Origin of the sequence: Leeuwenhoekiella marinoflava DSM 3653 (assembly GCF_900129005.1) — a bacterium.
Lineage (GTDB): Bacteria > Bacteroidota > Bacteroidia > Flavobacteriales > Flavobacteriaceae > Leeuwenhoekiella > Leeuwenhoekiella marinoflava.
The window spans coordinates 1-57,671 of sequence record NZ_FQUN01000026.1 but is presented as its reverse complement, the minus strand read 5'-3'; the positions used below and the strand labels follow the sequence as shown (position 1 = coordinate 57,671).

Sequence of the window (57,671 nt, the reverse complement as noted above, 5' to 3'; positions counted from 1 at the left end):
AGATACTCCGGGACACGTAGAGTATACCCGAAATATGGTTACCGGTGCATCACAGGCACAAGCTTCGATTATTTTAATTGATGCACGTAAAGGAGTGATTGAGCAAACGTATCGTCATTTTTTTATAAATAATTTATTGCGTGTTAAACAGGTAATTGTTGCTGTTAATAAAATGGATTTGGTTGATTATGATCAGCAGGTTTTTGAAAACATCAAAGCTGATTTTGAGAAACTAAATGCGCAAAGTAGCTACGAAGAACAAAAGATAACGTTTATTCCTATTAGTGCTTTAAAAGGAGATAATGTTGCTCAAAAGACTGATTCTATGTCTTGGTATACGGGTGATAGCGTTCTAGATTTTCTTGAGGCTTTAAAGCCGGAACAAGAAGAGTTGACGGCTGCGAGATTTCCTGTGCAAACAGTTATAAGACCTAAGAAAGATGAGTTTCATGATTATCGCGGATACGCCGGTAAAATTTATGGAAGTAGCTTAAAAGTGGGTGATGCTGTTACGGTTCTTCCTTCTTTAACCTCATCTAAAATTAAATCTATAGAGTTTTTTGATGAGCAGTATGAAGAAGCAGTTGCAGGTAGTTCTGTGACGATTACTTTAGAAAATGATATCAACGTAACGCGTGGAGATATCTTAGTTAAATCTGATGAAATGCCACATGCTGCAAAGACGTTAACAGCTTCTGTTTGTTGGATGGATGGAAAAGCCTTAATACCGGGAGCTAAGTATGAAATACAACACAATACAAATAGAGTTTTAGCTAAAATAGACAGTATTGAAAATGTAATTTCAACTGATTACTCGGGTGAAGACGCTAGTGCGACACAATTAACACTAAATGAGATCGGTAAGGTTAACTTTAAATTGAGTAAGAACCTTTTCTTCGACAATTATGCTGATAATAAAGCAGGTGGATCTTTTATATTAATTGACACGCAAAGTAATACTACCGCAGGAGTAGGTTTTATCGGTTAAAAATATAGAAAGAATGAATTGGAAAAACTTTAATTCATTCTTTTGCCAAAAATCCTATTTTACCTATAGGATTAAAATGAAATAAAAATAAAAAAGAAATAAGCTATGCAAAGCTTCAGAACAGAAATAGAGAATCCGGTTGTAGAACGCGACATTATAGAGCTTGAGAAAAAAATCAGACTCTTTAAGGATGGGAAGATAGATGAGGAACGTTTTAGAAGCCTTCGTCTGGCAAGAGGTGTTTACGGTCAGCGTCAGGAGGGTGTGCAAATGATACGTATTAAATTGCCTTACGGAAAGGTGACTAGTGATCAGTTATTGCGTATTTCTGATGTTTCTGATGAGTATTCAAGAGGTAAATTGCACATTACAACGCGTCAGGATATTCAGATTCACTACGTGAGTTTAGACCGTACTCCTGAGTTGTGGGCAGAGCTTGAGAAAAGCGATGTAACACTTCGTGAAGCTTGTGGAAATACGGTGCGTAATGTGACTGCAAGTCCAGATGCAGGTATTAACCCAGAAGAAGCTTTTGATGCTACCCCATACGCACATGCTACCTTTCAGTTTTTTCTAAGGAATCCAATCTGCCAGGAAATGGGCAGAAAGTTTAAAATGTCTTTCTCGGCAACAGATGATGATTCGGCTTTAGCTTTCATTCACGATTTAGGGTTTATCCCAAAAATTAAAGATGGTGAACGCGGTTTTAAAGTGATGCTTGGTGGTGGATTAGGTTCTCAGCCAAGACATGCAGATGTATTGACTGAGTTTTTGCCGGTAAATGAATTGATACCTACTATTGAAGGTGTATTACGTGTTTTTGATCGTCATGGAGAGCGTTCAAGAAGACTTAAGGCACGTATGAAATTCCTTATCAAAGATATTGGAGTTGATGGCTTTATGGAATTAGTTGCCGAAGAGCAAAAAGCACTTTCGTATAAAACCTACGAGATTGATACTGCAGCGTTTGATGCGGCTCCAATACAACCACTTACTGAAGCTCCACAGGTAGCTATTGAAGATCAAAAAGAATACGATGCTTGGAAAGCAACCAATGTTTTTAAGCAGAAACAAGGCGGTTTATATGCTATTGGTATCAAAGTAAGATTGGGTGATTTTTCAACAGAAAAAGCGCGCGCATTAGCAGGTTTAATAAAAAAATACGGTGGGGATGAGTTACGACTTACCTTACGTCAAAATATACTATTAAGACATATACCGGAAGGGGCATTACCATTTTTCTTTTCACAACTAGCCAACCTAGGTTTTGCCCGCCCGGGATATGAAACAACAGCAGATATTACTGCGTGTCCCGGTACAGACACTTGTAACTTAGGGATCGCAAGTAGTACCGGTATCGCAGACAAACTAGAGGATGTTTTAATTGCTGAATACCCGGAATATCTTAACAATAAAGATATTGCCATTAAAATTAGCGGCTGTATGAATGCTTGTGGTCAACACAATATGGCTCATATAGGTTTTCAAGGAATGTCTGTGCGTACACCAGAAAAATTGGTTGCTCCGGCTTTGCAGGTACTTTTAGGTGGTGGCGTTTTGGGAGATGGTCAAGGTCGTTTTGCAGATAAAGTGATCAAAATACCTAGTAAAAGAGGTCCTCAGGCTTTGCGTGCAATTCTTGATGATTTTAAAGCGAATGCAGGAGAACTTGATTTCTTGAGTTATTATGATGAAAAAGGTCAGCGTTATTTTTATGACTTCCTGAAGCCACTTTCAGAAACAAATAACTTAGTAGAATCTGATTTTGTGGATTGGGGTAACGATGAGAAATACATTCAGGAAGTAGGGGTTGGAGAATGTGCCGGTGTTGTTATTGATTTGGTTCAGACTTTATTACTTGAAGCTAAAGACAAATTAGGTAACGCAATTGAAGCTTTTGAAGCAAAGCGTTTTGCAGATAGTGTTTATCACACCTATGCGGGTTTGGTAAATGGAGCTAAGGCTATTTTACTTTCAGAGAATGTAAAAACCAATACTCAAGCGAATATTATCGCTGAATTTGATAATACTTTTGGAGAAAATGATACGTTAATAACAGAGACTTCATTTGCAGATCTTGTGTATCAAATTCAAAGCAATGAGCCTACAAAAGAATTTGCGGAGGCTTATCTTGCAGAAACAAATGCATTTTTTGACAGAGTAGATGCGTTCAGAAAAAATCAATTAGCACATGCCAATTAATAATCCAAAATTAACAGTAGTAGGTGCAGGGCCGGGAGATGTAGAACTGTTTACATTAAAGGGTGTTCGTGCTTTAGAAAGTGCAGATGTAGTGCTGTATGATGCTTTGGTGAATCCGGATTTATTAGAGTATGCAAAAGATGCAGAGCTTATTTTTGTAGGAAAGCGTAAAGGATGTTATGCATATCAGCAAGAGCAAATAAATGATTTAATTATTTCTCGAGCTAAAAGTCACGGTCACGTGGTGCGTTTAAAGGGTGGAGATCCATTCATTTTTGGACGTGGAGCGGAAGAGATGGAAACTGCAGCTTCAGTAGGATTAGAAGTGGCGATGGTTCCCGGGATATCTTCTTCGCTTGCAGTGCCTGCTTATCAAAATATACCGTTAACCAAACGTGGAAGTTCTGAAAGTTTCTGGGTAATTACCGGGACTACAAAAGAACATAAACTTTCTAATGATGTAAAGCTGGCAGCAAAATCTTCAGCAACTGTAGTTATTCTTATGGGGATGAGTAAGCTGGGAGAGATCACAAAATTATTTCGAGAAAGCGGAAAAAAAGATACTCCGGTGGCGATTATACAAAATGGAACAACACCTGAAGAACGCGTAGGTGTTGGAACTATAGCTACTATTGAAGATGTAGTGCAAGAGTTAAAACTTACTAACCCATCAATTATTGTGATAGGTGAAGTTGTAAGACATCGCGAGCAATTGCTTAATTTGCAATTAGAAATAGAGCAAAAAGCACATTAATGTCTACAGAAACAAATACACTTTATCCGGTTTTTTTAAAAGTTCGCAACCTGCAAGTTTTAATCGTGGGTGGTGGTAACGTAGCTTTAGAAAAATTGACGTTCTTGACAAAATCGAGTCCGGATGCTGTTGTAGAAATGGTAGCGCCATTTTTTAGACCAGAAACTTTAGAATTGGCTAAAAAGTTTAATGTAAAAATTACCAAAAAGAGGTTTACGCGTAAGATGCTTAAAAAACGCCATGTGGTTATTGCAACAACAGATAGCCCGGCAGTGAATAAGCGTGTTTACAGAGCGGCTAGAAAGCGTTTTTTACTTTGTAATATCGCAGATGTTCCAGAACTTTGTGATTTTTATATGGGCGGAATTGTTACAAAAGGAAATGTGAAAATTGCTATTTCGACTAATGGAAAATCACCTACTACGGCAAAACGTTTAAGACAGTTTTTTGAAGAGGTGATACCTGAAAATATAGACGATCTGGTGCAGAACCTTAACGAATATAGAAAAACCATAAAAGGGGATTTTGAAGAAAAAGTTGAAACCCTAAACGAGTTTACAAAAGGATTGATTTCCAAAAATTAAAATGAAAGTAGAAATGAGCTGTAATTAGCTCAAAGCATAAAGAAGATGATAAAGACAGACATACTCATTATTGGAGCAGGACCTACGGGATTATTTACTGTATTTGAAGCAGGATTACTGAAGTTGAAATGTCATATTATTGACGCTTTGGCTCAGCCTGGCGGACAATTGGCAGAGATTTATCCTAAGAAACCTATTTATGATATTCCTGGTTTTCCTGAAGTAATGGCGGGAAAACTTGTAGATAACCTTATTGAACAAGGAAAGCAATTTCAACCTGGTTTTACGTTAGGAGAGCGTGCTGAAACTATTGAGAAGCAAGATGACGGTAGTTTTATCGTGACGACTAATAAAGGTACACAACATCATGCTTCAGTGGTTGCCATAGCTGGTGGTTTAGGAAGTTTTGAACCGCGTAAACCAGTTATCCCAAACATTCATGAGTTTGAAGATAAGGGTGTAGCTTATATGATTAAAGATCCAGAGGTTTATCGCGATAAAAAAGTAGTTATCGCCGGTGGTGGAGATTCAGCTTTGGATTGGAGTATTTATCTGGCTGATATCGCAAAAGAAGTTACTCTTGTTCATCGTAGAAATGAATTTAGAGGGGCTTTAGATTCCGTAGAAAAGGTACGTGAATTAAAAATGCTAGGTAAAATCAATTTGGTTACTCCTGCAGAAGTTGTAGGGCTGGGTGGTGTAGAAGAGCTTAAAGAAGTTGTTGTAGATAAAAATGAAGAGCAATTTTCTATTGAAGCAGATGCTTTTATTCCATTATTTGGCCTTTCTCCTAAATTAGGCCCTATTTCAAATTGGGGACTTGAAATCGAAAAGAACGCAATTAAAGTAGATAACGCTCTAGATTATCAAACCAATATTCCGGGAGTATTCGCTATAGGTGATGTTAATACGTATCCTGGTAAACTTAAACTGATACTTTGTGGCTTTCACGAAGCAACGATGATGTGTCAATCTGCTTATAAAATTATCAATCCCGGCAAACGTTATGTGATGAAATATACGACCGTAAGTGGTATTGATGGCTTTGACGGATCACGTAAAGAAGCAGAAAAAGCAGTAGTGCAAGCTATTGACTAGCTTGTTATTTAAAGGTTATCTATAAAGCTCAGGATTTTTTTTTGGTTGAAGACTTTTTCAAAAGGTCTAAAACTTAGATTTAATTCTGAGCTTTTTATTTTATAATTCAAGTTGGTTTTGCAATATTTGCAGTTCAGTTCATTATTTAATGTGGTTATCAAGAAAGGTAGAGGGATTAGACCCGTTGAAGCCTTAGCAACCCTCCTCTTGGAGAAGGTGCTACGTTCTACTCAATTTTGAGATAGATAACATAAAAACAAGTCTTTGCGACTTCTCTTTTGCCTTCTTAATAACGTATTTTTGCACACTATTCTCAGAGTATATGAGCATGTTTTGCAAGCATTAAAATACTGTTTTTAGATAAAGATTATGAGTCAAAGTAAAATACATAAAGCTTTAAGAAAGCGTATTCTTGTTTTAGACGGAGCAATGGGGACTATGTTGCAACGCTATAAATTTACAGAAGAAGATTTTAGAGGAGAACGTTTTAAAGACTGGCCAAGTCCGGTACAGGGTAATAACGATATGTTGAGTATTACCCAGCCTGAAGCTATTGCAGACGTTCATGCTAAATATTTTGCTGCAGGAGCAGATATTGTAGAGACCAATACTTTTAGTGGTACTACGATTGCTATGGCAGATTATGGAATGGAAGAGTTTGTTTATGAACTCAATTATGAGTCTGCAAAAATGGCTAAAAAAGTAGCTCAGGAGTTCACAGAAAAAGAGCCAGAAAAACCACGTTTTGTAGCGGGAGCAATGGGGCCAACGAACAAGACGGCGAGCATGTCTCCCGATGTAAATGATCCTGGTTTTAGAGCGGTTTCTTTTGATGAATTGCGTGCAGCTTACAAGCAACAAGCAGAAGCCTTGATAGATGGCGGTGTAGACATGCTTTTGGTGGAAACTATTTTTGATACACTAAATGCAAAAGCAGCACTTTTTGCTATTGAAGAACTGAAAGAAGAACGCAAGATTGAAATTCCCGTGATGGTGAGCGGTACCATTACCGATGCTTCCGGGAGAACCTTATCTGGTCAAACAGCCGAAGCATTTTTAATTTCTATAGGGCATATGCCATTGCTTTCGGTAGGTTTTAATTGTGCTTTAGGGGCAGAGCAACTAACCCCGTATTTAGAAGTGGTTTCCGGGAAATCAGACTTTGCAGTTTCGGCTTATCCTAATGCAGGATTGCCTAATGCATTTGGAGAATATGATGAGACTGCAGAAGAGATGGCAGCTCAGATAAAAATCTATTTAGATAAAAAATTGATCAATATTATAGGAGGTTGTTGTGGTACAACTCCAGAACACATCCATGCTATTGCAGAATTAGTAAAAGATTATGAGCCTAGGCCATTGCCTGAGCTTAATGAAGCTGAAGCAGCGATATAAATCAGAATTATGAGTTTAGAATCAATAGCTAAAGCGAAAAGATTAAGGCCGCTAAAATTGAGTGGTTTAGAGCCGTTGGTAGTTACTCCGGAAAGCAATTTTGTGAATGTAGGAGAGCGTACAAATGTGGCAGGTTCGCGTAAATTTTTAAGACTCATCAATGAAGAGAAATTTGATGAAGCTTTGGATATTGCCCGTGATCAGGTAGAAGGTGGCGCACAGATTATAGATGTCAATATGGACGATGGTCTTATTGACGGAAAAAAGGCAATGGTTACGTTTCTCAATCTTATTGCAGCAGAGCCTGATATTTCACGCGTACCTATTATGATAGACAGTTCTAAATGGGATATCATAGAAGCAGGCTTACAGGTCGTTCAAGGTAAATGCGTGGTGAATTCCATTAGTTTGAAGGAAGGAGAATCCGAATTTATTGACCACGCTAAAAAAATAAAGCGATACGGTGCCGCTGTGATTGTGATGGCATTTGATGAGGTCGGTCAGGCTGATAATTATGAGCGTCGTCTGGAAATTACCAAACGCAGTTATGATATTTTAGTTAATCAGGTGAAATTTCCTCCTGAGGATATCATTTTTGACTTGAATATCTTTCCAGTTGCTACCGGAATGGAAGAGCACCGTCTCAATGCTATAGATTTTATCGAAGCCACACGTTGGGTAAAAGAGAATCTACCTTATGCACATGTGAGTGGCGGTGTGAGTAATGTTTCGTTCAGTTTCCGTGGAAATAATGTGGTGCGTGAAGCGATGCACTCGGTGTTTTTATACCACGCGATTAAAGCGGGGATGAACATCGGCATCGTTAATCCTACGATGCTTGAGATTTATGATGATATTCCTAAAGATCTTTTAGAGCACGTAGAAGATGTTATCTTAGATCGTCGCGATGATGCGACAGAGCGTTTGCTCGATTTTGCCGAAAGTGTAAAAGGTAGCGCAAAAGAAAGAACAGTTGACCTCTCTTGGCGTGAAGAACCTTTACAAAGCCGTATAACACGAGCTTTGGTAAAAGGTATTGATGCTTATATTCTAGAAGATATTGAAGAAGCACGCTTGGCTTCAGAAAAGCCATTGCACGTTATCGAAGGGCATTTGATGACCGGTATGAATGTGGTAGGTGATCTTTTTGGTGACGGCAAAATGTTCCTTCCACAGGTGGTAAAATCTGCTCGAGTGATGAAAAAAGCGGTTGCTTATTTATTGCCTTATATCGAAGAAGAAAAGTTGAAAAATCCACCGCCAGCTTCAGAAAAGGCGAAGTCTAATCTCGTCCTGATGGCAACCGTTAAAGGGGATGTGCACGATATTGGCAAAAATATTGTGAGTGTGGTTTTAGCATGTAATAACTATGAAATCATAGACATGGGTGTGATGGTTCCACCAGAAAAAATCATCGCAACTGCAAAAGAGCGTAACGTTGATATTATAGGACTTAGCGGACTCATAACACCTTCTCTCGACGAGATGGTTTTTCTCGCAAAAGAAATGAAGCGTCAAGATTTTACCGTTCCACTTCTTATAGGTGGAGCAACAACCAGTAAAGCGCATACCGCGGTAAAAATTGATCCGGAATATCCGGAGGCTGTTGTTCATGTGAACGATGCTTCTCGAGCGGTAACGGTGGTAGGAGATCTTCTCAATCCGGATTCGAGACTAAAGTATAAAGCAGACATCAAAGAAGATTATGCTTTGTTTAGAGAGCGTTTTTTAACACGAGGAAAAAAGCGTGATTTCTTAACAGTAGAGCAAGCGCGTGAGAATAAATGGAAACTAGATTGGGATAATTTTGAAGCTTTTAAACCTAAAGAATTAGGCGTTCAGATTCTTGAAGAATTTGATCTGAACAAGCTTGTTGATTATATAGATTGGTCACCATTTTTCAGAAGCTGGGATTTACACGGTAAATATCCAGATATTTTAGAAGATGATGTAGTGGGTGAGCAAGCACGTGAGTTATTTGCTGATGCTAAAGGGATTCTGAAAAGGATTTTAGAAGAAAAATTACTGACTGCAAAAGCGATTTTTGGACTTTTTGAGGCCAACACCATAAACGATGATGATATCGAGATTTTTACTTCGAGCGCAGTCGATAAGCAACAAAAATTTATTTTTAGAACGCTGCGTCAACAAAGTAAAAAGGCATCAGGCAAACCCAATATAGCGTTAGCCGATTTTATCGCTCCTAAAGAAAGTGGTAAACAAGATTATATGGGATGTTTCTGTGTGACAGCAGGTTTCGGTACGCAAGAACTCGCTGCGAAATATGAAGCAGATCACGATGATTACAACAGTATAATGGTTAAAGCTTTGGCAGATCGTTTTGCTGAAGCTTTTGCAGAATATTTACACGAGCGTGTTAGAAAAGACCATTGGGGCTATGCAAACAATGAATCGCTAAGTAATCTGGAGCTCATCAAAGAAGCGTATAAAGGAATTAGACCTGCACCGGGATATCCTGCTTGTCCAGACCATTTGGAAAAGTTGACCATCTGGGATATACTTGATGTAAATGAAAAAATAGGTGTAGAGCTTACCGAAAGTTTGGCAATGTGGCCGGCAGCTTCAGTAAGTGGGTATTATTTTGCAAATCCTGAAGCGCGTTATTTTGGCCTTGGAAAAATCAAAATGGATCAGGTTAAAGATTTTGCAGAACGCAAAGGAATAGAAGTGCGTCTTGCTGAAAAATGGCTTAACCCTAATATTTCGGACCAGTAAAAACCTTAGCGCAAGCATCGAAGCATTTTAGTCTCGATTATCGAGTAATAAAACAACTAAGACAACCAAAAATAAAAGCCTGCAATTGCAGTTAGTTAAGCAGGTAATCTACTTATGAAAATTACAGATCACATAAAAAAGGCAAACGGTAAGACCTTATTTTCTTTTGAATTGATTCCGCCTAGAAAAGGAAAAAGTATTCAGGAGTTGTATAATAATATTGATCCTTTAATGGAATTTAAGCCTCCATTCATTGATGTTACTACGTCACGTGAGGAGTTTGTTTATATAGAGAAAGATGGATTGTTAGATAAGAAAGTAACCCGAATGAGACCGGGGACTATAGGTATTTGTGCTTCTATAAAGCATAAGTATAATGTAGATACTGTACCTCATGTTTTGTGTGGAGGTTTTACTAAGGAAGAAACCGAATATATGCTTGTTGACTGTCATTATTTAGGCATTCATAACCTGATGGCATTACGTGGTGATGCGATGCGCGAAGAGCAGTATTTTAAACCCACTCCGGGTGGTCATGAATATGCTTTGGGTCTTGTAGAGCAAGTAGCCGAAATGAATAAAGGACATTATTTGAACGGTATGGTAGAAACTTCAGACTGTTCTGATTTTTGCATAGGTGTCGCTGGGTATCCAGAGAAACATTTGGAGGCTCCATCTCTAAAAACAGACTTAAAACGCCTGATTCAAAAAGTTGAGGCTGGTGCAGATTATGTTGTGACTCAGATGTTTTTTGATAATAAAAAATATTTTGAGTTTGTTGATCTGGTACGGGCTGAAGGAATAGATATTCCTATTATTCCCGGTATTAAGCCTATAGCTGTTAAACGTCATTTACAATTGTTACCGCAGGTTTTTAAAATAGATCTTCCACAGGAATTGATAGAGTCTGTAGAATCGTGTAAAAATAATGCAGATGTACGTCAAGTAGGAATTGAGTGGGCTATTCAGCAATCTAAAGAGCTTATGGAAGGTGGTGCGCCAGTATTACATTATTATTCTATGGGTAAAAGCGATAATGTACAAGCAATTGCATCTGCGCTTTTTTAACAAGTCTATTACTAATAATATTTGATACATTTGCCGGATACCCTATTTTGAATGAAATATAGAATTCTTATTGCCCTATTTGCTGTAGGTTTTGCTTATGGTCAGGAGGCCGAGGTTAAACCTTATAACTTTGATGTTAATTATACTTACGGAAGTATTCTTGAACATAATAAAGATGTCTCTCATTTAATCACCGGGCATCCTACAGGTGTCATTCTTTCTTATAACCGGATGACGTACGGTTTTAATGAGTGGGAAGCGCGTTATAATTATCCTGATTATGGGTTTTCTTTTGTAGCCCAAGATCAGAAAAATCCGAATTTAGGTGAGAATTATGGATTATACGGGCATTTTAATTTTTATGCACTCAATAGGCATTTAATGGTACGTATAGCTCAAGGTGTTGCGTTTACAACAAAGCCTTTTGATATAGATAAGAACTTTAGGAACAATGCATACGGCTCTACGTTATTGAGTTCTACTTATATAATGGTTAATTATAAGCAACCTAATATCATAGATCGAATAGGACTGCAAACGGGGATATCATTAATTCATTACTCAAATGCAAATGTTCGTGCTCCTAACGCAAGTACTAATTCGTTTACCTTTAATATTGGGTTGAATTATCAGCTGGATAGTGAGGAGCTTCCTGATTATATTCCGAAAATCAAAAGTAGATATACAGAGCCTATAAAATGGAATCTCGTTTTACGAACCGGTGTAAATGAGAGTGATTTTATAGGTTTAGGTCAAGAATCATTTTTAATTGTTTCTTCATTTTTAGACAAACGTATTTCGCATAAAAGCAGTTTACAGGTAGGAGCAGACCTTTTTTTAAGTCCGTTTTTGAAAGATCAAATTGAATACGAGTCAATAGCCTTTGCTAGTCAATATGGAACCACTGGTGATGAAGATTGGAAGCGTGTTGGAGTGTTTGTTGGTCACGAATTGCATTTTAATAAAAATGCATTTGTAACGCAATTTGGGTATTACGCTTACTACGATTATGATTTCGAAGGACGTGTGTATTTTAGAGGAGGCTTAAAGCGTTATTTCAATGATAATATATTTGGTGCGATTACTTTAAAATCTCACGGAGCCAAAGCTGAAGCTGTAGAATTTGGAATAGGTATTAGACTCTAATAATAAACGGTCCATTTCTTAAATTCTTTCGATTTAAATTTCTCTAATAAATAGGTCAATTCTTCAGGGAGTGATTTTTTTGTCTTGATAAGCAATACATTATTCTTATCATTAAGCAGTTCTTTTAGCCGCTTCATTTGACCTTCTTCATTGAGAGGTAAGTAACTTTGTTTCCAAACATCTGTTTTCTCAAAACGGGTGTCTCGCTTCGCTTCAAAATTGGTGTCATAAATTGTAATTATCCGTTTATCAAGATAGAAAGGCGCAGACGATAACAAGTTATCATAAATGAGTACTTTATAATCGGTATCAGCGCGTTCTGTTTTTATAAATTCATATTGAGGTTTCGGTGAATTAATAACAAAACTATTTTGAGCACTAAAGCTGGTGTGAATTATAATTACAAAACAGTAAGCAACCGTGCTAAGCGTGAGGATTTTAAATCTAAATGCAAAAGCAGATTTGTAAAATAAATAATAGGCTGTGGCTAAAGCTGAGATCAATAAAAATAATGCAAGCCAAATATTGAAGGAAATCATTGGCATAATGATCAAAGCGATGATTATAAGACCCAATAAAATATAAGCGCCTTTAAAAGAAATTAAATATATCTTCTTTGATGCTTCAGAATACTTAATAAAAATAGTACCGAAGAATAATGCTAAAACCGGATATAAGGGTAAGATGTAAAGAATCAACTTTGACGAAAAAAGGGAGTAAGCAATTAAAATAGCTAAAGCTGAATATCCACATGTTTTGGTTTCTCGATCAAGACTGATTATACTTTTGTCTTTATAAAGATTCAATACAATAGGCACCAACCAAGGTAAGCAAAGTAGTGGAGCAAAAACTAAATAGAACCAAATAGGCTTCGCCCTGTGAAAAGTTTCGGCAGCTACAGTACGAGCTATGATTTGTTCCTGTATAAAATAATCCCATAAAGCTGGTTTTTCAGCAACAATTACGGCAAACCAGGATACTGATAGTACCAACAATAAGATTAAACCTGAAATGCTGTGAATACTCAGTTTTGGTTTTTCTTTATAGATGATTTTATAGCATAAAATAAATAGTGTTGTTGGTAAAAAAGCAACCGGACCTTTAGTAAGAAAGCCTAATCCTAAAGCTATATAGAATAGATATAGATATGCTTTTTTATTATTTACCTTGACCTGAAGCCATAAATAAATACTCCAGATGATAAAAGTTGCTAAGTATGCGTCTGTGGTTAAATTCCGTGCTGCAATTAGCGCGATAGGAAATGAGAAATAGATAAGTGCAGCAGCTATGCCAATCTTTTCATCTTTAAACCAAAGTCTACCAATTTTAAAAATCAATAATAATTGAAGAATTAGTGCAAGGCTCATAAAGAACCGAGCGCCAAATTCATTAAAACCAAAAACTTTATACCCAATGGCAGTAATTGCATAGGTGATAGGAGGCTTGTGATAATGACCTATACCTAGCAGGGAAGGATGAATAAAATCATTACTCATTGCCATCTCACGGCCAATTTCAGCATAACGGGCTTCGCTGCTTTCAGTAAGGCCCCAACTCCCTAATCCAAGAGTCAGAAGAGCAAAAAGTAGTATCAGAACTACGTAGAATTTTTTAGTCAAAGCTTGATTTTAAAGTGCTAAAGTTCTTATTTAAAATACGTATCCTGAAAATTTATTTACTGAATTTCATTCAATATTAAAAGCAAGCAAAATATACAGTGGTCATTCTCTTTCTTTTTGCCGTAATTTGCCTAAAAATTATTGCTTTCATGCGCAGCCTTGTTTTAGTACTCTTAGTAATCTTTGTTTCTTGTAATTCTGAAAATGCACCAGACTGTTTTCAAACTTCGGGAGATACCGTTGAGGTAGAATATCAATTAGAAGAGTTTAATAAACTTCGTGTTGAGACCGATGTAATTGTCTATCTCAAGCAAGGCGACGAATATAAAGCGACGCTACGTACCGGTAAGAACTTACTTTCAGAGGCATTGATAGAAGTTCAGGATGGGGTTTTGGTACTTCGTAATGATACACGTTGTAATCTCTTAAGAGAGTATGGCAACTTTGAGGTTTTTGTTACCGTCCCTAATCTTACTGAAATTCGTCATAACTCTGCGCGCGAGATCTACAGCGACGGTACATTGGTTTTTCCTGATTTGTATTTAGTGAGCAATACCTCAATAAACTTAGATGTCATTCTAAGAAAAACAGGTGAGTTTCATTTAGATCTGGATACCGAAAACCTTAGGATTGATGCAAACGGTAAAAGTGTTTTTTACATGACTGGAGAAGCAGAAAATATGAAGCTTGGTTTTCAAAATGAAAATCCACGTTTTGAAGGTCGAGATTTTATAGTGCAAAATATCGAAGTTTATCACAGGGCGCCTAACAAAATGATTGTAAATCCACGGCAAAGTTTAACGGGTGTTATTACCGGTACAGGAGATGTCATTTCGGTAAATCGTCCTCCGGTTGTTGATGTAGAAGAGCGTTACACAGGCCGTTTAATTTTTGAGGAGTAAAAAAGATATATGAAGCGCTTTTTACCCGTATTTCTAATTTTATCTTTTTTTAATCTTACAGCTCAGGAAACTGATTTTACTAAAGAAAAAAAGCCAGTTTCTTTAGATGCTTCTTTTTTCTACGGAAGCATTCTCGAGCACAATCCCGATATCAATCACCTCATAACCGGTCATCCTACCGGTTTTCTTTTGAGTTATAATCGCAAAACCTATGGTTTTAATGAGTGGGAACGTCGTTATAATTATCCGGATTGGGGTTTTTCAATGGCATATCAGAATTTGCATAATGAGTATCTGGGCGAAAACATAAGCTTTTACGGTCATTTTAATTTCTATTTCTTAAACCGAAATGCCTACTTCCGTATTGGGCAAGGCTTTGCTGTAGCGGGAAGTCCATATGATGCAGAGACCAATTATCAGAACAACGCGTATGGTACCAAGCTTTTGAGTTCTACGTACATCGCCTTGCAATACAACAAGCAAAACCTGTATAGAGGTTTTGGACTCAATGCCGGTTTTACAATCATACATTATAGCAATGCCAACTTGCGGGCTCCTAATAACAGTACCAATACGTTTGCTTTTAACGTAGGAGCTAATTACAACCTGAATTATAAGGAGATGCCAGATTTTATTCCGGAAGGGGAACGCACAAAATACACAGAGCCTATTCACTACAATTTGGTTTTGAGAGGCGGAGTTAATGAAAGTGATATCGTTGGTCAGGGTCGGTTTCCGTTTTTTGTAGTTTCTGCATTTGCAGACAAACGCATAAATCATAAGAGTACCTTACTTGCCGGTACAGATGTGTTTTTAGCTTATTTCTTTAAAGAATTGATCAAGCTTCAGGCAGCTTCTTTTCCTGAGTTAGGCGTTAGCGGAGATGAAGATTGGAAGCGTGTAGGGCTTTTTATAGGTCACGAGTTGCGGTTTAATAAAATCGCTTTTGTTTCTCATCTTGGGTATTATATCTATTATCCGTATGAATTTGAAAACCGATTCTATAATCGCTTGGGTTTAAAGCGTTATCTTACAGACGCTATCTTTGCTTCTGTTACGGTAAAAGCGCACGGTGCCAAGGCAGAAGGAGTAGAATTTAGTGTGGGATATCGTTTTTAAGCTACTCGTTTCGGTCTGAGATTAGAAGCGGAAAACGAAACTGCTCCTTTTAAAAATATAGTTTAGTTTTATTCCTCACGTTTTCACATCTTTGTAGCTGTTTTTATGGTAAGAAATCTAGTTCTTTTGGCGTTTGCCGTTTGGGTTACCGGTTGCAAAGATATTGAGACTAAAAAAGTGTCTTCTGATACGTTTCTAAAGGAAGAACTCAAGAACCTCAATATGAATGAAGTTGAAGAATATCCTTCTTTTGCTTCGTGCGATTCAATCGAGGGACAAGATGCCGTTTACGAATGCTTCAAAACCGAACTTGCGCTTAATTTTCAGCGCCAACTTTCTGCAAAAACTATTATTGTTGAATCTGAATTGAACGATACAATTTGGTTATATCTGAGTATCTCTGACTTGGGTGATCTCAAGATCGAGCAAACCGAAATCCCCGACACAATCGCCAAGCAATTACCACAGTTGGAAGCTTGGCTAAAAGATAGCCTAGATTCTCTGCCTAAAATTTACCCAGCTCATAAACGCGGCATCCCTGTGAAAACCATGTTTAAAATGCCGATCGTTATTCAGGTTGAGTAACTATTTCTTAAAGGTTCTGCCTTTCCATTCAAATTTACCAAACTGACTTGCCAGTGCGATATATAAGGTAAAAAACGGATAAACCACCGCCACAAGAGGAATGTAAACCAACTTCTTTTTTTGATTAAAAAGAGATGCAGTTTGGTATATCAATAAAAAATCTACGGTAACTTTCAATAACAATAATGGCCAGATTTCAGGATGAAAAACTATTGTAAATAGAGCGGCATTCCCTAGCAAAACCAGTAGAGAAGTCAGTATAGCAAACCAACTTGTGTATGCTGAAGCTTTTGCAGCCCAACGTTTGCGTTGGTCCTTCAAGCTTTTCCAGTTAGGTTGTGTCTGGGTGATTACGAGTGCTTCGGATGTTTTAAGGTAGTGCACTTTCTTAGGCATTTCTTTGATGAATTTTTGCATCAAAAAGACATCATCGCCACTCGCTAAGTGGTCCGTTTCCGCATATCCTTTCAATCTTAAGAATTCGGTTTTAGAAAAAGCAAGATTGGCACCGTTACACATAAATGCTTGCTGGAGTCCAAAGCTTCCAATAGTCGCACCTTGTAAACTTAAAAAGTCAAGCTGCTGAAACGTATTGAAAAATCCTTTAGATTCAAAAAAGCAAACCGGACCGGCAATAAATTGACTATCCTCGGCTCTGATTTTTTGAGTATAATGTTGCAGCCATAACTCCGGCACTTTACAATCTGCATCAGTTGTGATAATCCATTCAAATTGTGCTTTGCTGATTCCTTTAGCTAAAGCATCTTTTTTAGGAGAAGTCGAAAAGCGTTCGTTTTCTATAACTATAATTGAGACTTCGGTTTGCTGTTGAAACGCTTCAACAAGAGCCACAGATGCGTCGGTTGAAGCATCGTCAATGAGTATGATTTCAAAATGTGATTTTGGATAATTCAAATCTGAAAGTGATTCGAGTAACATGTTGAGGTTCTCAGCTTCGTTTCTAAACGGAATAATTATCGAAAATGAAGTATGATGAGTAGAAGCAGATTTAAGTGTATCAGTTTTCAAACGTTTAAAGCCAAAGCACAAAACTACAATAAGAAGGGTGTAGAGTATTAAGAAGGCAGAGATGAGGATCACGCTTATTATGTTTAGCTTTGTGGTAGCTTCAAAGATGTAAAAAAAATAGCGCTTGAAATCAGAAAAAATCATTTTAGGGATTGACCCGGGAACCACGATTATGGGTTTTGGCCTCATTAAAGTGGTGAATAAGAAGATGGAGTTTATTCAGATGAACGAACTACTGCTTAAAAAGTACGATGATCCTTATGTGAAACTGAAACTCATTTTTGAACGCACTATCGAACTTATAGATACCTATCATCCCGATGAGATGGCACTCGAAGCTCCGTTTTTTGGTAAAAACGTACAATCTATGCTTAAGTTAGGGAGGGCGCAGGGTGTGGCGATGGCTGCAGGTTTATCACGACAAATTCCTGTGACGGAGTACCTTCCAAAAAAAATAAAAATGGCGATTACCGGTAACGGAAATGCGAGCAAAGAGCAGGTTGCAAAAATGCTACAGAGTCTCCTCGGACTCAAAACGCTTCCTAAAAATCTGGACAGTACAGATGGTCTCGCAGCTGCTGTGTGTCATCACTTCAATGCCGGTCGTGTTGAAACCGGTAAAAGCTACACCGGTTGGGATACTTTTGTTAAGCAGAATGAAAAGAGAGTTGCATCCCCCAAACCCCCAAAGGGGGCTTAACGCAGTATTCTATGAAAATCAAAGATTTTCCACACGCAGGTGAAACTCCCCCTTTTGGGGCTGGGGGGAGCGGTGTTGGACTATACATTCACATCCCTTTTTGCAAGCAGGCGTGTCATTACTGCGACTTTCATTTTTCGACTTCATTGAAGAAAAAGAATGAATTAGTTGATGCTTTGTGCCAAGAGATGATCCTGCGGAAAGATGAAATCCCTGGGCCGTTACAAACCATTTATTTTGGCGGAGGAACTCCCAGTCTATTAGAGGCTGAAGAATTAGCGCAAATCTTTAAGACGATAGATTCTCATTTTGAAGTAAATCCTGATGCTGAAATTACCCTCGAAGCTAACCCCGATGATCTTACCGAAGCCAAACTGAAAATGCTTGCAGCATCTCGAATCAATAGATTGAGTATAGGTGTGCAGTCTTTTTTTGAGGAAGATTTAAAACTGATGAATCGGGCGCATAATGCCATCGAAGCGGTAACATGTTTGGAACTTGCTAAAAACTATTTTGATAATATTTCAATTGATCTCATTTACGGGATGCCCGATATGAGCGACGCACGTTGGCAAGAAAACCTAGACAAAACTTTAGCGCTTGACATTCCGCATATATCGAGTTATGCGTTGACCGTTGAACCCAATACAGCTTTGCAGAAATTTATAGAAAAAGGTGTGGTAAAGCCTGTTGATGATGCAGTAGCGCAAGGGCATTTTGAGATCCTAATTGAGCGCATGCAACAAGCGGGTTTTGAGAATTATGAGTTTTCTAATTTTGGGAAACCGGGCTATTATTCGCAAAACAATACAGCATACTGGACGGGGAAATCCTATCTGGGAATTGGTCCTTCAGCTCACAGTTATGATGGTGAAACCCGCAGTTGGAACGTCAATAGCAATCCTAAATATATTAAAGCGATACAATCAGGAGAACTACCCATTGAGCGCGAAACACTTTCGGTAACCGATAAATACAACGAATACGTTATGACAGGGCTGCGTACAATTTGGGGAATTTCATTGATCAAAATTGAAGAATCTTTCGGTTTAAAATTTAAAGAGTATGCGCTGCAACAGGCTCAGAAACATATAGAAGAACATTTGCTGTTTTTAGATCAAGACCGGATTGTAGTCACTCAAAAAGGTAAATTTTTAAGCGATGGCCTCGCAAGCGATTTGTTTTTAATCAATCTTTCGTGACATTTTTACTGTAACATTTTAGCAAAATTCTTAACTTATCAAAGTAGATAACCAGCCAGAACAAAAGAATGCGAGCAAAAATCACGATTAATTCCAACGACTATACTATAGATTTTACAAAACCATTAGACATAAGTATTCCCATCGTAAGCGGAGATAAAAATCCTGTTGCATGGTATTTAGATGCGCCTAATGTTGAGCCTGTGAAAGTGGGTAAATGGGTGGCAGCTGTTGCACAGGGTTCTGTGGTTAATTTCAATACGATAAACTTTAATCCCCATGCACATGGCACACATACCGAGTGTGTAGGTCATATTACCGAAAAAGTACATAGTATTAATAAGAGCTTAAAGACTTTTATGTTTACTGCAGAGGTTATTACACTAGTGCCCGAATCGTATGCAGACGATCTGGTTTTTACTAAAAAGCAAGTGCAAAAAGCAATTGGTTCAAAAAGACCTGAAGCGCTTGTGATACGTACATTGCCTAACACGACAAGCAAAAAAAGCAGAAAATGGTCTAATACAAATTGGCCTTATTTAATGGCTGAAGCTGTTGCATATATTAGAGAATGCAGTGTAAAACACTTGCTTATAGATTTACCTAGCGTAGACAGGGAGCGTGATGAAGGAGCTTTAGCAAGTCATAAAGCTTTTTGGGATTTAGAAGGTAAAATACGTATGGATGCTACTATTACCGAAATGATATTTGTTCCGCATAAAGTAAAAGATGGTAGTTATCTTCTTAACCTGCAGATCGCATCTTTTGAAAATGATGCGAGCCCTAGTAAACCGGTACTTTATGCTTTAGAAAAGTAATAATGAAAGCACTACTCAAATTTGAAGAATTCGGTTCTTTGCTTTTAGGGATCTATCTTTTCAGCATCCTAGACTTAAACTGGTGGTGGTTTATAGGTTTGTTTTTAGCTCCGGATGTTAGTGCTTTGGGGTATTTGGCAGGATCTAAAATAGGTGCTTGGTGTTATAATTTTTTGCATTTAAAAAGTTTAGGAATACTCTGCTACCTATTAGGAACCGTATTCAACCTTATAGAATTTCAAGTTGCGGGATTAATTATTTTTTCTCACGCTGCTTTTGACCGTTTGTTGGGATACGGATTGAAATATGAAACCGGTTTTAAAGACACGCATTTAGGGAAAATAGGCAACTAACCTTATCTTTGATTTATGGAATATCTATTCATAGGTTTAGTGGTAGGCAGCGTAATTGCTTACTTAGTTTTTAATCGTTTCAACAAAAGCAAGCGCCAGCAAAATGCACAGCAACAGTCTGTGGTTTTGATGGAGAAAATACGCAGCGTGTGTAAGTTTATAACAGTAGAAGGAGATTTCTCTGAAATTTATCACTATCAGAATGTAAAAGATAAATGGCTCAACCTCTTCTTAGGAAGCAAAAAAGCATTGGTTCTGATTGACGCTAAAGCCTATGTGGGTTTTGATCTCACCAAAATTAAAATGCATCCTGATGTAAAGAATAGAACCATTGTGTTAACCGATTTTCCACAACCGGAATTACTGAGCATTGAAACCGATTTTAAGTATTACGATAAAAAAGAGGGTTGGGCAAACCCATTTACTTCAACAGATTTAACTGAAATAAATAGAGAAGCTAAGCAGCATATTGTCGACAAAGTACCGCAGAGCGGTTTGTATGGCGAAGCTTCAAAACAAGCTTTAAGTACGGTTTCTCTTATGGAAAATCTGGTGCAGACCATTGGATGGAAACTGGATTATAAAGCTTTAGAAACTGCTGTTGAAGCACCCCGATTAAAAGAAAAAGATGCAGCAAAAGCAGTTTAGTGTAAAGCCGATTTCAGAAAAAGATTGGCCGGTGTTGAAAGAACTCGTCGACGAGGTTTGGCCCGCGACGTTTAAAGATATTTTATCTGAAGATCAGATCAGTTATATGATGGAGGTGATGTACAGTATTCCTTCATTAAAAAAGCAAACTGAAACCGGAAGCCTATTTTATATACTTTTCGATTCAGAAGAGCCGGTGGGTTATTTAGCGATTATTCCGCATTATTCAGATAAGCGCTTAAACGCAGAAGCTACACTTACCAAAGTAGATAAAATCTATGTGCTGCCAAAAACACAGGGAACAGGAGCCGGACGTTTTTTAATGGACTTCGCTTTCGCGGAAGCAAAAAAAGCAGAAGATGCCGGAGTAATGCTCCATGTTAATCGGGGTAATAAGGCCACATCCTTTTATGAGTATTACGGTTTTAAGAACAGCTATTCCGAGGATTTTGATATTGGTAATGGCTATTTGATGGAAGATTATATTATGTATTATCCGTTTTAAATTAATAAATAAAAAAAGTTCCTTTCCTTCTGGGAGAGGTCGGGAGAAAGCAATGAACATCGACAACTTCAGAGAATACTGTTTAAGAAAACCCGGCACGACTGAAGAATTTCCGTTTGATAACGAGACCTTGGTGTTTAAGGTTATGGGAAAGATGTATGCTCTTAGCGGACTCAAAACCTGGGAGGAAGGAGAGCCGCGTGTCAATCTAAAATGTGATCCTGAGTACGCTCAGGAATTGCGTGCGGAATATCCAGATAGTGTGCTTCCTGGTTTTCATATGAACAAACACCACTGGAATACCGTGGTGCTCAACGGTGAAATTTCAATGAAACAACTGCAGCAATTTATTGATCATAGCTACAGTTTGATAGTAAGCAGTCTTACAAAAAAGCTAAAAGAGCAATTAAAAAGTCTGGATTGATTCTGAATATCTAGCTTTACAAAAATCATTTCTTCAATCAAACGCATGCAGCATCCAAAAGAGCATTACACCTCAAAAATAGCAACTTACCAAGAGCAGCTAAAAAAAATCCAGTCGCTATTATTTTCAAGCAGTATGATACGGCTTGCAATCTTTTTAATAGGTGTTGCGGCTGTTTATTTCTTATGGGGAAACACGCGGATAATTATCGCGGTAATTGTGGCGGAAATCATTCTGTTTCTGACTTTGGTTTCCAGACATTCCCGTTTAAAATACAAGCGTGATTTTTTACAAGAAATGATCGCTATAAATGAGACTGAAATCAAGGTGCTCAATCGAGATTTTCATGAACTGCCAGATGGAGATAGTTTTAAGAACCCGCTGCACGAATTCAGTCAGGATGTTGATCTTTTTGGACGGGGTTCCTTCTTTCAATACCTTAACAGAACCGGATTAGAAAGTGGGAAGCAAAAGTTGGCTGCCTTACTTACGGCCAACCGTATTGATGAAATTCCTGAAAAGCAAGAAGCCGTAAAAGAACTTGCCGATCAACCAGATTGGCGTCAGCAATTTAGAGCTACTGCAGCACTGGTAAAAGCAGATTACAGTGTCGGGGCAATTCTAAACTGGTTAAACGTCTATAAGAGCTTTGTTCCTAAAATCATGCAATGGTTACCTAATGTCTTTACGGCAGTTTCATTAGTTTTATTTGTGCTGTCTTACCTGAATATCATTTCAGGTAACATTGTTGTTTACTGGTTTTTTACAGGCTTGATTATTACGGGTGCGTACGTTAAGAAAGTAAATGATTTGTGGAGTAAAGCAGGTAAAACACAAACGACTTTTGAGCAATATTATAAGTTGATGTTGTTGCTGGAAGAGCAAGAGTTTACTTCGGTTTATTTGAAGCGAGAGCAGGATAAAATTAAATCTCAAAAGGCAAAAGCTTCAGTGGTGATGGAACAGTTTTCAAAAATGCTGGGTATTCTCGATCAGCGCTCTAATATGTTTGTCGGGGTTTTTATCAATTCGTTTTTTCTTTCAGATTTGAGACAATGTTTCCGCATAGAAAAATGGATTGCTACATATGCAGATGAAGTTGCAAACTGGTTTGAGGTCATTGCTTTTTTTGATGCACAAAACAGTCTGGGTAATTTTAGATTCAATCATCCTGATTACGCTTTCGCGGAAATAAAACCTGGAAAACATACGCTAAATGCTGCTAATCTGGCACATCCGCTACTCGATCCCAAGAAGGCGATCGCAAATGATTTCCATATAGATAGTGAGCAGTTTTTTATCATCACAGGAGCTAATATGGCCGGGAAAAGTACGTTTTTGCGAACGGTTTCTTTGAGTATCGTGATGAGTAATGTAGGCTTGCCTATTTGTGTGAAAGGAGCGATTTACAGTCCTATAAAATTGATTACGAGTATGCGCACCAGCGACTCGCTTACTGATGATGAGTCGTATTTCTTTTCAGAATTAAAACGCCTGCAGTTTATTGTTAATGCAATAAAAACGGATACCTATTTTATTATTCTCGATGAGATTCTAAAAGGAACAAACAGTACCGACAAAGCAATCGGTTCTCGCAAGTTTATAGAGAAACTGGTCGCGTCAAATTCTACAGGTATTATCGCTACTCATGATCTGAGTCTTTGCGAAGCAGCAGATGTTTTGGATGATGTGAAAAACTATTATTTTGATGCGCAGATAAAAAATGACGAACTCTTTTTTGATTACACCTTCAAAAAGGGAATCTGTCAAAATATGAATGCGTCTTTCCTGCTGCGAAAGATGAACATTATCGATGCTTAGATGGATTCACTAACGCAAATCGTTCTGGGTGCGGCAGCAGGTGAAGCTGTATTAGGAAAGAAAGTAGGTAATAAAGCGATGCTTTACGGAGCGATTGCCGGTACTATACCAGACTTGGATACGCTCGTGGGTAAATTTTTAGATCCCTTGACGGCGATAGAAATTCATCGCGGACTCAGTCATTCTATCGTTTTTAGTGTATTGATGGCGCCTATTTTAGGCTGTCTGGTTTCTAAAATTCATAAAAAGGCAGTTGCCACCTGGAAAGATTGGTCTTGGCTTTTTTTCTGGGGTTTGCTCACACATCCTTTACTTGATGCCCATACCACTTGGGGAACACAGTTTTTTTGGCCTTTTGATTTGAGGTTGGCCTATCAAAATATATTTGTGATCGATCCGCTCTACACGTTGCCTTTTCTCGTGTTTTTGGTTCTGGCAATGCGCTTGCCTAGAGCTTCCGCAAAGCGGAAAAAATACAATCGCTTAGGCTTGATTGTGAGTTCAGGATATATGATTCTGACTTTGATTTTAAAAGGTGTCAGTTATCAAAAATTCACAGATGCGCTGGATGCTCAAAATATTAAATACACAGAGATTGATACGCGTCCGGCAGCTTTCAATACCATTTTATGGTATGCTAATGTAGACGTGGGAGATGCGTATTTGCTGGGGGATTATTCCTTTTTTGATACAAAGCCTATTTCTTTTAAAAGAATAGCAAAAAACAGAGATGCATTAGGTAAGTATGAAAATTCAGAAACAGTACAGCGACTGGCTAAAATTGCCGAAGGTTGGTACGCAATAGCGGAACGTGAGCAGCATTTGTTTTTTAATGATTTGCGTTTTGGTGTTTATGACCTAGAGGCAGAAAACTTAAAGTTTGTATTTAGTTATCAGCTTGTTCCAAATCAATATGACAAACTGGATATCATTGAAGCAAAACGCGACCCTGAAGCAATGAAGCAAGTTTTAAGTAGTTTGTGGAGCAGAATCTGGGGGAATTGAAAAAGCCATTATACGAGAGAAGATAGCAGGATCTAGGGTGAAGGGTCACATTAAGCTTGTCGAAATGCAATCAAAAGAGATTAAATAACGAATCACAAAAGAATGAACTACAAACTTTCAGAAATAACACCTCAAGAAATTATGCCGGGTTATCATGGTAAACTGGTGCATACACAAAATACTTCATTGGCTTTTTGGGAAGTTGCCGAAGGAGCAGAAGTGCCGAAGCACAGTCATATGAACGAACAGATTATGCATGTAATCGAAGGTGAATTTGAGTTTACTCTAGATGGTAAAACCGAAGTATATTTTCCCGGGGATATTGTGGTGATAGCGCCGCATCTTTCGCACAGCGGAAAAGCACTTACGCCATGTAAATTACTGGATGTGTTCAGTCCTACACGGGAAGAATATAAATAAGCTCTGATTTTAGAAAAAGGAAGATAAAGAAGAGGTTAAAGACTGAAGAAAGAACAAAATAGGATTGAATAGAATCTATAAAATTTTAATGTCAGGTCGAGCGCCGTCGAAACCTTTTCAGAAGGATTTCATTTCAAGCCTCTCGATTGCGCTCGAGGTGACCATAAATCAGACAGGTTAAATGGATAGCATCTAAAAATAAATTCTAATGAACATCAATTTAAGCGGAAAAAAAGCACTCGTAGGAGCGAGTACATCAGGAATTGGTGAGGCAATCGCAATACAGTTGGCTGCGAGCGGAGCGACTGTTACGCTAATGTCGCGTTCTCTTGATAAGTTGGAAGCGGTGAAGTCTGTTTTGTCAACTAACGAAGGTCAGCAGCATCAAATTCTTCAGGTAGATTTTACCGATTTTGAAGCCTATCAAGTTTTGATTTCCGAGTATTTTGAGAACAATTCCGTAGCTATTTTAGTGAACAATACACAAGGCCCTGAAGCCGGTACAGCTCTGGATAAGAGCATTGCAGATTATCAGGAGGCTTTTGACTTGTTGTTTAAAACCGTTGCTTTTACAACAGCATTAGCACTAAAATCAATGCAGAATAACAAATGGGGCAGGGTGATAAATGTAGCTTCGGTTACAGTAAAAGAACCCTTGTCGTATTTGGTATTGTCTAATTCTGTACGTGCCGCTGTGGTAACTTGGGCAAAAAGTCTGGCTACTGAAGTTGGTAAAGATGGAATAACTGTAAACAGCATCCTCACGGGTTATTTTAATACGGAACGCATAAAAGCGTTGAATGCTCAAAAAGCAAAAGAGCAAGGCATTTCTGAAGATGAAGTTCTTAAACAACTGGAAGCTGCAGTTCCTGTAAGGCGCATTGGCGATCCTGCTGAGTATGGCTATTTAGTTGCATTCTTAGCCTCAGATTTTGCCGGCTATATCACAGGTACTCAAATTCCTATTGATGGAGGAGCGTTGAGTAGTTTATAAAAAGCTAGAATTTTTTAGAAATTTTAGTATTTATCCTGAAGGAATTATTGGAGTTGAGACTTCGGGTATCGAGAATCAATTTGGGTCCGATATCAAATTCTAAATCGTCAATACTAGCTTTAATTCCCATCCCAAATTCACTTTGTTCAAACAGTGGATTCATATAGGATTGACTTTCTCCTGAATTGTTAATAGGACGATCAACATATTTACCTAAAGCATAAATTTGAATATTTGATTTTACATCATAAGTGAGTACAATTTCAGTCATTAATTGAATGTCTGGTAGTTTTGATGACAACGTGAGTCCTTGAACTGTGTGACCAGCAGTAAAACTTATTCCCATCTTGTTATTGTAAAAACTCAAGGTGTTTTTATAGGTTTTAAAAAACCCGTAATTGGCATAGACTTCAAATTCTTTCTGTTGATTAAATGTACTTTTAAACTTCTTAGGATTTGTTTTAGTTTCAGTTTGAGCAATGAACTCGTTGCAGAAAAGACCAATTATACTTATCGTTAAAATTTTTTTTAAATAAATCTGAACGTAATTCTTGATCCACATAATATCTTTTTTTTTAAAGACCCTTCTTATTAAAAACAGTTGCAGCTATTTACAACTAAAATTATGAGCTATTGTATTTTGCTTCAGAACTTGTTAGGTATGTCATGGGTAATCAGACTTCCATTTACGGTGGAGCGATGAGTAATTTGTGATTCTATCCCGTTTCTGCAGTAATATACTCCCGCGGACTCATTCCTTTCTGCTTCTTAAAATACCGGTTAAAATTAGAAACCGAATTAAAACCACTCGAGAATGCGATACTTGCTATCGATTCTTGATTTTCGGGAGTGCGTAATAATTGGCAGGCATGTTCGGTGCGCAGTTCTAATAAAAACTGATAGAAGGTTTTATTTGTTCGTTCTTTAAAAAAGCGACAAAACGCGGTAGGACTCATCACGGCAACTTCGGCAATCTCATCCAGAGTAATACGTTCTTGAAAATTACTCAGGCAATAGCCAAAAACATTACTCATGCGCTGCCCTTCAGTATCCGTGTATTTCGTGTTCTTAGTGAAGTTAGATAGCAATTCTTTAGGAGCTGCATAGATTGCGTAGAGCAATTGTATAAAACTCATAAAGCGTTCCAGATTTGGCAAGCTTTTCAGACTAACAAATTCTTTTTTTAAGTTTTCGTTTTTATCCTGAACTCTAAAACCGGAAGCAGCCTGATTGAAGAAAAGTTCAAATTCTTTCAACTCTTCAGTTTCAAAAAAAGAGGAGCCAAAACTTTCCCGGTTAAAGAAGATCGTAAGCATATGAGAAAAGCCTTCTTCCTGTGTGTCGCTTTTAAATACGTGCGGCAAGTTTCCGCCAAAAACAAGCAGGTCTTTTGGCTTAAAGCGACTTACCGTATCACCAACCAATAAAGTCCCTGTTCCTTTTAAGATATAGCTCATTTGTATCTCAGGGTGCTGGTGAAGCTTATCATAAAATAGCGGCTCTAAATCTTCTTGTAAGATGAGTGCGTTATTGCCAGACTTGGGTATTTTAAATGGTAAGACCTTCACTAGTTAGAATTTGACGTTTTTTTTGTGTAAAAATCACTAATTGTGCTAATATGTGCAAACTTTTGGTTAAATAGTACAAAATGAAAGCTTTGAAACCCCTTTACATTTGTACCATCTATAAAATATCAGAAACTATGCAAATCAATTGGGAAGGCGTTATGCCGGCAGTAACAACAAAATTTACAGCAGATGATCAATTAGATCTTGATCTATTTGAAGTAAACATAAAAGCACAGCTTGACGCTGGTGTTCACGGAATCGTATTAGGCGGTACTTTAGGAGAAGCAAGCACGCTAACCGATGAAGAAAAAACGATACTTACTCGTAAAACAGTTGAGATTGTTGCAGGTTCTGTGCCGGTGATGATGAACATTGCAGAGCAAACTACAAAAGGAGCTATTGCTGCGGCAAAACAAGCTGAAGAAGATGGTGCTGCAGGATTGATGATGTTGCCTCCTATGCGTTATAAAGCAAGTGATCGTGAAGTTGTAGCATTTTTTAAAGCAGTTGCACAGAGCACTTCTTTGCCTATTATGGTTTACAACAACCCGGTTGACTATAAAATTGAAGTGACTTTAGATATGTTTGAAGAGTTACTTGAAGAACCTAATATTCAGGCGGTAAAAGAGTCTACTCGTGACATTTCTAACGTGACGCGTATTAAAAACCGATTTGGAGATCGTTTAAAAATAATGACTGGTGTAGATACTCTTGCTTTAGAAAGCTTATTAATGGGTGCAGACGGTTGGGTTGCTGGGTTGGTTTGTGCTTTTCCTGCAGAGACTGTAGCTATTTATGAATTGCAAAAAGCAGGTCGTATTGCTGAAGCATTAGAGATCTACCGTTGGTTCTTACCACTTTTAGAGTTGGATATAGATGCACAATTGGTACAAAACATCAAACTTGCAGAAGTTCATACTGAAATAGGTTCTGAGTACGTGCGTGCACCACGTTTACCTTTAGCTGGTGAGCGTCGTGAAGAAGTATTGCAAATCATAAAAGAGGGTTTAGCAAGCAGACCTACATTGCCTGAGTATAAAGGAATCAATGCAGAAATGGCTTAATTTATTGGCACCGCCAAAGGGTTAATATCCCGAGGCTTGCCTCGAAATTGAAAATTGGTTTCTAATGAATGCCTCGTGGGCTTGCCCCGAGGTAGTTTACTTTCGCAAAAGCGGAAGTTTAAAGGATGGAATAATTGGTGAGAAATTGAGCCCGAAGCGGTTCGTTTAATATTAGATTTTAAGTTTAGCTGTTTGGAAATTTTCAAGCTAAAAATTAAGCTGAGGGCTCATTTTTAATCAATCTTTAATAGATTGAAAACCAAAATATAAATCATAGCTTCAAAAGCACCGCATTCGTGGTGCTTTTGGCGTAAACTACCTCAAGACTAGTTCTGGAGCTGGTTTTGATATTAAATTTTGATTTTCGGGAGAACCCGATAAAAACAAATCTCACTTTGGTGAGCAAAAGAAATTGATACACATGATTACAGGAAAGAATTACATAGGAAGCGAACTTTCTTCTAAAGGGAAAGTGACTTACAAAACCATTAACCCTAAACTCAATACTGAGAATGATTGGCAATTTACAGAAGCGACTGAAGCTGAAATAGATGCTGCTGCGCAAAAAGCGACTGAAGCTTTTGCTGTATACAAGCAAAAATCAGATAAAGAGCGTGCTGCTTTTTTAAGAGCAATAGGTAAGGAGATTGAAGCTTTAGGTCAGCCTCTAATTGATGCTTATACTTCAGAATCAGGTCTGCCGGAAGGTAGAGCAATGGGTGAGCGTGGTAGAACTATCGGTCAGTTAAATGCTTTTGCTTCTTTACTAGAGCAAGGCGATTGGGTAGATGCTACTATAGATAAGGGTAATCCAGAGCGTACGCCGGCACCTAAGCCAGACTTGCGTAAAATGCAAATCGCTACAGGACCGGTTGCGGTTTTTGGAGCAAGTAATTTCCCATTTGCGTTCTCAACAGCAGGAGGAGATACCGCGAGTGCATTAGCTGCAGGTTGCCCGGTGATTGTAAAAAGTCATCCTATGCACGCAGCAACTGGTGAGTTGGTTTCTTCCGCAGTTATAAAAGCAGCAGAAAAAACAGGAATGCCAGATGGTGTTTTCTCTAACTTGAACAGTAAGGGTATTTCAGTCGGGGAGCAGTTGGTTAAGCATCCTGCTATTAAAGGAGTTGGTTTTACCGGAAGTATCAAAGCCGGTAAAGCATTGGTTCAGTTGGGAGCAAACCGTGAAGAACCTATCCCGGTTTATGCAGAGATGGGAAGTATTAATCCTGTTGTCATTCTTCCGGAGGCTTTAAAAGCAAATGGAGAATCGTGGGCGCAGAAATATGCAGGAAGCATCAATATGGGAGCTGGGCAATTTTGTACCAATCCCGGATTGATTTTAGGTATTGCAGGTGCTGAATTAGCGCGTTTTGGAAAGCATCTCGCAGCAAGTCTGGGAGAGCAGCCTGCGAACTGTATGTTACATCCTAATATCCATTCGGCATACGAGAGCGGAAAACAGCAAATGCTAGATGCTGAAGGAACCGAAGTTCTTGCAGTAGCTTTAGAAGCAGAAGGAGCAAATGATGGGAAACCGGCACTTGTAAAAGTTACAGGAGATGATTTCTTAGCGAATGGAAACTTACATTCAGAGGTTTTTGGTCCATTTTCTATGTTGGTAGCATGTGCTTCTAAAGCGCAATTGCTTGAAGTTTTAAATGAATTAGAAGGGCAATTAACCGGTTCTTTAATCGCAGAAACTACAGAAGTTGCTGCTTATGAAGATGTGATTGATGCCTTGCGTTCTCGAGTGGGAAGAATCTTATTTAATGGTGTGCCAACAGGTGTTGAGGTTTGTCCTGCAATGCATCACGGTGGACCATTCCCATCAACTTCTGATGCTAAATTTACATCAGTTGGTAACGATGCGATTTACCGCTGGGTACGCCCGGTTTCGTATCAAGACTGGCCTCAGGAATTGCTTCCAGATGCGTTGAAAGATGGTAATCCATTAGGGATTCTTCGTAAAGTAGACGGAGCATATATCAAAGCTTAGGCTTGATGAAAAAGTCCATCTCTCAAAATTTTGAGAGGTGGATGTATTCTTGATATTCGGTTATAATAATTAAACAATTTCAGCTTATGAAAAACTGTACAGTATTTCTATTAGTCTTTTTTAGTATTGCAACTGCAAAGGCTCAACAAACAGTTTCTTTAGACAGTATAATTAGCGAATATCAACAGCATCGGGATTATGATTGGCAAGACTACCCTTTAGGTAGATACGACGAAGACTTACCTAAAGAGCGTGCTCAATTTGCTAAAAGCCTTTTAAATCAGTTGAAAGCAATTGATTTGAAGGAATTGAACAAAAGTGAGACGATTTCTTATAAATTACTAAGCTTCATTTTACAGGATAAGATAGATGAATATACCTATAAAATGGACCTCAATCCCATTCAGGCAGATCAAGGATTTCACCTCAATCTGAATTATCAGGTACGACCCATACACAGTTATAATCAGGCTTTGGGCTACCTAAAAAGACTTAAGGCAATACCTTATTTTACGCAAAGTCACTTTGAGTTGATGCGTAAAGGTTTTGAAGAAGGCATTGTTCAGCCTCGAATTATTTTTAAGGGGTATGAGTCGACTTACGAGACGCATATCGTAGATAATCCTACTGACAGTTATTTTTATTCTCCATTTTTAGATTTACCGGAAACGATTCCGCAAGAGCGAAAAGATTCCTTATTAAAAGCAGCAAAGCAAGTAGTTGCAGACAGTGTGATTCCTAGCTTTAAAAAGATTAAAGCATTTTTTGAAACGGAATATATGACCAATAGCCGGGATGCGATTGGCGTTTCTGCACAGCCGGGAGGAGCAGAATTCTATCAAAATCGAATTAATTTTTATACTACATCAAAAGAATATACAGCAAAAAGCATTCACGAATTAGGACTAAGCGAAGTCGCTCGTATCAAATCTCAAATGCAAGGCATTATTGAAGAAGTAGGTTTTGAAGGAAGCTTTTCAGATTTCCTGAAGTTTTTACGTACAGATGATCAGTTTTATGTAAAAACTGGTGATGCGCTTTTGATGCACGCCAGAGATATTGCAAAACGAATAGATAATGAGTTGCCTGCTTTTTTCTCCAGATTACCCAGACAGCCCTACGGTGTGATAAAAGTGCCTGATGCGATTGCACCCAAATATACCGGTGGTCGCTATTCAGGGAGTAGTATTAACGGTACTCAGGCAGGGCATTATTTGGTTAACACGTATCAGCTTGAGAGCAGACCTCTTTATACCTTACCTTCTCTTACAGCTCATGAAGCAGTACCGGGACATCACTTACAGGGTGCTTTAAATCAGGAAATCAGTGATGATATTCCACAGTTTAGAAAAGACTTATACCTGTCTGCTTATGGTGAAGGTTGGGGGTTATACTCAGAATACCTGGCTGACGAGATGGGTATTTACAGAACGCCTTATGAAAAGTTTGGTCAGTTGACTTATGAAATGTGGCGCGCGTGCCGCCTGGTGGTTGATACCGGGATTCATGCAATGGGTTGGACAAGACAAGAAGTTGTAGACTATATGTCTGAAAATACAGCTCTTTCTATACACGAAGTGAACACCGAAACAGACCGCTATATCGCTTGGCCGGGACAAGCATTGAGCTATAAAATAGGCGAACTCAAAATACGCGAACTGCGAGAGCGTGCTAAAAAAACATTAGGTGAAGATTTTGATATTCGTGCATTTCACAATGTGATTTTAGAAGAAGGAACGGTAACCCTTCCTATTCTTGAAGAGCGTGTAGATGCTTATATCACTAAGGCTATAGCCGAAACAAAAAAATAAAAACAAATCATAATACGTGAATTAAAAAATGGCTGTACACACTTTTGAATGTATAGATGCGCACACCTGTGGAAACCCTGTGCGTGTGGTAAAAGCCGGAGGTCCTGCTTTAGAAGGTAAAACCATGAGTGAGAAACGGCAACACTTTTTAAAAGAGTATGACTGGATTCGCACAGGTTTAATGTTTGAACCTCGGGGACACGATATGATGAGTGGGAGTATTTTATTTCCGCCGCACGACCCCGCAAATGATTTTGCAATATTATTTATAGAAACCAGCGGTTGCCTGCCCATGTGCGGCCACGGAACTATCGGAACAATTACCATTGCCATCGAAGAAGGCCTTATCATCCCTAAAATCCCCGGTAGAATCAGAATGGAAGCACCGGCAGGACTCGTTGAAATTGAATATCAGCAAACCGGTAAAAAAGTAGATTGGGTAAAACTGACCAATGTGAAAAGTTATCTCGCAGCACGCGATTTAACGATTGACTGTGATGAATTGGGCGAACTCCAATTTGATGTTTCTTATGGAGGAAACTACTATGCCATCGTAGATCCCCAGCAAAATTTTAGTGGTGTACACGATTTTAATGCTTCAAAAATTGTTAGTCTGAGTAAAATTCTCAGAGAAAAGATCAACAAGAAATACAAAGATTGTTTTGTGCATCCTGAGAATGATACCATTCGAGATGTAAGTCATATGTTGTGGACGGGTAATCCGCTTGATCCTTCTTCTTCCGGGCGTAATGCGGTGTTTTATGGTGACAAGGCTATAGATCGTTCTCCTTGTGGTACCGGTACTTCAGCGCGTATTGCACAATTGCATGCTAAAGGAATCATTCAACCACACACTGATTTTATTCACGAAAGTTTTATAGGTTCTAAGTTTACGGGGCGTGTAGAAGAAGTAACAAGAATAGGTGATTTTGAAGCTGTAGTTCCCAGTATTAAAGGTTGGGCGCGTATATACGGCTATAATACGATGACCATAGATACTGACGATCCTTATGCATTTGGGTTTCAGGTTTTATAATAAAAAAAATAGCGTATGATGGTTTTAAATACTAGAGCAGTTTTCTTTCTGGCAAGTTTATGTTGCAGTTTAGTGGTTTTTGCTCAGGAGCAAATGACTATGGCAGAGTATCAAGTAGCCATTGATTATACCTACGGAAACCTGATGAACAAAAAGGTATTCAACTTAAGTACTGCGGTTCATGAGTTTGAAGATCATTCAGGGATTTGGTTTGTGGATTACTCCAAAAAGGGAAAAGTTTATAAAACAGTTTCGTTTAAAAACGGAACGGTGAAGCCTCTTTTTGATCAGGAAAAACTTGCAGCAGCTTTGTCTGAAAAGTTAGAAAAGCACGTGGAGGCTAATGAATTTTCAATCTCTAAAATAGATAAAATAAAAGACGGATATCGTTTTGATTTTGATGATACAAGCTACACTTGGGATACAAAAACAGGCGTGCTAGACGATGCTGATGAGAAGGAAGAAAGAGAACGCAGATGGGGCAATCAGGAAGAATCAACATCACCTGACGGAAAGTGGGTAGCCTTTGTTAAAGAGCATAACTTATTCATAAAAAATACAGAGACTGATACTGAATTCCCACTAACCACTGACGGGGAAAAAGGCTACGATTACGCGAGTAGTATTGGCTGGTTTGATATCATAGAAGGTGAAGGTACGGAACGTCCTAAGCATTTTAATGTGCAATGGTCACCAGACTCAAAATATTTGGTAACTCAGGTTGTAGATACCCGTAATGCAGAAAAAATGTATCTACTGGATCACAGTATAGACAGTTTGTATAAACCTAAATTATTGAGTTATTACCGCGGTTCTCCGGGAGACGCTACTATGGTAACTTATAAACCGGTATTTTTTGATGTTCCTGCAAAAAAACAATTGAATATTGATTTGCCTACAAAAATTCACGTTAACGGGATTTGGCTAAGATGGCTTGAGCAAGAGCCTCATAAAATGATTACTTCGTATCGCAGCAGAGGTTATAAGGATCAATATATAAAAACTGTTGATTTAGACGCAGAACGTGTTGAAACCTTATATGAAGAGTCTGTAAGTACCAGTATTGATAATTTTGAATATCGTGAAGTCGAAGGTTGGAAAGATCTGGTAATGCTTTCTGAACGTAGCGGTTGGAAACAACTGTATTTGCTGAATAAAGAAAGCGGAGCTGTAAAGCCATTGACTGATGGAGAATTTGTAGTGAATGACATCGTTTATATTGACGAAAAGAAAAAAGAGATTTACTACAATGCTTCGGGGGTAGAAGCTGATGCAAACCCGTATCATCAAAAACTGTATCGTATTTCTTTAAATGGAAAGACAACTGTTTTAACGCCTGAGAACGCTAATCACGACATTCAGTTTTTAGAAAACTCAGATTATTTTGTCGATGTTATTTCCGCAGTAGATCAACCTTCAAAAACCGTTTTAAGAAGCAAAAAGAACGGAAAAATTGCAGCCCAGCTTACCGAAGCTGATTTTACAGCAGTAGCAGCAGATGGCTGGGAAGCTCCAGAGGTTTTTAGCCTAACCGGTAAAGATGGCAAAACCCCAATCTACGGCGCATTCTGGAAACCCATAAATTTTGATTCCTCTAAAAGTTACCCCGTTATTGATGCCACATATACAGGGCCGCATACCCAGCGTTTTCCGCGCTCTTTTAGTCAGGCGTTTAGCAATCAGGCAATGGCAAATTTAGGTTTTATTGTTGTTGCGATAGATGGCTTGGGGACGGCAGGTCGCTCTAAAGCCTTTAGAGATGTGTCTTATATGAATATGGGCGATAACTTGAGAGATCACGTGAATGCGATTGAATTTTTAGGTGAAAAATACGATTGGGTAGATGCAGAGCGTGTTGGGATTTTTGGGCATTCAGCAGGTGGTTTTGATGCCGGTCATGCGGTATTGGCATTTCCTGATTTTTACAAAGTGGCTGTCGCCAGTAGTGGTGATCACGATTTTAGAATGGAAAAAGCCTGGTGGCCCGAGATGTATATGGGGTATCCGGTAGATGACCGTTATGAAGAAGTCTCTAATATCACAATGGCTCCTCATCTAAAAGGGAAATTATTATTGGTTCATGGTGGGATTGATGACAATGTGAATCCATCAGCAACTTTTAAGTTTGCTGAAGCATTGATCAAAGCAGATAAGGAGTTTGATATGCTCATTATACCGAGTCAACGTCACGGATATACCGGAAAGCATAATGCCTATTTTCAGAAAAAGCGCTGGAATTATTTCATAAAAAATCTATTGAATAAAGAAACCCTTTGGGATTATAATATCGACTAGTATGGTAAAGAATTGTGTAATTATTGGCGGTGGAATCATAGGTTTATCCAGCGCCTATTATCTGCAAAAAGCAGGTCATCAAGTAACCGTGATTGATCAGGGAAGTATGGATAGCGGCGCTTCCTACGTAAATGCCGGTTATCTAACCCCAAGCCATATTATTCCGCTTGCGGCACCCGGAGTGATGAAGCAAGGCATCAAGTGGATGTTCAGCAGTAAGAGTCCGTTGTACATCAAACCGCGCATAAATGCCGATTTTCTAAAATGGACGATGGCGTTTAACAGCTCCTGTTCTGAGAAGAATGTGGCTAAAGCTATTCCGGCAATTCGCGATATCAATTTGCTTTCCCGCGATTTATACTCTGATATCAAAGACACTGAAAATTTCAGTTTTCAACTCGAAAAGAAAGGTTTGTTGATGCTGTGTCAAAGTGAGCATATGCTTGAAGAAGAAGGGCATGTTTTGGCTTTGGCGACTAAAGAAGGTTTGCCAGCACGTATGCTTTCCGCAGCAGAAGTACAGCAAAAAATGCCCAATGCTAAACTAAATATCAAAGGTGCAGCTTTTTACGAGTGTGATCAGCATACCACGCCGGGAGAATTTATGGAAGAGCTCAAAACGCTTTTAGTACAAAAAGGTGCGACCTTCCTAAAACAGGAGCAAGTAGTTGATTTTGATTTCAACGGAAAAAAGATAAGTGCTGTGAAAACCGCTTATGGAACAACCCTAGAAGCAGATGAAGTTGTTTTAGCAACCGGAGCTTGGGCAGGTTCTTTAAACAAAAAACTCAACCTGAATATTTTAATGCAAGCCGGAAAAGGGTATCGCATCAATTCTGAAACTGAAACCGGAATCACATTGCCTTCTATTTTATGCGAAGCGAAAGTCGCTGTAACACCTATGAATGGCTTTACACGATATGCCGGTACTATGGAAATCGCCGGAATCAACCACACTATCAATAAAGCCAGAGTTGAAGCTATTGCTGAAGCGGTGCCGAAGTATTTTGAAAATGTAGCCATCACCGAACAAGAAAAAGCAGAGGCACAATGTGGTTTAAGACCGGTAACTCCTGATGGTTTGCCCTACATTGGTAAAACTTCAAAATGGGAAAATCTAACGCTTGCAGCCGGTCATGCGATGATGGGCTGGAGTTTAGGTCCCGGAACCGGATTGCTGGTTTCTGAAATCATTGATGGTAAAAAACCGTCATTAGATCTAGGCGTTTACAACCCTGACCGTAAATTCTAGGGCTTGCAGCTTAAGCAAATTTTTGTTCATTCTTAAGTTTTCAAGACTTCGAAAACTTAAGAATGAATTTAAAAAAGCTTACAACAATTTACTCTGCCGCTTGTAAAAGGCGTCTTGCTGTTTTTGCATCAGTTCGCGGGCCATCTTCTTTTTGTAATTGTAGAGATCGTCTTCCTCTGTTAAATCCCCATAAACCTTATCGTTAATGATGTTATCAGCATCAATCAAGTTTTTACGCTGATTTGCTTTTTGAGTCGCCCATGATTTAAGTTCGCCTTCAGCATCTGCCAATTTCAGATCGTATTCCCCTTTAGGCGAAATAAGCTTCGCAAAGATGGGCGTAGTTTCAATAGCGAGAAACAGGAGAAAGATAAAGAACGAAGGCAGCCAAGGCAAGGTCTCTAACGCATCAATACGCGCCATTAAACCATCAAAATTATCAATGATGGGCTGGGTCTCTGCCACGCGCGTTTTATAGTCGGTGGCGAGTTTTTCTTTTTGAAGTTGCAGCACGGCTATTTTTTCAGTATTAGTAGTTTTCAGCTGGGTTAATTCGGCTAAAGCGGCATCGTGCTTTTCGCGTTTTTCGGCATAAACCGGACCTTTACCCAGTTTGCCGGTGCCCGAAGTACCTTCGGCTTCGGTGATGTAGGTGTTATAGAGCGCATTTACTTCGGTTTCCTGTGTGGTGATTTCGTTTTTAAGACCCTCAATTTCAGTATCAAGGGCAGCTTCAGCCGGAGTAAACTGATCTGCAATCTGATTCTGATTGGCGAGTGTCAGATCGTTTTTTTGCTCAAGTAGTACCCGATCAATTTCCTTTTCAAAGATTTTAAGTTCCAATGGTTTTGAAATCACCACAGCGATAATCAGGGCAAGGATAAGTCTGGGCACCGCCTGCAGCACTTCGTCTAAAAAGTTATCGCGTTTTTTAATGGTGGAAACGATAAAGCGATCCAGATTAAAAATGAGCAAACCCCAAATAAGCCCAAAACCAACAGCCATTGGGATGGAATCAAAAACGGTATACAGCGCATAACCCGAAGCGATAAACGCCATTAAAGCGGTAAAAAAAACAGTAGCGCCAATACCGGCATATTTGTTTTGCTCACCTGGCGAACAGGTGTCTAAAAGGGCGTGGTCTGCACCCGAACAAAGGATAAAGAATTTTTTTAACATGATTGTAATGATTGATGATGAATTTTTATAAGGCGACAGGCACCGTAAACCGTGCAAATCTAAAGAATTATAACGCTGGTTTATAGTAAAGTATTGTAAACGAAAAAAACTTATCAGAAAGGCTGATAAGTTTTTAATAGTTGTAAGCTGCCGCCTGATTTAGCAAGCGCGCAGTATATTATTTGTCTTTGATGATCAGCACGTATTTGCCGTTACTGCTGTTTAGCAAAATATCATACTTATCTTTTTGCTTCATCAATGACTTAGCTTTAGCTTCAGAGATTTTTTCGTCATTGAAGTAAATGTTGTCCTTAGCCAGACGTACCATTTCCTCAAGAGCCGGCGGTGGAGGAGGAGGCGGTGGTGTCCCCTGCACCGTTTCTGAAATTGGTACTGGAGCAGGAGGGGGTGGTGGAGGAATTGAACTTGCTTTTGGTGGTGCTGGAGCTGGAGGCGGAGGAGGTGGCATCAAACCTTTAGGGTTGGCTTTATAAAGTGCTGTGGTCTCAAAAGCTTCATTGAGTTTGTCTTGAAATTCTTTAGTGGTGTTTTCTGCAGATACTATAATGTGGCAATTCATCATATCACTTTTGCTCCAGTTTGCAGTAAATTCATTAATAGTTTTAGCAAAGTCTCCTGCAGAAGTTGAATTACCAGACACCCATATAGATTCATCTTCAACTTTTATTATTATCCTTGGATTAGGTTGTTTTAATTTAAAATTAAGTTCGCCGTGAAGATCCTTTTTATAAATGCTGGTCTTTCGAAATTCTTCATTTACCTTGTCTAAGAACTCTTGGTTCCCATAAGGAGCTTCGGTAGGATGCATGGTAATAAACTTATAGCTCATTAGGTTCTTAATATTCCAGTTTGAAGTCAACGAATCAAGGTACGTGACAAAATGTTTAATGGAAACAGATTTTCCATTTACCATAATTATATTAGGCTTATCAAGAAAGTTAGGAACATCAATTTTTAGCTTGAGAGAATCTGTTTTAGTAGAATCCTGACTTCGTATGTTGGCAATTGAATCTGGTTTTATAAGATCTTGTTTCTCAATTGCTATAGGCTTCGCCACAATCTCCTCATTAAAGAAGTAAATGCATAAGGCAAGGACGGGCACCAAGAGTGCGAGACGGGTGGCCAGTTTTTTGACCGAACGGGTTTTTGATAACATCAGAATTCGTTTTTTAGTTAATGAATAATTGATCGGGCTGCTTAGTGCGGTGTGATGAGCACCACCCGAATAGGTGAATAAAAGATTGGTATAATTTGTTATATCGTTTTGATCTGCAAGCGCAGCACGGTCTGCGAGAAACTCGTGATTGAGCGCGATACTTTTCTTGAATAAAATAAACACCGGATTGAACCAAAACACCACGTGTAAAACTTCAATAAACAGAATGTCCCAACTGTGTTTTTGAGTCACGTGTGCCTGTTCATGTGTCAGTATTTCCGGAGCAATCGCATTGTTTTTATAATCGGTTTTGGGCAGAAAAATATAGTTTAAAAAGGAGTGGGGGACTACTTTTTCAGGCAGAAGCACGTTCGTGTGAGATCTGGTTTTTATCTGCTCGTTGTGTTTCACTTTTTCGCGGATGCGGTATAAATTTCGTATAAATCTAAAGCCAAAAAGCAGGATGCCCGCTGCGTAAATCGCACCTATAATAATAGGTGACCAGTTTATAGGCTCTTCAACTGCCTGAACAGGAGTTTCTTTAAAAACAAAATCTTCGGTAGGTTGTGCTGTTACTACCTGCTGTTGTGGATTTGGTTCAACTTCTACCGTATAGCTAAAGGTTAATGCTGGCAATACTAGAGCCAGAATCAAACTTCCCAGTAAATAGAATCGCTTAAACCGGTGGGCAGCAGTTTGCTCTAAGGCGATTTTGTAAAATCCCCAGAGTACCAGTAAACACAAAATGGATTTGATGAGGTAGGCTTCCATTACTTCTGAGATTTTAGACGTTCATCAATCAGTTTTTTAAGATCTTCCAGTTCTTGCGGGGATAAGTCGGTCTCCTTGGTGAAAAAGGAGGCAAATTGTGCCGCGGAGTCGTTAAAGAAATTTTTGATCATTCCGTTCACCTGTTTGGAGAAGTACTCTTTTTTACGCACCAGCGGAAAATATTCTCGAGAGCGACCATATTGTACATAGTCTACAAAATTCTTGTCCTGCATACGCTTCAGCAACGTAGCGATAGTTGTTGTAGCTGGTTTAGGTTCAGGATAGGCCTCAATAAGATTTTTCATAAAGGCTTTTTCCTGCTTCCACAGGATTTGCATCAATTGTTCTTCCGCATTAGAAAGGCTCATTATTCTGTGTTTTTAGAATGTGTTCTACAAATGTAGAAATAAATTTTAATTCTACAAGTGTAGAGTGTTATATTTTGTTGATTATGAAGGTGTTTGTCTCTTAGCTTTCTAAAGCGGCCGATAAATACCGGTCCTGCCTGCCGGCAAAGGCAGGCTTTCCGCTACAAGTCTTAATGCAAGCTGTCTTTACTTAAACGTATTCGAAAGGAACATTCAATTGTTTTAAAAACCTAAAAAACTGTTAATAAAACTATCTTTGCGCATTAAACAAATAGCCATGAGCCTAGAACAAGACTTAAGAGATCGTAGTGGAAATGTATGCGAATTATGCAATAGCACGACCGACTTAGATCTATATGCAGTGCCCGATTCTCCAGAAAGCACAACAGCAGACACCTCTATTTTTGCTTGCGGAACTTGCCGTACGCAGTTGCAAGATCCCGAGCAGGTTGCTGCCAATCACTGGCGTTGCCTTAATGACAGTATGTGGAGTACGGTACCGGCGGTACAGGTCGTGGCCTACCGTATGCTACACCAATTGAAAGCAGAAGGTTGGCCGCAAGACCTGCTTGATATGATGTATATGGAAGAGGACGTACGCGAGTGGGCAAAAGCCGGTATCGCAGAAGATACCTCTAGCAAGGGGCTGGTTCATCGCGATAGCAATGGGGTGATTTTAGAAGCAGGAGATTCGGTAGTGTTGCTTAAAGACCTTAAAGTAAAGGGTAGTAGTATGGTTGCGAAACAGGGGACTGCGGTACGCCGCATTTCACTGGATCATGAGAACGAGAAGTATATAGAAGGTAAAGTAGACGGGCAACAGATTGTGCTGGTTACCGATTATGTGAAGAAGCTCTGACAGGTCTTACTCGTTTTAGCGATTTATTAGGTTTATTCTAACATCAGTTTGGGAAGTTGCAACGGCGGCATCAGCTATCTTATGCATACTAACTATCTGAAACGTATGATCACTAATAAAAAAGAAAAACTGGCCCGCGCGGGGATGGTTGCCAAAGGGGTGGTTTATGCCATTATAGGTACCTTAACAGCTATGGCTGCATTTAATTTAGGCGGTTCTAAGAGTGGAAGTGATTCTGTTTTAGAATTTTTAGCACAGCAAGCTTTTGGTAACTTCCTTTTAGGAATATTGGCGTTAGGTCTATTCAGTTATACTTTTTACAGAATTTACGAAGCACTTTTTGGATCTGGAGATTCGTGGAGCGAAACTAAAGGTTTTGTGAAGCGAGCGGGATACCTGGTAAGTGGTGTATTCTACGGAGTATTAGGTTTTACTGCCGCAAAAATGGTTGTAGGTAGTGGTTCCGGTTCTGGTGGTAATTCGATGATTTCAACAGTACTATCTAAGCCTTATGGTCCTTATTTAGTAGTTTTTGTGGCTTTATGTCTAGCGGGTAAAGCGGTCTTTCAGGTTTATAAGGCTTATTCCGGGAAATTTAGAGAAGACGTGAAAGAAAGTAATCTGGGACAAAAGGAGCGCAAAGCTTTAATCCGTGCCGGAAAAATTGGTTTTACGGCTCGTGGAATTGTCTCTGGGATTGTTGCCTTTTTATTCTTTAAGGTTGCATTAGGGACGGGAGGAGAAGCCGGAGGAAAGGCAGCTGCTTTTGATTTTCTACAAGATACTTTTGGAGCTAGTGTAATGGGAATTGTAGCACTTGGTTTAGTAGCCTACGCGGTTTTTATGTTTATTCAGGCGAAATATGCGCAGATCCGGTTGTAGAAAAGAAAGTTTATTAGGTTCTCGACTGCGCTCGAACTGACATTACCATACTAACTGAAAGTCGTTTTCACTTTTTTATAGTTGCTCAATCAAGGCTTTTGTTTACTGAAAACTGCTACTGCCAACTGAGTAGTGCACCCTCGTGAGGGATTGCAGCGGCATCCTTTTTTTTGAGGTTTTTTAAGCCGAAAAAAAGATACAGCGTAAAGCCTGCCTGCCTTTGCCGGGCAGACCCGACCCCGCCTTTAGCGGGGTCACGCCCAACTCTTTAAAATTAATCTTTTGCTGTTTTTAGTTTTGTAAACTCATGGTAAAAATGCGGAATGGTCTCAATCCCTTTTAGGAAATTCCAAATGCCAAAATGCTCGTTAGGCGAGTGAATGGCATCACTGTCGAGCCCAAATCCCATCAATATGGTTTTGCTCTTTAATTCACGCTCAAAAAGAGAAACGATAGGAATACTGCCGCCGCTGCGCTGTGGAATCGGTGTTTTACCAAAGGTTTTTTCATAGGCTTGTTCAGCAGCTTTGTACCCCATACTATCTATGGGCGTCACATAAGCCTGACCGCCGTGATGCGGAGTGACTTTGACTTTAACGCCTTTTGGGGCGATGTTTTCAAAATGCGTTTTGAACAGCTCTGTAATCTCTTTCCAATCCTGATCGGGTACCAGTCTCATGCTTATTTTTGCATAGGCTTTACTGGCAATTACGGTCTTTGCACCTTCGCCAATGTAACCTCCCCAAATCCCGTTTACATCAAGAGTCGGTCTGATGCTGTTGCGCTCATTTGTAGCATAACCATTCTCTCCATACACCGAATCGATGTCTAAAGCTTTTTGGTAGTTTTCTAATGAAAACGGCGCCTCGGCCATTTTTGCACGTTCTTCGGTGCTCAATTCTTCGACCTTATCGTAAAAACCGGGAATGGTGATGTGGTTGTTTTCGTCGTGTAACGAAGCAATCATTTTGGTCAGTACATTGATAGGATTAGCCACCGCACCGCCGTAAAGTCCGCTGTGTAAATCCCGGTTGGGTCCGGTAACTTCAACCTCTACGTAGCTGAGTCCGCGCAGACCGGTAGTAATGCTGGGTACCTCTTTTGCGATCATCCCGGTGTCTGAAATCAGGATCACATCGTTAGCCAGTTTTTCCTGATTGCGGGAGATAAACCAGCCCAGGTTTTCACTACCTACTTCTTCTTCACCTTCAATCATAAACTTCACATTGCACGGCAGATCCTCATTTTGAGTCATATACTCCAGCGCTTTGACGTGCATATACATCTGACCTTTATCATCACAAGCACCTCGGGCAAAAATGGCACCTTCGGGATGCAGCTCTGTCTTTTTGATTACCGGATTGAAGGGTTCACTATCCCATAGGTCCAAAGGATCTGGGGGTTGCACATCATAATGTCCGTAGATCAAAATGGTGGGCAGGTTTTTATCTTTTACCAGTTCGCCATACACAATAGGATAACCCGGAGTTTCACAGGTTTCAACTTTTGCACAACCGGCTTCTTTAAGGCGTTCTGCTACAGCATCTGCTGTAGCGAATACTTCTTTTTTATAAGCTTTATCTGCACTTATAGATGGAATTTTTAATAATTCCAGGAGCTCGTCGAGAAAGCGTTTTTGGTGGGTGTCTATGTATTTTTTAATGTCTTTCATAAGTAAAACTTGAGTTTGGGTAAAAATACGGATTGCCTTTTAGATTTGTACTTTTAAGAGGATGGAATGGCTGAAATTGAGGCTGAAAATCGGGTTAAGATTAGAATAGTAGTTGAGATTCTAATCCTGTCCTAAATAAAAATTTCATACTCTGATGAATACATTTCTGTTTCAAAGTATTGTTTTTATCGGACTTGGTAATTTTAACCGACTGGTATGGATTAGCACTGTCTAAACAAACCTTTTTTGGAATAGGATAAGTATAGATTCTCTAGAAGAGTTCTTACTTTTCTTTAGCTCGCTGTTGCTTATTGGTTTTTGGATCTCGTGGATCTCCTAACGTCGATTTGCTTGTCTAAAGAAGCCCTTCGGCGTAGCTCAGGGCAGGCCAAGCCAAAAGAAAGGATACTTTTTCTTAGGTATTTTTGCCTTATCCGGCAAAACCGCAAAAAGCCCCTAAATTTTCTCCAAGGCTTCGAAAATTTTTAACGGGAACTTCTCGCTATACTGAAGAAAAAGAACCTAAAGATGAAAACAAATCCCTGCCAAGCATATTTAATTGGAAAACAACGTGTTTACAGCTGTCCAGGCAGTTGGCGAAAAAAGGTTTAAGATGTGATTGCTGAGATTAAAAAAAATATTTTTAAAAAGCAGTTTCATATTGAAAATCTTTTCTATATTTGCACTCGCATTTTTAGAGATATGAATGCAAGCTTTTAACTGAAGTCCTAAGTATGTTAAAAGTAGTATGCAGGCGTGGTGGAATTGGTAGACACGCTAGACTTAGGACATAGCGAAATATAAAGTGTTAAAATATTAAAATGCGGGCGTGGTGGAATTGGTAGACACGTCAGACTTAGGATCTGATGCCGCGAGGTGTGGGAGTTCGAGTCTCCCCGCCCGTACAAAAGCCGAAGAGAAATCTTCGGCTTTTTCCATTTAAAAAAATGTCGAAAAAAATGTCAGGTACAACATAGGTACAACATTTTGCTAATTTCAGGGCAACATTTGTATTGATGTCAAATATTTCTATTTGTTATTAAACCCTATTAATTTTCTGGTAAAATAATAAATTCTGCTAAATAGCAACCTTATTACTTCGTAAGGGGGAGTTTATTATCATACAATATAACCGCAATTTAAACTCGTAAAATACTTCCATCAAAAGACTACGGCATAAAGCCAATGCTCTTTCCAACGCTTATTTATTCCGTTTCCTTTTGAGCCAAGATTTTATCTTCCGTTTGGTTTCTGCTCAAATATTGTTTAATCAAAAATTTGAGTATTATGACAACAAAAGCGAGTACCACAAAGCAGCGCAGTAGAGCGAAATCTACTGTCAAGAAAGAAGTAAACGGAAAGAAATCATCCATTCTTCAAATTCAGAACTTACAATTGGGCAAAATCAAGCCTGACCCGGAACAGCCAAGAAAGACTTTTAACGAGAATGCATTAAAGCAGCTTTCTGAGAGTATCGAAAAGCACGGTGTGTTACAGCCAATCACGGTAAGACAACAAAATGGCCATTTCATCATCGTGATGGGCGAACGTCGATATCGTGCCAGTAAATTGGCAGGAAAGAAAACGATGCCCTGTATCGTTAGTGCTTATGAGAACAATGATGTGCTTGAAGTTCAGATTATCGAAAACCTGCAAAGACAGGATGTCGAACCGACCGAAGAAGCTGAGGCGATTGCTTACCTAAGTGAGAAATATGAGCCTACCGAAATTGCAAAGCGATTGGGTAGGACAGATAACTTCATCAGACAGCGTCTAAAATTAGCTGGATTGATTGACGGTTTCAAGCAATTTGTACGCAATGGCGAAATGACCATATCATTGGGTGTCGGTGTAGCGCTCTTTGAACCGGAAGAACAACAAATGATGTTGGAAACAATGGGCGAAGATTTTAACGCACATCAGATAAACAGGATGATTAAAGACCAGACCTATGATTTGGAAAAAGCGTCTTTTGATGTAGCTGATAAAAAATTGGTTTCGAAAGCTGGGTCTTGTGTAGAATGTCCGTTCAATGCAGCCAATCAAGGCAATCTGTTCGGCGATGGTAAAATGGTCTGTACGAAAGCAGCTTGTTTTGAAACGAAGAAAAGCAAATCGTTCTTGAACCTGATTGAAAAGTCCAAGAAAGAGAATATCCTTTTAATCCCTGAAATACGACAATATTGGGCAGATGACGAAAGTAATCAGCTCATAATATCACAATTGGAAAAGAACGGATTGAAAGTCTATCTACTGGACGATGTTGAAATCATAGAAAATCCTATTGAACCTACCCTAGAGGCGATTCAGAAAGAATATCAACACTATGATTATTCCGAAGATGAAATCAAAGCAGAGTTGAGCGAGGCGTTACAGAATTATACAGAAGAATTGGAAAAATTCAATTCAGCAAAAGAAAATGGATTTAAAAACGGCATCGTATTCCATCCCGATTCATTCCAGCACAAGGAAATCTTTGTAAAGATTGTCGAAAAATCTAAGAACGATTCTATGGAATACTCGGCACCATTGGCGAATAGAAAAATGGCGGACTGCACGCCTGAAGAGCAAATCATTAAAATCAACGAAAGGGAAATCCGCAAGAAGCAAATAGAGAACAACAAGCAGTTTGAAGAAGTTGTCCAGATGATTCGAGAAACAAAATACATTGATACGAAGAAGACACTTTCAACAGACGAAATGGTCGCATTCTCGATATCGCTCTTTGAAAATAATGTGGACTATATGAGCCAGCAAAAGTATTTCTCAAAGTTCTTGTGCGACACTTCAAAGATGACAAAAGTTGAAATGGTTGAGAATTTCAAGAAGAAGTTCAAAAAGGAAATCTTTCACAAGTTAATACGCTATATGCTCACAAAGCAAGTGCATTTTAGCGAAAGCAATCACGTCAATAATCTGACCAACATTTCATTCTACAAAGCAATGCAAGGATATTATAAATCCAAGATTGCCGACATTGAAAAAGAATATACCGAAAAGAGGGACAAGCGTGAAGCACGTTTGAAAGAGCGCATCACAGTTCTTGAAAAGCAAATTGAGGAACTCAACGATTAGCTTTTGTTGTTTGAAGAAGGGTCGGCATTCGTGCTGGCCCCTTTTTCTTTTTTATGATAATGTTTTGAAAGATGGGTTCATAAGGAAGGGGGTATCAATCAATATCAGAGCAAAGGTAAACTCGTAAAATACACCCATCAAAAGACTACGGCATAAAGCCAACGCAACATCCTACGCTTATTTATTCCGTTTCCTTTTGAGCTGTGATTTTAGCTTCCGTTTGGGTACTGCTCAAATATTGTTTAATCTAAATTCAAAAGCTATGTATTTACAAAATTTGCAACAGGATGAAATTTTCGTGTCATCAGAAATGAAATCCTTAAAAAGTCTGACACAGATGGAATCCCGAAGAGGGCTTGAAAATGCCATTATCTCAAATGGCAAAATCGTTAACGTCGTATCGAACAGCTACGGTCACATTCCAAATCAACTGTTCTTCAAGAAAGCTGAAGAAATGCTGACTGATGCACAACTGAACTTCCACAAACGCACCATCAACAAAAATGATAGGTCGTTCATTACTGACTTTATTATCGACGACAAAAGCCAGTTTACAGTCAAGAACCATAAGGACTTGATATTGCCGATGCTTCGGTTCAAGAATTCGTATGACGGAAGTGAAAAGACCTCTGGACACTTCGGTTTTTATAGAGAAGTATGCTCAAATGGTCTGCACGTGTCACAGGCTGAAATCGAGTTTTCCATAAAGCACAATAAGAACAATACGCACTTGATTATGCCGAGGCTGAACAATCTATTCGATAAATTTCTGGACAATGAATTCTATACCATTACCAAGAAATTCGACAAGATGAAAGAATTTAAAATCATCGATACACAGGAATTTGTGAAGGCGATTCTTGACAGAACGAAACTGTTCCGATACGAGTGTAGCGACAAGAACAGCGACCCGTCGAAAAAATCTCGTGAGGTCATAGAAATCTTGAACTATGAAGCCTTGTTGCTCAATGAAGAACCAAATCTGTGGTTAGGTTACAATGCGTTCAATTCAGTACTTCATAATGTCTTAAAGAAAAGTTTCGGTCAACAGGAACGATTGGACAAGAAACTGTTCGATGAAGTTTATGCGATGGCATAACATCAATAAAGGTTCATCCAGTACCTTAAACTGGATTTTTTTTCATTTCAATATGATGTTCTTTTGGCAAATCCCAATAATTTCTATTAGAAATAACCATTTCAAATATTTACCACTTTATTGACATAGTGGCGATAATTAGTTTTCAAATATTCGCCACTTTTTTGTATTTTTGGCAAAGTTTTGATATTGTATTATGCCAAAAATTATAGAAAACAAGCTTATAGAAGCGTTTAAAGAGCAAAGTTCCTTTGATAGGGACCAGCTATTTCAGTTTTATTTGGACCTTGAACCGGATTTGAAGGAAAGTACATTTAGTTGGCGCATTTACGACCTGAAGAAAAAAGACATCATCAAAACTATTGGTCGTGGATTGTATGTTATATCCCATAAACCCAAGTATAGACCAGTACTGTCTGATAGTGTTCTAAAAATAGCAAGTAAGACCAATGAACGGTTTGAGGAAATCCAATATGCTATATGGGAAAACCAATGGCTAAATGAATTTACTCTGCATCAAGTATCCAATCAAATGATTGTAGTAGAAGTGGAAAAAGAATTTACAGAATCACTATACTATTATCTCAACGATTCGTTGAAAATGGATTTTTTCTTGAATCCCGATGACAAGGAAATTGAATTCTACATTTCCGAGAGTGCTGTCCCCGTGGTCATAAAACGTCTCGTCACCAGAGCACCGATAAGTAAATTGAAAGACAAAAAAAATTTAGTTCCAGTCGCCACACTTGAAAAAATAATGGTGGACTTGTTTGCCGATGAAAACCTGTACCATTTTTACCAAGGCTCTGAACTCATAAATATTTATGAAAAGATACTTGAGCGATACAGTATTAATTTCACAAAGCTCTTTAGCTATGCGAAAAGACGAAAGAAAGAACAGGAAATCAAGCAATTTATGAATAACCACATACCGAATATTTTAGAGGACATAATCAATGATTGAAAACAAAAGCTTCACAAAAGAGTGGCTGGGTATTTTTCGGTCAAAAAAAGAACATAAAGGCATTAATGTGACCATTTTGGAAAAAATGGTTCACGCATTTTCATTGTTGGAACATCTAAAAATAGAAGGACTTGATTTTGTCTTTAAAGGGGGCACTTCACTGGTGCTTTTACTTGAAGAAGGCAATCGGTTTTCAATAGATATCGATATTATTTCGAGTGTAGAGCGTGACCCATTGGAAAAAATCCTTGATGCGGTTGTTGCCAACTCACATTTTAAAAGCCACACTTTGAATGAACGTCGAAGTTATAAAGAAGGCGTTCCAAAGGCACATTATACTTTTGAATTTGATTCAGATTACAACCCGAACGTTCCAGTAACCATTCTGTTGGATATTCTTTTTGACAGCCCACATTATCCAGAGCTCATAGAATCTTCCATTGAAATTCCTTGGCTATCGGTTAATGAGCCTATAATATCAATTACCACACCTTCGGTAAATTCCATCTGTGGCGACAAGCTTACTGCTTTTGCGCCAGAGACCATCGGTATTCCATATTATAAGGGCGACCAGTTATTTGCAATGGAAATCTGTAAGCAATTGTTCGATTTAGGAAAGCTATTTGAAAACATTACGGCTATGGCAATGGTTAAAAAAAGCTTTTCAGCTTTTGCGAAAGCGGAACTATCATATCGCAGTTCGGATAAAGATTTCAGCGGCAGAAACCTCAAAGAAACAGATGTGCTTTGGGATGCCATAGACACCTGTGCCATCATCGCCAAAAGGGAACGTAACCCAACCAAGGAAACAAAAAAGAAGTTTGACGAATTAAACCGTGGCATACGCAGTTTTGGAAGTGCGTTTTTGATGACGGGAAATTTCAGAATAGAGGAAGCCCTTGCAGCTTCGGCCAGGTTAGCTTATTTGAATGCTATATTGTTGCAAGATGAGATAACAGAAATTGAATATTACAAAGGACAAGACATAAGTAAACTTAACATTGAAAAAGCAGATTGGGCATTTTTAAATAAACTGAAAAGACAGCCAGATAAAAGCATTTTTTATTATTGGTTTAAGGCGGTGGAATTACTATAAATATGAAGAAATGAATCTAAAATATATAATAGAAATATGCATTGGGATTGATATTGCCATTATTGGTATCGCTTATCCTATAATAATTGATAAAATATCGAATATTGGAAATAGGTATGACTCAAATTATCTTTCCGAAGTTTTTGAACAAGAATTTCCACAAAGGGCATATGGTCGCATTTTGCCATTTCGGAGCAGGAAAGTTACCACTTTCGAATGGCTGTTGTTCTTCACTATCGCATCATTTGCCTTTTTGATTGCAGGTGCCGAACCATTATTTTGGAAAAACTCAATATGGATGCAAAATTCTGCAAAATTATTGACATTAACTCTTACCTTTTTTCTTGTAATATCCTTTATAATCTGGCTTGACAAAATAGCTTTATACAACGGAAAACCAGCTCGCCTATTGAAATATCTGATTGCGAAATATCAATCAATTTCAAAAGAAAGTAGATATAAAGAAAACCTTATCAATTCACTTAACGAGATAGCCTATTTCGCTGTAGAAAAGGAGGATATCCATTTACAAGAGGAATTGAGTAAGTTTTATACTGAAGAGTTTATTAAAATTCGTCATAATCATAATTCAAGCGAAGCTTTAGAATATCCATTTTATTTTTATGATGTAACCCGTAAGCTAATTAAAAAATTGCTTCGGAAAGAAGTTTCTGAATTGGATAGATTGACATCTCCCGCAGTATCAAATTGGTGGTTGTTGGGACAGGATTTTCAGGAGATTCCAATATCAGAAAAAACGTATGATAGTATGTGGGGCAATATCTATCAGATTTCCGACAATGCAAAGTTTATAAAGGAGCATTGGAGCACTGCACACCAATATTATAGATTTCAATTAGGGAGGAAAACTGGCAAATACAACATCGATATTAGAGATTATGAGAACAAGGAGGAAATTGAAATAAGAGAAAGTGAACAGATAAGATTTTTAGAGTTTCACTATGCATTGGGTGGCTTGTTATTGTATCGTCAAAACAATAATGGACTAAAACGAATTCTAAATTTCACACAAAGTCAGCCGCCAGATTATTACCTATTGCCTAACTCTATGTATGACATATTCTACTGGTTTGCCTATTTTAAAGAAGGGTATGTAAACAGAGTTACGCCTACAGATTTTAAATACCCATTTCCAGACATTGATAATTTAGGCCTCTCACGACAAATAACCTTTTGGATTTGTCAATATGTATGTTTGCTTTTTATAAGACAATTTTTCTTGCAACCCTATTATACGTTTCATCAATTTACCGAACAACCAAGATTGCCAAATAAAGTACTTGAATTACTTAAATGGAAAGATGCTTTGGACTATTTCAAGTTTTGTTTAAACAAAATATTAGAGAATAAAGACTTATTGGATTTACTGGGCTATAATTTGTCAGATGCTATTTTGGAGGATATAGAAGGTTTTGAGCCTGAATTACGAATTAGAATTGAAGAGCAAATTCAACAGAATAGAACAAATGCACCATTATCTGATAATAAAATCAGTCAATTTTTGGCCAGCAGTGCAACGATGATAGATGATGCATTTAATCAGTACCGCCTCATAATAAATAAAGATGATTTTGCAAATGATGAACCTGTGATGCGATTCGGTCTAAATGGAGGTTCCATACTTTTCCGAAAAGAAGGTTTTACAGAAGGAGACATACCACATCTAAATTATGATTCGATATTTGCACAACAAATCATTTATGACCAAATCAATCGATATATTCCAAACTCTTTCCTCGGAGCGAGAACACGTAGATACTTAATAGACAGAGAAAACTTTGAAGATGCGTTTAAAAGATTAAAGTACGATAAAGAGAAACATCTAATTGTAGGGTTTGGTTTTTTCGACAATGGTTTAGTCGAAATACCTGATTTCTTTGAGGATATGATTAGGTTGACTTCGCCAGTTTTTTCAAATGTACTATTCGTTCTGCCAAAGACTGACCTTCCGAGAATTAATCATCCAGACCTCAAAGCTGATGAGATTAAAGAACTGCGTCTTGAACCAATTATACCAGACAGAAACGTATATGCCTCTGTAATCGACTTGAATCTTGATGAGAATAGTGAGTTGAGACAACGCTGGAACACAAATGAAAATCAAAATCCAGCGGAATCTGTACAATTAACAATTGCATTCATCGCAGAGATTATTTGGAGACAAAATAGAGATGTCGTTCAGTTGAATATCACTTCGCCACTACGTGAACAAGGCATCAAAAATGATTTAAGCGATATTGTTCCTTTCAAGACCATTGAAAATGATTGAATTCAGAAACCCATATCACATAGAACCACCAGGTGTTTCACGACAAATATTATCGCATCCAACAAATGAAACTGAAGCAATAGAACTTGCAGTATTTCAAGAACATCGATACGCATTTTTCTATTGGAACAAATGGATGCGTAAGAATGAAAGTGCTAATCCACCTTGTTTGGTTTCGCTAGACTGGCATCAGGATTTATGCTACCCTTGTGAAACAGAAAAAGAATGGTTAGATAAATTAGATTTAACGAGTGATGCAGAAGTGTCTTTATTCTCTTGGGCAAAACTGGCTGGAAATAATGACGGTCATATTCTATGTGCTGCCTATCTCAATTTGATTGGGGATATCTATGTGCATTGCAGGCAAGCTTCCTTTCCAGATGCTTGGAAAGATGAAGAATTGATAGATAAGTACGGCAACAAACATACTATCAAAAAATTCAAAACTTTTGACACATTACAGGATGATTTATTGAATTCATCAGAAACATCTGTATTTTTTGATATAGACTTGGACTTCTTTTCGATAAAGAATGGCTTAAGTGATGGTTCTTTTGAATTTACCTATCTACAGGAACAAGAAATACGTACAATGTTAGATAAGGACAATCCATTAATTCATTGGATTTTTGAACGTTTAAAAGGATTTACTATCGCAACAGAACCAGAACATTGCGGTGGACTTTTAAGAAGTAATAAGTTTCTTGATTTAATTAGCAAAATCTATTTCAGTCCAGAATTGTTTGCACCTAAATGTAATTGGAAATGGAAACCTAAATATTGATGATGAATTGAATCGATAATAATACGGCCATTCAGCCCATTCCCCTACATTCCGCGAAAAGCTATATTTCAGGCAAAGCGCTTCATTAAAACAAGTCTTGGACACAACTATAAAGCTTCCGATTTCCTTTCCACTTGCCCACTCATTCCCAAGAAAATCGGGAAGTGGTCAAACTCCATTTCAACCTACACCTTTCAAGTTAAGTCCGCTTGACGTTCTACTTCAAAAGGATATACAGTTTTCATAATTCGTTCAGCCCAGTCCCCTGCATTTCGCGAAAAGCTACATTCCGGGAAAAGAGCTTCTCTGGACAGGTCTTGGACACAATCCCCAATTTCGACTTTCCATTCCGTTAACCCTTCCGCTATGCTGGAAAGTAACACTACATTCCCTTGCCAAAATCGTGAATCAAGTCCGTTTAAAAAAGGAAGTTAATTATCATACAATATACACGCAAGGTAAACTCGTAAAATACTTTCATCAAAAGACTACGGCATAAAGCCATCTCTTCTTCCCTCGCTTATTTATTCCGTTTCCTTTTGAGCCAAGATTTTAGCTTCCGTTTGGTTTCTGCTCAAATATTGTTTAACCAAAAATTTTAACATTATGAAAAATACAACTGTAAAATCCGACATTTCATTGCAAGAAGCAGAAGAACATTATCAATTGAGTAGTGAAAATTACACTATTGAAAGTGCGGAGAGTCATTTAGCTTACTACAGAGAAAAGCATCCCCTTTACTACCAAGTATTAAGTAATGTTTAATCTGAAAATCAGAAAGAACCTTTTGTAGAATGAGATAACTACTCACCAAAGTAATATTAACCTTTTATTGAATACGAATTTCATAACCCGTTCAGCACATTCCCCTGCATTTCGCGAAAAGCTACATTGCGGGAAAAGAGCTTCTCTAAATAGGTCTTGGACACCATCCCCAATTTCTACTTTCCATTCCGCTAACCCGATCCGCTGCGCTGGAGCGGAACGCTTCATTCCCAATCCAAAATCGTGAACGGAGTCCGCCAAATCGGAATTCCATTTAATCATTTGGTGCCACTTCCTATGTTATTGTACTTCACAAAGTCTTTAGAAATACTTCCGCACCCTCGCTGCCCTAACCTTTTTTTGCCAGCAAAATACCAACATTTTGAACTTGAACAGACTGCATAAACCGTTACGCTGCGCTTCACTTTTTATAAGTCCTTATCATTTCAAAATCTTGAAACTGTATCAGCAACAAAAAAAGGTAACAGCGAGGGCGCTATGGGAAGTAAATCTAAAATAAAACTTATGAAATCTTACAAAAACATACAAAGGGAAGCGACACCAAAAAAAACAAAAAAGGAAAACGCTCAAGATATAATAAGTAAATCACTTCAAAAAAATATAAACGCAAACTGTCTGAATGGTTCAGATAGCATTTTAATTAATCTTTAAATATTTTATTATGAGTACTTTAAAAAATCACGTACAGTTAATCGGAAACGTTGGACAAGAGCCAACAATCACGAACCTTGAAAGCGGAAAAAAAGTAGCCCGTTTTTCAATCGCAACAAACGAGTATTACAAGGATGCCAAAGGCGAAAAGCAAACCGAAACTAATTGGCATACCGTTGTAGCTTGGGGCAAGACTGCCGAAATTATTAAAAAATATGTTGATAAAGGCAAGGAAGTAGGTGTTACGGGAAAACTGAAATCCCGAAGCTACGAGGATAAAGAGGGTATCAAGCGATATGTTACCGAAATCGAAGCAAATGAAATCCTTTTGCTTGGAAGCAAAAATGATAAGTAATCATTGAAATTTTAGAGGGCGTACCTCTCAAACGTTGCGCCCTTTTTTTATTAATAATCTTTAAAACTTTTATTATGAAAACTATTAAAAATCACGTTCAGTTAATTGGAAACATTGGGCAAGACCCACAGGTTACAAATCTTGAAAATGGAAAAATTGTGGCGCAGTTCTCAATGGCTACAAATGAAAATTACGAAGACTCAAAAGGGCAGAAGCAATCGGAAACCCATTGGCATAGTATTGTGGCTTGGGGAAAACTTGCTTCAATCATTGAGAAATATGCAGTAGTAGGAAAACAAATTGCCATTGCGGGCAAATTGGCGCAACGCTCTTATGAAACCAAGGAAGGCGAAAAACGATACTATACCGAAGTTGTAGCAAGAGAAATTCTTTTGCTCGGGTCTAAAAATGGTAAGTAACCATAAAAATCCAAGAGGGCACAGATACCAGTTTTCAATTAGTTCGTGCCCTCTTTTAATTATTCACTTAAAATAAATGAACAATGAAAGCACAAGTTAACGAAATCAAAGAAGGATTGCAACATTTTCACGGAACGGAAATGTTCTATCAAATCCCATTATTAAGAACACGTTTTACGGACGGACTAAAATATCTTGCTAATGTGGCAGATTGTTTTTGGCTCATTACGGACACTTCCGTGATTGCAAAAAGTCTGATGAACCGAAGCGAATTTATAACCATAGACTTCAAAAGATTGCCCGAAGAAAAACAGGATTATTCGGGTTATGAAGCCGAGATAATTTACAGCGATGGCAATGATAATATTTTGGAAAAACACGGTTATCGGGCAACCGATTTTCCACTCGATGAACTGCGGTTATTTTTTGTAAATGATACGCTGATGTTACCAAGCGAATACTAAATTTTAAAGCTATGGTTTATCTGAATTTTACAGACTTGAGCGAGGAAACTCAAAACCGTCTTTTGGAAGATTCCAAAAAGGATGTGGAACGAAAATTTGGCGATGATATTCGCAAATACGTAAGAGAAAATTATACCTGTTTTGAAACGATGATAGAGGAAGAAGCATTGCGAAATTTATATTCCTATACGTTTATTTTCAACATCTAATTTTCTAAACTTTATAGTCAAGCACCTCTAAATTTTTGGAGGTGTTTTTGTATGCAATTAATTTCAAGTCGAGAAAAAAGCGTATCTTTATTTCGCTGAAATTCAGCACACATAAATTCATATAGTTATCCCATTTTTAACTTTCGCTGGTAGCTGTATCCATCTATATTTTACATATTGGAATTTCCGAATTCCTAAAAGGGCAATTTGCTTTTTAGCCAGATTGTATGAAATTTTTGTCACGCTTTGGCGTGACGAAAAGGAATAGCAAGAGGGTAACGGGCAGAGCCACGTTACATATTCCTTTTAGCGCATAAACCATTGAATTTCAAGTAATTGAAAATTAATGGATTATATAAGTTTCTTCGATTTGCGTCAAATGCCCCCAAACAGCTTGTAAATAGGGATGGATTTACGTCAAACACACAAAAAAGCGAAAGAAAATGGATTCATTCATCACTATCAGGTTCAAAAGGAAAACCGCCAAACGTTTTCAAGAATTTTCAAAAAAGCACTTCAAGACGCATACCGAAACGATGGAAGCTATACTTGATTTTTTCTTCTACAACGAGATATCGCCAAAAGAAAAATTAGGTCCGACAGGGCGAACCATCGAAGCCAAACTATTAAAAAGAATCAATGCCGTAATCGCTATAATGAGGGACGTTGAAAAGACCCAAACCAAGCCTACAGTTGCAATGATTCAATCTCTATTTGAGACAGAACAGCCAAGCAAAAAACCTTTGATAGTGGAAAAGAAATATGCCGAAGAAAAAAAGGAAGTACGCTTTCGAGAAAAGCAAAATCTTAATAACGACCTCTAAAATTTTAAGCTATGTATATAACAATTACACCCCAAAAAATGGGTGGCAATTATTCTAAAAGTTCGGCTGATTTTGTGGGTTATCTGGAGAAGGAAAACCAAGGACTGGAACAGCAGGATATGGAGCATTTTTTTAATCAAAATGGCGACGAGATTTCAGCAGAGGAAGTGGTCAGGGAAATTGATGGCAATACGGCAAAACTCGAAAAGCACGAGCCACGGTTTTATTCCATTACCGTAAGCCCTTCAAAATACGAACTAAAACGGTTGCAAAACCATAGTAAAGATTTGCAAAAATATACCCGGGAGATTATGAAGGATTATGTGGCTTCATTCAACCGTGAAATAAATGGGCGACCGGTCAATATCGATGATATAAAATACTACGCAAAAATTGAACACCAAAGAACCTTTAAAGGAACAGATAAACAGGTGCAGGAAAACCAGCCTTTTGCCACAAAAATACTTCAATTAAAAACTGAAGTCCGAAATGTGCAAGAGGGGCGAGCAGAAGGAAATGTGAAAAAATTGGAAAAAGAAATCGGGAAACTAGAAAGAGAAGCACCGCACCAACAGAACGGAAAACGAATAGTACAAGGAATGCCAAA

The 57,671-nt window shown here is 38.3% G+C and carries 53 protein-coding genes, 1 tRNA gene and 1 riboswitch (1 of these 55 running past the window's edge); of the genes, 46 read left to right on the top strand and 8 right to left on the bottom strand.

Annotation, left to right across the window (positions count from 1 at the left end; genetic code table 11):
- The 9 genes from BUB91_RS19170 to BUB91_RS19130 form a co-directional block, all read left to right on the top strand.
- Nucleotides 1-988, top strand: the 3' portion of a protein-coding gene (locus BUB91_RS19170; protein ID WP_073100799.1) for a sulfate adenylyltransferase subunit 1. 257 nt of this gene lie to the left of the window's left edge; 988 of the gene's 1,245 nt are visible here — the last part of the coding sequence; the start codon falls outside the window, past its left edge; it ends in the stop codon at nucleotides 986-988.
- Between the two features lie 105 nt (nucleotides 989-1,093).
- Nucleotides 1,094-3,190 carry a nitrite/sulfite reductase gene (locus BUB91_RS19165; RefSeq protein WP_073100797.1) on the top strand — a complete coding sequence of 699 codons (2,097 nt, stop codon included), beginning with the start codon at nucleotides 1,094-1,096 and terminating at the stop codon, nucleotides 3,188-3,190.
- A complete protein-coding gene (gene cobA, locus BUB91_RS19160; protein WP_073100795.1) occupies nucleotides 3,180-3,944 on the top strand; it encodes a uroporphyrinogen-III C-methyltransferase in 765 nt (254 codons plus the stop codon). Before BUB91_RS19165 ends, cobA begins: the two co-directional genes overlap by 11 nt.
- Nucleotides 3,944-4,528, top strand: coding sequence for a precorrin-2 dehydrogenase/sirohydrochlorin ferrochelatase family protein (locus BUB91_RS19155; protein ID WP_073100793.1), 585 nt, complete (start codon nucleotides 3,944-3,946; stop codon nucleotides 4,526-4,528). Before cobA ends, BUB91_RS19155 begins: the two co-directional genes overlap by 1 nt.
- Before the next feature lie 45 nt (nucleotides 4,529-4,573).
- Nucleotides 4,574-5,626, top strand: coding sequence for an NAD(P)/FAD-dependent oxidoreductase (locus BUB91_RS19150; RefSeq protein ID WP_073100792.1), 1,053 nt, complete (start codon nucleotides 4,574-4,576; stop codon nucleotides 5,624-5,626).
- A 151-nt stretch (nucleotides 5,627-5,777) separates the two neighbouring features.
- Nucleotides 5,778-5,878, top strand: a riboswitch (SAM riboswitch).
- Between the two features lie 117 nt (nucleotides 5,879-5,995).
- Nucleotides 5,996-7,021: a homocysteine S-methyltransferase family protein gene (locus BUB91_RS19145; RefSeq protein ID WP_175551015.1), complete on the top strand. Its 1,026-nt coding sequence runs from the start codon at nucleotides 5,996-5,998 to the stop codon at nucleotides 7,019-7,021.
- A 9-nt stretch (nucleotides 7,022-7,030) separates the two neighbouring features.
- The gene (gene metH, locus BUB91_RS19140; RefSeq protein ID WP_073100790.1) at nucleotides 7,031-9,757 is read left to right on the top strand and encodes a methionine synthase; all 2,727 of its coding nucleotides are present in this window, start codon (nucleotides 7,031-7,033) and stop codon (nucleotides 9,755-9,757) included.
- 114 nt (nucleotides 9,758-9,871) lie between these two features.
- The gene (gene metF, locus BUB91_RS19135) at nucleotides 9,872-10,825 is read left to right on the top strand and encodes a methylenetetrahydrofolate reductase [NAD(P)H] (RefSeq protein ID WP_073100789.1); all 954 of its coding nucleotides are present in this window, start codon (nucleotides 9,872-9,874) and stop codon (nucleotides 10,823-10,825) included.
- 51 nt (nucleotides 10,826-10,876) lie between these two features.
- Entirely contained in the window at nucleotides 10,877-11,971 is a 1,095-nt protein-coding gene (locus tag BUB91_RS19130; RefSeq protein WP_073100788.1) for an acyloxyacyl hydrolase, read from the top strand.
- Here BUB91_RS19130 and BUB91_RS19125 read toward each other — a convergent pair.
- The gene (locus BUB91_RS19125; protein ID WP_073100787.1) at nucleotides 11,968-13,590 is read right to left on the bottom strand and encodes an ArnT family glycosyltransferase; all 1,623 of its coding nucleotides are present in this window, start codon (nucleotides 13,588-13,590) and stop codon (nucleotides 11,968-11,970) included. The genes BUB91_RS19130 and BUB91_RS19125 overlap by 4 nt on opposite strands.
- 149 nt (nucleotides 13,591-13,739) lie before the next feature.
- On the opposite strand from BUB91_RS19125, the gene BUB91_RS19120 reads away from it, so the two are divergent.
- The 3 genes from BUB91_RS19120 to BUB91_RS19110 all read left to right on the top strand — a co-directional run bounded on the left by BUB91_RS19120 (nucleotide 13,740) and on the right by BUB91_RS19110 (nucleotide 16,196).
- A complete protein-coding gene (locus BUB91_RS19120) occupies nucleotides 13,740-14,492 on the top strand; it encodes a head GIN domain-containing protein (protein ID WP_073100786.1) in 753 nt (250 codons plus the stop codon).
- 9 nt (nucleotides 14,493-14,501) lie between these two features.
- Complete coding sequence (locus tag BUB91_RS19115; RefSeq protein WP_073100785.1) at nucleotides 14,502-15,611, top strand: acyloxyacyl hydrolase; 1,110 nt, start codon at nucleotides 14,502-14,504, stop codon at nucleotides 15,609-15,611.
- Between the two features lie 105 nt (nucleotides 15,612-15,716).
- Nucleotides 15,717-16,196 carry a hypothetical protein gene (locus tag BUB91_RS19110; protein ID WP_073100784.1) on the top strand — a complete coding sequence of 160 codons (480 nt, stop codon included), beginning with the start codon at nucleotides 15,717-15,719 and terminating at the stop codon, nucleotides 16,194-16,196.
- Here the strand turns inward: BUB91_RS19110 and BUB91_RS19105 are convergent, their stop codons facing one another.
- On the bottom strand, nucleotides 16,197-17,225 hold the full coding sequence (locus BUB91_RS19105) for a glycosyltransferase family 2 protein (RefSeq protein ID WP_164917886.1): 1,029 nt from the start codon (nucleotides 17,223-17,225) through the stop codon (nucleotides 16,197-16,199).
- A gap of 124 nt (nucleotides 17,226-17,349) precedes the next feature.
- On the opposite strand from BUB91_RS19105, the gene ruvC reads away from it, so the two are divergent.
- From ruvC to BUB91_RS19050, 11 genes are all read left to right on the top strand, one after another.
- Nucleotides 17,350-17,925, top strand: coding sequence for a crossover junction endodeoxyribonuclease RuvC (gene ruvC, locus BUB91_RS19100; RefSeq protein WP_073100783.1), 576 nt, complete (start codon nucleotides 17,350-17,352; stop codon nucleotides 17,923-17,925).
- Nucleotides 17,926-17,936: 11 nt separating this feature from the next.
- Nucleotides 17,937-19,127 carry a radical SAM family heme chaperone HemW gene (gene hemW, locus BUB91_RS19095; RefSeq protein WP_083558055.1) on the top strand — a complete coding sequence of 397 codons (1,191 nt, stop codon included), beginning with the start codon at nucleotides 17,937-17,939 and terminating at the stop codon, nucleotides 19,125-19,127.
- 68 nt (nucleotides 19,128-19,195) lie between these two features.
- Entirely contained in the window at nucleotides 19,196-19,945 is a 750-nt protein-coding gene (locus BUB91_RS19090) for a cyclase family protein (protein ID WP_073100782.1), read from the top strand.
- Between the two features lie 2 nt (nucleotides 19,946-19,947).
- On the top strand, nucleotides 19,948-20,298 hold the full coding sequence (locus BUB91_RS19085; protein ID WP_073100781.1) for a DUF4260 domain-containing protein: 351 nt from the start codon (nucleotides 19,948-19,950) through the stop codon (nucleotides 20,296-20,298).
- 15 nt (nucleotides 20,299-20,313) lie between these two features.
- On the top strand, nucleotides 20,314-20,946 hold the full coding sequence (locus tag BUB91_RS19080) for a DUF4230 domain-containing protein (protein ID WP_073100780.1): 633 nt from the start codon (nucleotides 20,314-20,316) through the stop codon (nucleotides 20,944-20,946).
- Nucleotides 20,927-21,451 (top strand): GNAT family N-acetyltransferase, encoded by a 525-nt coding sequence (locus tag BUB91_RS19075; RefSeq protein ID WP_073100779.1) that lies wholly within the window; start codon nucleotides 20,927-20,929, stop codon nucleotides 21,449-21,451. The genes BUB91_RS19080 and BUB91_RS19075 overlap by 20 nt, the downstream gene beginning before the upstream one ends.
- 52 nt (nucleotides 21,452-21,503) lie before the next feature.
- Complete coding sequence (locus BUB91_RS19070) at nucleotides 21,504-21,875, top strand: MmcQ/YjbR family DNA-binding protein (RefSeq protein ID WP_073100778.1); 372 nt, start codon at nucleotides 21,504-21,506, stop codon at nucleotides 21,873-21,875.
- 45 nt (nucleotides 21,876-21,920) lie between these two features.
- Complete coding sequence (locus tag BUB91_RS19065; RefSeq protein WP_073100777.1) at nucleotides 21,921-23,696, top strand: MutS-related protein; 1,776 nt, start codon at nucleotides 21,921-21,923, stop codon at nucleotides 23,694-23,696.
- Nucleotides 23,697-24,701: a metal-dependent hydrolase gene (locus BUB91_RS19060; RefSeq protein WP_073100776.1), complete on the top strand. Its 1,005-nt coding sequence runs from the start codon at nucleotides 23,697-23,699 to the stop codon at nucleotides 24,699-24,701.
- A gap of 102 nt (nucleotides 24,702-24,803) precedes the next feature.
- Nucleotides 24,804-25,121, top strand: coding sequence for a cupin domain-containing protein (locus BUB91_RS19055; protein ID WP_073100775.1), 318 nt, complete (start codon nucleotides 24,804-24,806; stop codon nucleotides 25,119-25,121).
- A gap of 208 nt (nucleotides 25,122-25,329) precedes the next feature.
- Nucleotides 25,330-26,115 carry an SDR family oxidoreductase gene (locus BUB91_RS19050; RefSeq protein WP_073100774.1) on the top strand — a complete coding sequence of 262 codons (786 nt, stop codon included), beginning with the start codon at nucleotides 25,330-25,332 and terminating at the stop codon, nucleotides 26,113-26,115.
- Between the two features lie 4 nt (nucleotides 26,116-26,119).
- Here the strand turns inward: BUB91_RS19050 and BUB91_RS19045 are convergent, their stop codons facing one another.
- Both BUB91_RS19045 and BUB91_RS19040 read right to left on the bottom strand, forming a co-directional pair.
- Nucleotides 26,120-26,677, bottom strand: a complete 558-nt coding sequence (locus BUB91_RS19045; protein WP_073100773.1) for a hypothetical protein — start codon at nucleotides 26,675-26,677, stop codon at nucleotides 26,120-26,122.
- Between the two features lie 154 nt (nucleotides 26,678-26,831).
- Nucleotides 26,832-27,683, bottom strand: a complete 852-nt coding sequence (locus BUB91_RS19040) for an AraC family transcriptional regulator (protein ID WP_073100772.1) — start codon at nucleotides 27,681-27,683, stop codon at nucleotides 26,832-26,834.
- A gap of 134 nt (nucleotides 27,684-27,817) precedes the next feature.
- Between BUB91_RS19040 and BUB91_RS19035 the strand changes: the two genes are divergently transcribed.
- From BUB91_RS19035 to BUB91_RS19010, 6 genes are all read left to right on the top strand, one after another.
- The gene (locus BUB91_RS19035) at nucleotides 27,818-28,747 is read left to right on the top strand and encodes a dihydrodipicolinate synthase family protein (protein WP_073100829.1); all 930 of its coding nucleotides are present in this window, start codon (nucleotides 27,818-27,820) and stop codon (nucleotides 28,745-28,747) included.
- 421 nt (nucleotides 28,748-29,168) lie between these two features.
- Entirely contained in the window at nucleotides 29,169-30,746 is a 1,578-nt protein-coding gene (locus BUB91_RS19030; protein ID WP_073100771.1) for an aldehyde dehydrogenase (NADP(+)), read from the top strand.
- Between the two features lie 86 nt (nucleotides 30,747-30,832).
- On the top strand, nucleotides 30,833-32,557 hold the full coding sequence (locus BUB91_RS19025) for a DUF885 domain-containing protein (RefSeq protein ID WP_073100770.1): 1,725 nt from the start codon (nucleotides 30,833-30,835) through the stop codon (nucleotides 32,555-32,557).
- Between the two features lie 28 nt (nucleotides 32,558-32,585).
- A complete protein-coding gene (locus BUB91_RS19020) occupies nucleotides 32,586-33,593 on the top strand; it encodes a 4-hydroxyproline epimerase (protein ID WP_073100769.1) in 1,008 nt (335 codons plus the stop codon).
- Nucleotides 33,594-33,608: 15 nt separating this feature from the next.
- The gene (locus BUB91_RS19015) at nucleotides 33,609-35,888 is read left to right on the top strand and encodes a S9 family peptidase (RefSeq protein WP_206635285.1); all 2,280 of its coding nucleotides are present in this window, start codon (nucleotides 33,609-33,611) and stop codon (nucleotides 35,886-35,888) included.
- A 1-nt stretch (nucleotide 35,889) separates the two neighbouring features.
- The gene (locus BUB91_RS19010) at nucleotides 35,890-37,140 is read left to right on the top strand and encodes an NAD(P)/FAD-dependent oxidoreductase (RefSeq protein WP_073100768.1); all 1,251 of its coding nucleotides are present in this window, start codon (nucleotides 35,890-35,892) and stop codon (nucleotides 37,138-37,140) included.
- A gap of 78 nt (nucleotides 37,141-37,218) precedes the next feature.
- On the opposite strand, the gene BUB91_RS19005 is transcribed toward BUB91_RS19010, so the two are convergent.
- The 3 genes from BUB91_RS19005 to BUB91_RS18995 all read right to left on the bottom strand — a co-directional run bounded on the left by BUB91_RS19005 (nucleotide 37,219) and on the right by BUB91_RS18995 (nucleotide 40,635).
- Nucleotides 37,219-38,319, bottom strand: coding sequence for a DUF4407 domain-containing protein (locus tag BUB91_RS19005; protein WP_073100767.1), 1,101 nt, complete (start codon nucleotides 38,317-38,319; stop codon nucleotides 37,219-37,221).
- Nucleotides 38,320-38,497: 178 nt separating this feature from the next.
- Nucleotides 38,498-40,267, bottom strand: coding sequence for a M56 family metallopeptidase (locus BUB91_RS19000; protein ID WP_073100766.1), 1,770 nt, complete (start codon nucleotides 40,265-40,267; stop codon nucleotides 38,498-38,500).
- Entirely contained in the window at nucleotides 40,267-40,635 is a 369-nt protein-coding gene (locus BUB91_RS18995; protein WP_073100765.1) for a BlaI/MecI/CopY family transcriptional regulator, read from the bottom strand. Before BUB91_RS18995 ends, BUB91_RS19000 begins: the two co-directional genes overlap by 1 nt.
- A 277-nt stretch (nucleotides 40,636-40,912) precedes the next feature.
- On the opposite strand from BUB91_RS18995, the gene BUB91_RS18990 reads away from it, so the two are divergent.
- A complete protein-coding gene (locus tag BUB91_RS18990; RefSeq protein ID WP_073100764.1) occupies nucleotides 40,913-41,494 on the top strand; it encodes a PhnA domain-containing protein in 582 nt (193 codons plus the stop codon).
- A gap of 105 nt (nucleotides 41,495-41,599) precedes the next feature.
- Complete coding sequence (locus BUB91_RS18985; RefSeq protein ID WP_241652683.1) at nucleotides 41,600-42,376, top strand: DUF1206 domain-containing protein; 777 nt, start codon at nucleotides 41,600-41,602, stop codon at nucleotides 42,374-42,376.
- Between the two features lie 274 nt (nucleotides 42,377-42,650).
- On the opposite strand, the gene BUB91_RS18980 is transcribed toward BUB91_RS18985, so the two are convergent.
- Complete coding sequence (locus BUB91_RS18980) at nucleotides 42,651-44,048, bottom strand: dipeptidase (RefSeq protein WP_073100763.1); 1,398 nt, start codon at nucleotides 44,046-44,048, stop codon at nucleotides 42,651-42,653.
- An 823-nt stretch (nucleotides 44,049-44,871) separates the two neighbouring features.
- Between BUB91_RS18980 and BUB91_RS18975 the strand changes: the two genes are divergently transcribed.
- From BUB91_RS18975 to mobB, 15 genes are all read left to right on the top strand, one after another.
- Nucleotides 44,872-44,953: transfer RNA gene (locus BUB91_RS18975), tRNA-Leu, on the top strand.
- A gap of 382 nt (nucleotides 44,954-45,335) precedes the next feature.
- Complete coding sequence (locus BUB91_RS18970) at nucleotides 45,336-47,123, top strand: ParB/RepB/Spo0J family partition protein (RefSeq protein ID WP_031427438.1); 1,788 nt, start codon at nucleotides 45,336-45,338, stop codon at nucleotides 47,121-47,123.
- A 262-nt stretch (nucleotides 47,124-47,385) separates the two neighbouring features.
- On the top strand, nucleotides 47,386-48,222 hold the full coding sequence (locus tag BUB91_RS18965) for a DUF932 domain-containing protein (RefSeq protein ID WP_031427439.1): 837 nt from the start codon (nucleotides 47,386-47,388) through the stop codon (nucleotides 48,220-48,222).
- Nucleotides 48,223-48,418: 196 nt separating this feature from the next.
- Complete coding sequence (locus BUB91_RS18960) at nucleotides 48,419-49,186, top strand: DUF6577 family protein (RefSeq protein WP_031427440.1); 768 nt, start codon at nucleotides 48,419-48,421, stop codon at nucleotides 49,184-49,186.
- Nucleotides 49,179-50,282, top strand: a complete 1,104-nt coding sequence (locus tag BUB91_RS18955) for a nucleotidyl transferase AbiEii/AbiGii toxin family protein (protein WP_034886773.1) — start codon at nucleotides 49,179-49,181, stop codon at nucleotides 50,280-50,282. Before BUB91_RS18960 ends, BUB91_RS18955 begins: the two co-directional genes overlap by 8 nt.
- 10 nt (nucleotides 50,283-50,292) lie before the next feature.
- On the top strand, nucleotides 50,293-52,572 hold the full coding sequence (locus tag BUB91_RS18950; RefSeq protein WP_034886775.1) for a hypothetical protein: 2,280 nt from the start codon (nucleotides 50,293-50,295) through the stop codon (nucleotides 52,570-52,572).
- On the top strand, nucleotides 52,565-53,356 hold the full coding sequence (locus tag BUB91_RS18945) for a UPF0489 family protein (RefSeq protein WP_034886778.1): 792 nt from the start codon (nucleotides 52,565-52,567) through the stop codon (nucleotides 53,354-53,356). The genes BUB91_RS18950 and BUB91_RS18945 overlap by 8 nt, the downstream gene beginning before the upstream one ends.
- 606 nt (nucleotides 53,357-53,962) lie before the next feature.
- Nucleotides 53,963-54,121: a hypothetical protein gene (locus BUB91_RS21105; RefSeq protein ID WP_164076249.1), complete on the top strand. Its 159-nt coding sequence runs from the start codon at nucleotides 53,963-53,965 to the stop codon at nucleotides 54,119-54,121.
- A 525-nt stretch (nucleotides 54,122-54,646) separates the two neighbouring features.
- Nucleotides 54,647-54,793, top strand: a complete 147-nt coding sequence (locus tag BUB91_RS21100; protein ID WP_164917885.1) for a hypothetical protein — start codon at nucleotides 54,647-54,649, stop codon at nucleotides 54,791-54,793.
- 10 nt (nucleotides 54,794-54,803) lie between these two features.
- Nucleotides 54,804-55,148, top strand: a complete 345-nt coding sequence (locus BUB91_RS18930; RefSeq protein WP_031427446.1) for a single-stranded DNA-binding protein — start codon at nucleotides 54,804-54,806, stop codon at nucleotides 55,146-55,148.
- Between the two features lie 74 nt (nucleotides 55,149-55,222).
- Entirely contained in the window at nucleotides 55,223-55,567 is a 345-nt protein-coding gene (locus BUB91_RS18925; RefSeq protein ID WP_031427447.1) for a single-stranded DNA-binding protein, read from the top strand.
- Between the two features lie 83 nt (nucleotides 55,568-55,650).
- Entirely contained in the window at nucleotides 55,651-56,031 is a 381-nt protein-coding gene (locus BUB91_RS18920) for a DUF6876 family protein (RefSeq protein WP_031427448.1), read from the top strand.
- A gap of 11 nt (nucleotides 56,032-56,042) precedes the next feature.
- Complete coding sequence (locus BUB91_RS18915; protein WP_031427449.1) at nucleotides 56,043-56,240, top strand: hypothetical protein; 198 nt, start codon at nucleotides 56,043-56,045, stop codon at nucleotides 56,238-56,240.
- 443 nt (nucleotides 56,241-56,683) lie between these two features.
- The gene (locus BUB91_RS18910; protein WP_034886781.1) at nucleotides 56,684-57,064 is read left to right on the top strand and encodes a BfmA/BtgA family mobilization protein; all 381 of its coding nucleotides are present in this window, start codon (nucleotides 56,684-56,686) and stop codon (nucleotides 57,062-57,064) included.
- A gap of 11 nt (nucleotides 57,065-57,075) precedes the next feature.
- Nucleotides 57,076-57,671 (top strand): MobB family relaxase (mobB, locus tag BUB91_RS18905; protein WP_254796115.1); only part of this gene is annotated, 596 nt, incomplete at its 3' end.

Bases quoted from the DNA above. Each gene is read 5' to 3' on its own strand.
- BUB91_RS18965 (WP_031427439.1), top strand. From the start codon at position 47,386: ATGTATTTACAAAATTTGCAACAGGATGAAATTTTCGTGTCATCAGAA.
- BUB91_RS19110 (WP_073100784.1), top strand. From the start codon at position 15,717: ATGGTAAGAAATCTAGTTCTTTTGGCGTTTGCCGTTTGGGTTACCGGT.
- BUB91_RS18985 (WP_241652683.1), top strand. From the start codon at position 41,600: ATGATCACTAATAAAAAAGAAAAACTGGCCCGCGCGGGGATGGTTGCC.
- metH (WP_073100790.1), top strand. From the start codon at position 7,031: ATGAGTTTAGAATCAATAGCTAAAGCGAAAAGATTAAGGCCGCTAAAA.
- BUB91_RS19050 (WP_073100774.1), top strand. From the start codon at position 25,330: ATGAACATCAATTTAAGCGGAAAAAAAGCACTCGTAGGAGCGAGTACA.
- BUB91_RS19020 (WP_073100769.1), top strand. From the start codon at position 32,586: ATGGCTGTACACACTTTTGAATGTATAGATGCGCACACCTGTGGAAAC.
- BUB91_RS19070 (WP_073100778.1), top strand. From the start codon at position 21,504: ATGAACATCGACAACTTCAGAGAATACTGTTTAAGAAAACCCGGCACG.
- BUB91_RS19030 (WP_073100771.1), top strand. From the start codon at position 29,169: ATGATTACAGGAAAGAATTACATAGGAAGCGAACTTTCTTCTAAAGGG.
- BUB91_RS19150 (WP_073100792.1), top strand. From the start codon at position 4,574: ATGATAAAGACAGACATACTCATTATTGGAGCAGGACCTACGGGATTA.
- BUB91_RS19015 (WP_206635285.1), top strand. From the start codon at position 33,609: ATGATGGTTTTAAATACTAGAGCAGTTTTCTTTCTGGCAAGTTTATGT.
- BUB91_RS18945 (WP_034886778.1), top strand. From the start codon at position 52,565: ATGATTGAATTCAGAAACCCATATCACATAGAACCACCAGGTGTTTCA.
- BUB91_RS18980 (WP_073100763.1), bottom strand. From the start codon at position 44,048: ATGAAAGACATTAAAAAATACATAGACACCCACCAAAAACGCTTTCTC.
- BUB91_RS19120 (WP_073100786.1), top strand. From the start codon at position 13,740: ATGCGCAGCCTTGTTTTAGTACTCTTAGTAATCTTTGTTTCTTGTAAT.
- BUB91_RS18990 (WP_073100764.1), top strand. From the start codon at position 40,913: ATGAGCCTAGAACAAGACTTAAGAGATCGTAGTGGAAATGTATGCGAA.
- hemW (WP_083558055.1), top strand. From the start codon at position 17,937: ATGAAAATCAAAGATTTTCCACACGCAGGTGAAACTCCCCCTTTTGGG.
- BUB91_RS18960 (WP_031427440.1), top strand. From the start codon at position 48,419: ATGCCAAAAATTATAGAAAACAAGCTTATAGAAGCGTTTAAAGAGCAA.
- BUB91_RS19080 (WP_073100780.1), top strand. From the start codon at position 20,314: ATGGAATATCTATTCATAGGTTTAGTGGTAGGCAGCGTAATTGCTTAC.
- BUB91_RS18910 (WP_034886781.1), top strand. From the start codon at position 56,684: ATGGATTCATTCATCACTATCAGGTTCAAAAGGAAAACCGCCAAACGT.
- BUB91_RS19025 (WP_073100770.1), top strand. From the start codon at position 30,833: ATGAAAAACTGTACAGTATTTCTATTAGTCTTTTTTAGTATTGCAACT.
- cobA (WP_073100795.1), top strand. From the start codon at position 3,180: ATGCCAATTAATAATCCAAAATTAACAGTAGTAGGTGCAGGGCCGGGA.
- BUB91_RS18970 (WP_031427438.1), top strand. From the start codon at position 45,336: ATGACAACAAAAGCGAGTACCACAAAGCAGCGCAGTAGAGCGAAATCT.
- BUB91_RS19145 (WP_175551015.1), top strand. From the start codon at position 5,996: ATGAGTCAAAGTAAAATACATAAAGCTTTAAGAAAGCGTATTCTTGTT.
- BUB91_RS21100 (WP_164917885.1), top strand. From the start codon at position 54,647: ATGAAATCTTACAAAAACATACAAAGGGAAGCGACACCAAAAAAAACA.
- BUB91_RS19090 (WP_073100782.1), top strand. From the start codon at position 19,196: ATGCGAGCAAAAATCACGATTAATTCCAACGACTATACTATAGATTTT.
- BUB91_RS19065 (WP_073100777.1), top strand. From the start codon at position 21,921: ATGCAGCATCCAAAAGAGCATTACACCTCAAAAATAGCAACTTACCAA.
- BUB91_RS18995 (WP_073100765.1), bottom strand. From the start codon at position 40,635: ATGAGCCTTTCTAATGCGGAAGAACAATTGATGCAAATCCTGTGGAAG.
- BUB91_RS18930 (WP_031427446.1), top strand. From the start codon at position 54,804: ATGAGTACTTTAAAAAATCACGTACAGTTAATCGGAAACGTTGGACAA.
- BUB91_RS19060 (WP_073100776.1), top strand. From the start codon at position 23,697: ATGGATTCACTAACGCAAATCGTTCTGGGTGCGGCAGCAGGTGAAGCT.
- BUB91_RS18920 (WP_031427448.1), top strand. From the start codon at position 55,651: ATGAAAGCACAAGTTAACGAAATCAAAGAAGGATTGCAACATTTTCAC.
- metF (WP_073100789.1), top strand. From the start codon at position 9,872: ATGAAAATTACAGATCACATAAAAAAGGCAAACGGTAAGACCTTATTT.
- BUB91_RS18950 (WP_034886775.1), top strand. From the start codon at position 50,293: ATGAATCTAAAATATATAATAGAAATATGCATTGGGATTGATATTGCC.
- BUB91_RS19000 (WP_073100766.1), bottom strand. From the start codon at position 40,267: ATGGAAGCCTACCTCATCAAATCCATTTTGTGTTTACTGGTACTCTGG.
- BUB91_RS18955 (WP_034886773.1), top strand. From the start codon at position 49,179: ATGATTGAAAACAAAAGCTTCACAAAAGAGTGGCTGGGTATTTTTCGG.
- BUB91_RS19085 (WP_073100781.1), top strand. From the start codon at position 19,948: ATGAAAGCACTACTCAAATTTGAAGAATTCGGTTCTTTGCTTTTAGGG.
- BUB91_RS19005 (WP_073100767.1), bottom strand. From the start codon at position 38,319: ATGTTAAAAAAATTCTTTATCCTTTGTTCGGGTGCAGACCACGCCCTT.
- BUB91_RS19045 (WP_073100773.1), bottom strand. From the start codon at position 26,677: ATGTGGATCAAGAATTACGTTCAGATTTATTTAAAAAAAATTTTAACG.
- BUB91_RS19165 (WP_073100797.1), top strand. From the start codon at position 1,094: ATGCAAAGCTTCAGAACAGAAATAGAGAATCCGGTTGTAGAACGCGAC.
- BUB91_RS19075 (WP_073100779.1), top strand. From the start codon at position 20,927: ATGCAGCAAAAGCAGTTTAGTGTAAAGCCGATTTCAGAAAAAGATTGG.
- BUB91_RS19155 (WP_073100793.1), top strand. From the start codon at position 3,944: ATGTCTACAGAAACAAATACACTTTATCCGGTTTTTTTAAAAGTTCGC.
- BUB91_RS19115 (WP_073100785.1), top strand. From the start codon at position 14,502: ATGAAGCGCTTTTTACCCGTATTTCTAATTTTATCTTTTTTTAATCTT.
- BUB91_RS18915 (WP_031427449.1), top strand. From the start codon at position 56,043: ATGGTTTATCTGAATTTTACAGACTTGAGCGAGGAAACTCAAAACCGT.
- BUB91_RS18925 (WP_031427447.1), top strand. From the start codon at position 55,223: ATGAAAACTATTAAAAATCACGTTCAGTTAATTGGAAACATTGGGCAA.
- BUB91_RS19130 (WP_073100788.1), top strand. From the start codon at position 10,877: ATGAAATATAGAATTCTTATTGCCCTATTTGCTGTAGGTTTTGCTTAT.
- BUB91_RS21105 (WP_164076249.1), top strand. From the start codon at position 53,963: ATGAAAAATACAACTGTAAAATCCGACATTTCATTGCAAGAAGCAGAA.
- BUB91_RS19055 (WP_073100775.1), top strand. From the start codon at position 24,804: ATGAACTACAAACTTTCAGAAATAACACCTCAAGAAATTATGCCGGGT.
- BUB91_RS19035 (WP_073100829.1), top strand. From the start codon at position 27,818: ATGCAAATCAATTGGGAAGGCGTTATGCCGGCAGTAACAACAAAATTT.
- BUB91_RS19010 (WP_073100768.1), top strand. From the start codon at position 35,890: ATGGTAAAGAATTGTGTAATTATTGGCGGTGGAATCATAGGTTTATCC.